Source organism: Bartonella sp. bp_1 (genome assembly GCF_055808085.1).
Map to the genome: position 1 here is coordinate 1,502,501 of NZ_CM147851.1, position 57,671 is coordinate 1,560,171.

53 protein-coding genes and 1 riboswitch (2 of these 54 running past the window's edge) are annotated in these 57,671 nt (G+C 47.0%); of the genes, 32 read left to right on the top strand and 21 right to left on the bottom strand.

The genetic code is table 11. The annotated features are described in order from the left end of the window. Positions 1-281 carry the start of a zinc ABC transporter substrate-binding protein gene (locus tag ACYZ97_RS07440; RefSeq protein WP_473300662.1) on the bottom strand. It extends 658 nt beyond the left edge of the window, so 281 of the gene's 939 nt are visible here — the first part of the coding sequence; its start codon is at positions 279-281; its stop codon lies beyond the left edge, outside the window. An 80-nt stretch (positions 282-361) separates the two neighbouring features. Between ACYZ97_RS07440 and ACYZ97_RS07445 the strand changes: the two genes are divergently transcribed. The 6 genes from ACYZ97_RS07445 (at position 362) to ACYZ97_RS07470 (ending at position 6,407) form a co-directional block, all read left to right on the top strand. Then, on the top strand, positions 362-1,159 hold the full coding sequence (locus ACYZ97_RS07445; RefSeq protein ID WP_473297836.1) for an ATP-binding cassette domain-containing protein: 798 nt from the start codon (positions 362-364) through the stop codon (positions 1,157-1,159). After that, complete coding sequence (locus tag ACYZ97_RS07450; protein WP_473297837.1) at positions 1,152-1,958, top strand: metal ABC transporter permease; 807 nt, start codon at positions 1,152-1,154, stop codon at positions 1,956-1,958. The genes ACYZ97_RS07445 and ACYZ97_RS07450 overlap by 8 nt, the downstream gene beginning before the upstream one ends. Then, positions 1,951-2,343 (top strand): Fur family transcriptional regulator, encoded by a 393-nt coding sequence (locus ACYZ97_RS07455; RefSeq protein ID WP_473297838.1) that lies wholly within the window; start codon positions 1,951-1,953, stop codon positions 2,341-2,343. The genes ACYZ97_RS07450 and ACYZ97_RS07455 overlap by 8 nt, the downstream gene beginning before the upstream one ends. Before the next feature lie 93 nt (positions 2,344-2,436). Continuing rightward, positions 2,437-3,558, top strand: a complete 1,122-nt coding sequence (locus tag ACYZ97_RS07460) for an HlyD family secretion protein (protein ID WP_473297840.1) — start codon at positions 2,437-2,439, stop codon at positions 3,556-3,558. Next, complete coding sequence (locus tag ACYZ97_RS07465; RefSeq protein WP_473297842.1) at positions 3,555-5,120, top strand: DHA2 family efflux MFS transporter permease subunit; 1,566 nt, start codon at positions 3,555-3,557, stop codon at positions 5,118-5,120. The genes ACYZ97_RS07460 and ACYZ97_RS07465 overlap by 4 nt, the downstream gene beginning before the upstream one ends. Positions 5,121-5,222: 102 nt before the next feature. Further along, the gene (locus tag ACYZ97_RS07470; protein ID WP_473297843.1) at positions 5,223-6,407 is read left to right on the top strand and encodes an iron-containing alcohol dehydrogenase family protein; all 1,185 of its coding nucleotides are present in this window, start codon (positions 5,223-5,225) and stop codon (positions 6,405-6,407) included. A 12-nt stretch (positions 6,408-6,419) separates the two neighbouring features. Here the strand turns inward: ACYZ97_RS07470 and ACYZ97_RS07475 are convergent, their stop codons facing one another. Both ACYZ97_RS07475 and ACYZ97_RS07480 read right to left on the bottom strand, forming a co-directional pair. Further along, complete coding sequence (locus ACYZ97_RS07475) at positions 6,420-7,001, bottom strand: GNAT family N-acetyltransferase (protein WP_473297844.1); 582 nt, start codon at positions 6,999-7,001, stop codon at positions 6,420-6,422. A gap of 63 nt (positions 7,002-7,064) precedes the next feature. Beyond that, on the bottom strand, positions 7,065-8,198 hold the full coding sequence (locus ACYZ97_RS07480) for a type III PLP-dependent enzyme (RefSeq protein ID WP_473297846.1): 1,134 nt from the start codon (positions 8,196-8,198) through the stop codon (positions 7,065-7,067). 610 nt (positions 8,199-8,808) lie between these two features. On the opposite strand from ACYZ97_RS07480, the gene ACYZ97_RS07485 reads away from it, so the two are divergent. Then, entirely contained in the window at positions 8,809-9,702 is an 894-nt protein-coding gene (locus tag ACYZ97_RS07485; protein WP_473297848.1) for a LysR family transcriptional regulator, read from the top strand. Between the two features lie 228 nt (positions 9,703-9,930). Here ACYZ97_RS07485 and trhO read toward each other — a convergent pair whose 3' ends face one another. Beyond that, on the bottom strand, positions 9,931-10,848 hold the full coding sequence (trhO, locus tag ACYZ97_RS07490; protein ID WP_473297849.1) for an oxygen-dependent tRNA uridine(34) hydroxylase TrhO: 918 nt from the start codon (positions 10,846-10,848) through the stop codon (positions 9,931-9,933). A gap of 131 nt (positions 10,849-10,979) precedes the next feature. Here trhO and ACYZ97_RS07495 point away from each other — a divergent pair, with 131 nt between their 5' ends. Further along, positions 10,980-11,618 (top strand): 2-dehydro-3-deoxy-phosphogluconate aldolase, encoded by a 639-nt coding sequence (locus ACYZ97_RS07495; RefSeq protein ID WP_473297851.1) that lies wholly within the window; start codon positions 10,980-10,982, stop codon positions 11,616-11,618. Between the two features lie 138 nt (positions 11,619-11,756). Here the strand turns inward: ACYZ97_RS07495 and ACYZ97_RS07500 are convergent, their stop codons facing one another. Continuing rightward, positions 11,757-12,584 (bottom strand): ferredoxin--NADP reductase, encoded by an 828-nt coding sequence (locus ACYZ97_RS07500; protein ID WP_473297852.1) that lies wholly within the window; start codon positions 12,582-12,584, stop codon positions 11,757-11,759. A 279-nt stretch (positions 12,585-12,863) separates the two neighbouring features. Between ACYZ97_RS07500 and ACYZ97_RS07505 the strand changes: the two genes are divergently transcribed. Genes ACYZ97_RS07505 through ACYZ97_RS07520 form a run of 4 tightly spaced genes read left to right on the top strand, consistent with a single transcriptional unit; the run spans position 12,864 to position 15,758 of the window. Then, positions 12,864-14,276 (top strand): phosphomannomutase, encoded by a 1,413-nt coding sequence (locus ACYZ97_RS07505; RefSeq protein ID WP_473297854.1) that lies wholly within the window; start codon positions 12,864-12,866, stop codon positions 14,274-14,276. 20 nt (positions 14,277-14,296) lie between these two features. Beyond that, positions 14,297-14,710, top strand: a complete 414-nt coding sequence (cueR, locus tag ACYZ97_RS07510) for a Cu(I)-responsive transcriptional regulator (RefSeq protein WP_473297855.1) — start codon at positions 14,297-14,299, stop codon at positions 14,708-14,710. A 23-nt stretch (positions 14,711-14,733) separates the two neighbouring features. Further along, a complete protein-coding gene (locus ACYZ97_RS07515; RefSeq protein ID WP_473297856.1) occupies positions 14,734-15,288 on the top strand; it encodes a cytochrome b in 555 nt (184 codons plus the stop codon). Continuing rightward, on the top strand, positions 15,285-15,758 hold the full coding sequence (locus ACYZ97_RS07520; RefSeq protein WP_473297858.1) for an AprI/Inh family metalloprotease inhibitor: 474 nt from the start codon (positions 15,285-15,287) through the stop codon (positions 15,756-15,758). The genes ACYZ97_RS07515 and ACYZ97_RS07520 overlap by 4 nt, the downstream gene beginning before the upstream one ends. A gap of 25 nt (positions 15,759-15,783) precedes the next feature. Here ACYZ97_RS07520 and gcvP read toward each other — a convergent pair whose 3' ends face one another. From gcvP to crcB, 4 genes are all read right to left on the bottom strand, one after another. Then, entirely contained in the window at positions 15,784-18,579 is a 2,796-nt protein-coding gene (gcvP, locus tag ACYZ97_RS07525) for an aminomethyl-transferring glycine dehydrogenase (protein WP_473297859.1), read from the bottom strand. 5 nt (positions 18,580-18,584) lie between these two features. Next, complete coding sequence (gene gcvH / locus ACYZ97_RS07530) at positions 18,585-18,953, bottom strand: glycine cleavage system protein GcvH (RefSeq protein WP_473297861.1); 369 nt, start codon at positions 18,951-18,953, stop codon at positions 18,585-18,587. Between the two features lie 5 nt (positions 18,954-18,958). Continuing rightward, a complete protein-coding gene (gcvT, locus tag ACYZ97_RS07535; RefSeq protein ID WP_473297863.1) occupies positions 18,959-20,065 on the bottom strand; it encodes a glycine cleavage system aminomethyltransferase GcvT in 1,107 nt (368 codons plus the stop codon). A 149-nt stretch (positions 20,066-20,214) separates the two neighbouring features. Then, a riboswitch (glycine riboswitch) is annotated at positions 20,215-20,304 on the bottom strand. 89 nt (positions 20,305-20,393) lie between these two features. Then, a complete protein-coding gene (gene crcB, locus ACYZ97_RS07540) occupies positions 20,394-20,819 on the bottom strand; it encodes a fluoride efflux transporter CrcB (protein WP_473297865.1) in 426 nt (141 codons plus the stop codon). An 87-nt stretch (positions 20,820-20,906) separates the two neighbouring features. Here crcB and ACYZ97_RS07545 point away from each other — a divergent pair, with 87 nt between their 5' ends. From ACYZ97_RS07545 to ACYZ97_RS07590, 10 genes are all read left to right on the top strand, one after another. Then, on the top strand, positions 20,907-21,413 hold the full coding sequence (locus tag ACYZ97_RS07545; protein ID WP_473297867.1) for a prolyl-tRNA synthetase associated domain-containing protein: 507 nt from the start codon (positions 20,907-20,909) through the stop codon (positions 21,411-21,413). 58 nt (positions 21,414-21,471) lie between these two features. Next, positions 21,472-22,416 carry a thioredoxin gene (gene trxA, locus ACYZ97_RS07550; RefSeq protein WP_473297868.1) on the top strand — a complete coding sequence of 315 codons (945 nt, stop codon included), beginning with the start codon at positions 21,472-21,474 and terminating at the stop codon, positions 22,414-22,416. Between the two features lie 78 nt (positions 22,417-22,494). Further along, a complete protein-coding gene (locus ACYZ97_RS07555) occupies positions 22,495-23,157 on the top strand; it encodes an LON peptidase substrate-binding domain-containing protein (RefSeq protein WP_473297869.1) in 663 nt (220 codons plus the stop codon). Positions 23,158-23,171: 14 nt separating this feature from the next. Further along, the gene (locus tag ACYZ97_RS07560) at positions 23,172-23,375 is read left to right on the top strand and encodes a Trm112 family protein (RefSeq protein ID WP_473297871.1); all 204 of its coding nucleotides are present in this window, start codon (positions 23,172-23,174) and stop codon (positions 23,373-23,375) included. Between the two features lie 67 nt (positions 23,376-23,442). Further along, positions 23,443-24,555, top strand: coding sequence for a 3-isopropylmalate dehydrogenase (gene leuB / locus ACYZ97_RS07565; RefSeq protein WP_473297873.1), 1,113 nt, complete (start codon positions 23,443-23,445; stop codon positions 24,553-24,555). A gap of 370 nt (positions 24,556-24,925) precedes the next feature. After that, entirely contained in the window at positions 24,926-25,951 is a 1,026-nt protein-coding gene (locus tag ACYZ97_RS07570; RefSeq protein WP_473297875.1) for an aspartate-semialdehyde dehydrogenase, read from the top strand. 378 nt (positions 25,952-26,329) lie between these two features. After that, on the top strand, positions 26,330-26,512 hold the full coding sequence (locus ACYZ97_RS07575) for a hypothetical protein (RefSeq protein ID WP_473297877.1): 183 nt from the start codon (positions 26,330-26,332) through the stop codon (positions 26,510-26,512). Between the two features lie 209 nt (positions 26,513-26,721). Next, on the top strand, positions 26,722-27,540 hold the full coding sequence (locus tag ACYZ97_RS07580; protein ID WP_473297879.1) for a MetQ/NlpA family ABC transporter substrate-binding protein: 819 nt from the start codon (positions 26,722-26,724) through the stop codon (positions 27,538-27,540). Positions 27,541-27,561: 21 nt separating this feature from the next. After that, the gene (locus tag ACYZ97_RS07585) at positions 27,562-28,572 is read left to right on the top strand and encodes a methionine ABC transporter ATP-binding protein (RefSeq protein WP_473300663.1); all 1,011 of its coding nucleotides are present in this window, start codon (positions 27,562-27,564) and stop codon (positions 28,570-28,572) included. A gap of 112 nt (positions 28,573-28,684) precedes the next feature. Next, complete coding sequence (locus tag ACYZ97_RS07590) at positions 28,685-29,290, top strand: methionine ABC transporter permease (RefSeq protein WP_473300664.1); 606 nt, start codon at positions 28,685-28,687, stop codon at positions 29,288-29,290. Between the two features lie 104 nt (positions 29,291-29,394). Here ACYZ97_RS07590 and ACYZ97_RS07595 read toward each other — a convergent pair whose 3' ends face one another. After that, positions 29,395-30,132: a tetratricopeptide repeat protein gene (locus tag ACYZ97_RS07595; RefSeq protein ID WP_473300665.1), complete on the bottom strand. Its 738-nt coding sequence runs from the start codon at positions 30,130-30,132 to the stop codon at positions 29,395-29,397. A 226-nt stretch (positions 30,133-30,358) separates the two neighbouring features. Further along, complete coding sequence (gene rpsU / locus ACYZ97_RS07600) at positions 30,359-30,574, bottom strand: 30S ribosomal protein S21 (RefSeq protein WP_473297881.1); 216 nt, start codon at positions 30,572-30,574, stop codon at positions 30,359-30,361. 215 nt (positions 30,575-30,789) lie between these two features. On the opposite strand from rpsU, the gene ACYZ97_RS07605 reads away from it, so the two are divergent. Together ACYZ97_RS07605 and ACYZ97_RS07610 are read left to right on the top strand one after the other, a co-directional pair. Next, positions 30,790-31,722, top strand: a complete 933-nt coding sequence (locus ACYZ97_RS07605) for a 2-hydroxyacid dehydrogenase (protein WP_473297883.1) — start codon at positions 30,790-30,792, stop codon at positions 31,720-31,722. A gap of 232 nt (positions 31,723-31,954) precedes the next feature. Continuing rightward, positions 31,955-38,431 (top strand): autotransporter outer membrane beta-barrel domain-containing protein, encoded by a 6,477-nt coding sequence (locus ACYZ97_RS07610; protein WP_473297885.1) that lies wholly within the window; start codon positions 31,955-31,957, stop codon positions 38,429-38,431. Positions 38,432-38,560: 129 nt separating this feature from the next. On the opposite strand, the gene ACYZ97_RS07615 is transcribed toward ACYZ97_RS07610, so the two are convergent. Next, the gene (locus ACYZ97_RS07615) at positions 38,561-39,034 is read right to left on the bottom strand and encodes a MaoC family dehydratase (RefSeq protein ID WP_473297886.1); all 474 of its coding nucleotides are present in this window, start codon (positions 39,032-39,034) and stop codon (positions 38,561-38,563) included. A gap of 170 nt (positions 39,035-39,204) precedes the next feature. On the opposite strand from ACYZ97_RS07615, the gene ACYZ97_RS07620 reads away from it, so the two are divergent. Then, positions 39,205-40,524 carry an NAD(P)H-dependent oxidoreductase gene (locus ACYZ97_RS07620; RefSeq protein WP_473297887.1) on the top strand — a complete coding sequence of 440 codons (1,320 nt, stop codon included), beginning with the start codon at positions 39,205-39,207 and terminating at the stop codon, positions 40,522-40,524. Here the strand turns inward: ACYZ97_RS07620 and ACYZ97_RS07625 are convergent. From ACYZ97_RS07625 to ACYZ97_RS07645, 5 genes are all read right to left on the bottom strand, one after another. Then, positions 40,512-41,732: an NnrS family protein gene (locus ACYZ97_RS07625; protein WP_473297888.1), complete on the bottom strand. Its 1,221-nt coding sequence runs from the start codon at positions 41,730-41,732 to the stop codon at positions 40,512-40,514. The two genes, ACYZ97_RS07620 and ACYZ97_RS07625, sit on opposite strands and share 13 nt — an antisense overlap. A 25-nt stretch (positions 41,733-41,757) precedes the next feature. Further along, positions 41,758-42,327, bottom strand: coding sequence for a hypothetical protein (locus ACYZ97_RS07630; protein ID WP_473297890.1), 570 nt, complete (start codon positions 42,325-42,327; stop codon positions 41,758-41,760). Between the two features lie 65 nt (positions 42,328-42,392). After that, a complete protein-coding gene (locus tag ACYZ97_RS07635; protein ID WP_473297891.1) occupies positions 42,393-43,793 on the bottom strand; it encodes an NAD(P)(+) transhydrogenase (Re/Si-specific) subunit beta in 1,401 nt (466 codons plus the stop codon). 11 nt (positions 43,794-43,804) lie between these two features. After that, positions 43,805-44,215, bottom strand: a complete 411-nt coding sequence (locus ACYZ97_RS07640; RefSeq protein ID WP_473297893.1) for an NAD(P) transhydrogenase subunit alpha part 2 — start codon at positions 44,213-44,215, stop codon at positions 43,805-43,807. After that, a complete protein-coding gene (locus tag ACYZ97_RS07645; RefSeq protein ID WP_473297895.1) occupies positions 44,215-45,498 on the bottom strand; it encodes a Re/Si-specific NAD(P)(+) transhydrogenase subunit alpha in 1,284 nt (427 codons plus the stop codon). Before ACYZ97_RS07645 ends, ACYZ97_RS07640 begins: the two co-directional genes overlap by 1 nt. 299 nt (positions 45,499-45,797) lie before the next feature. Here ACYZ97_RS07645 and ACYZ97_RS07650 point away from each other — a divergent pair, with 299 nt between their 5' ends. After that, positions 45,798-46,577, top strand: coding sequence for a gamma-glutamyl-gamma-aminobutyrate hydrolase family protein (locus tag ACYZ97_RS07650; protein WP_473297897.1), 780 nt, complete (start codon positions 45,798-45,800; stop codon positions 46,575-46,577). A 12-nt stretch (positions 46,578-46,589) separates the two neighbouring features. Here ACYZ97_RS07650 and ACYZ97_RS07655 read toward each other — a convergent pair whose 3' ends face one another. After that, entirely contained in the window at positions 46,590-47,609 is a 1,020-nt protein-coding gene (locus ACYZ97_RS07655) for a LacI family DNA-binding transcriptional regulator (protein WP_473297899.1), read from the bottom strand. Between the two features lie 173 nt (positions 47,610-47,782). On the opposite strand from ACYZ97_RS07655, the gene ACYZ97_RS07660 reads away from it, so the two are divergent. The 3 genes from ACYZ97_RS07660 to ACYZ97_RS07670 are packed head-to-tail and all read left to right on the top strand — an operon-like array spanning position 47,783 to position 50,713. After that, complete coding sequence (locus ACYZ97_RS07660) at positions 47,783-48,547, top strand: creatininase family protein (RefSeq protein ID WP_473297901.1); 765 nt, start codon at positions 47,783-47,785, stop codon at positions 48,545-48,547. A gap of 58 nt (positions 48,548-48,605) precedes the next feature. After that, complete coding sequence (locus ACYZ97_RS07665) at positions 48,606-49,727, top strand: CobW family GTP-binding protein (protein ID WP_473297903.1); 1,122 nt, start codon at positions 48,606-48,608, stop codon at positions 49,725-49,727. A 14-nt stretch (positions 49,728-49,741) separates the two neighbouring features. Continuing rightward, positions 49,742-50,713 (top strand): WD40 repeat domain-containing protein, encoded by a 972-nt coding sequence (locus ACYZ97_RS07670; protein ID WP_473297904.1) that lies wholly within the window; start codon positions 49,742-49,744, stop codon positions 50,711-50,713. Here the strand turns inward: ACYZ97_RS07670 and ACYZ97_RS07675 are convergent. Both ACYZ97_RS07675 and ACYZ97_RS07680 read right to left on the bottom strand, forming a co-directional pair. Continuing rightward, positions 50,703-51,119 carry a hypothetical protein gene (locus tag ACYZ97_RS07675; protein WP_473297906.1) on the bottom strand — a complete coding sequence of 139 codons (417 nt, stop codon included), beginning with the start codon at positions 51,117-51,119 and terminating at the stop codon, positions 50,703-50,705. The two genes, ACYZ97_RS07670 and ACYZ97_RS07675, sit on opposite strands and share 11 nt — an antisense overlap. 94 nt (positions 51,120-51,213) lie before the next feature. Then, positions 51,214-52,326 carry an alkene reductase gene (locus ACYZ97_RS07680; protein ID WP_473300666.1) on the bottom strand — a complete coding sequence of 371 codons (1,113 nt, stop codon included), beginning with the start codon at positions 52,324-52,326 and terminating at the stop codon, positions 51,214-51,216. A 154-nt stretch (positions 52,327-52,480) separates the two neighbouring features. On the opposite strand from ACYZ97_RS07680, the gene ACYZ97_RS07685 reads away from it, so the two are divergent. The 3 genes from ACYZ97_RS07685 to ACYZ97_RS07695 all read left to right on the top strand — a co-directional run bounded on the left by ACYZ97_RS07685 (position 52,481) and on the right by ACYZ97_RS07695 (position 57,546). Continuing rightward, complete coding sequence (locus tag ACYZ97_RS07685; RefSeq protein ID WP_473297907.1) at positions 52,481-54,769, top strand: Tex family protein; 2,289 nt, start codon at positions 52,481-52,483, stop codon at positions 54,767-54,769. Next, entirely contained in the window at positions 54,766-55,641 is an 876-nt protein-coding gene (locus ACYZ97_RS07690) for a DMT family transporter (RefSeq protein ID WP_473297908.1), read from the top strand. The genes ACYZ97_RS07685 and ACYZ97_RS07690 overlap by 4 nt, the downstream gene beginning before the upstream one ends. 234 nt (positions 55,642-55,875) lie before the next feature. Then, positions 55,876-57,546, top strand: coding sequence for a formate--tetrahydrofolate ligase (locus ACYZ97_RS07695; protein ID WP_473297910.1), 1,671 nt, complete (start codon positions 55,876-55,878; stop codon positions 57,544-57,546). Positions 57,547-57,596: 50 nt separating this feature from the next. Here ACYZ97_RS07695 and ACYZ97_RS07700 read toward each other — a convergent pair whose 3' ends face one another. Then, positions 57,597-57,671 carry the end of an efflux RND transporter permease subunit gene (locus ACYZ97_RS07700; protein WP_473297912.1) on the bottom strand. The gene runs 3,117 nt beyond the window's last position, so 75 of the gene's 3,192 nt are visible here — the last part of the coding sequence; its start codon lies off the right edge, out of view — the gene reads right to left on this strand; it ends in the stop codon at positions 57,597-57,599.

Below are 57,671 nucleotides of genomic sequence, written 5' to 3' on the forward strand. Positions count from 1 at the left end.
GGCTTTAATAGAAAGCGCTCCATATCGGGATGAGCAATGAAAATAATATCTGCCTTGGAGATAAGTTCGGCATCTGATGGCTTTAACGCATAACCATGTTCGGATCCGCCCCCCTTAACGATAAGCGATGGCGTTCCAAGCTTACCCATAACGGCACTTACCAGTGAATGAAGAGGCTTGATCGACACTGCAACACGGGGCACACCGCCCTCTTGTGCATGCGCAACACCGGTGAATAGAAAAATAAACAATGCAAACAAACAGGAAAAAATAAATTTAATCACAAAAAATCCAAACGTTACTTTATTACATTACATTTTTGATATAGACATGAACCAAAGTCAACGCAAGCATGAAAACAATGATGAAAAATAACAATGAGTGCCTTCTTGAAATGAAAAAGGCCGGAGTGAGGTACGATAACCGATGGTTGGTTCGTGATATTGATTTACAGCTCCACCGCCAGGAAATAGTCACGCTGATCGGCCCCAACGGCTCGGGAAAAACCACGACAGCTAAGATGGCTCTGAATATTATTTCGCCAAGCAAGGGCGAAATATATCGCAAGCCAAACGTAAAATTTGGCTACGTCCCACAAAAGTTATCAATTGACCGCTCCATGCCGCTCCAAGTCGAGAAGCTTATGCGACTAACCAATCGGCTTGACCAGAAAACATTGCAAAGCGCGCTCAACCGTGTTGGCATGTCCCGCTTCATTCATGCACAGGTGGCGGATCTTTCTGGCGGCGAATTGCAACGCGTACTACTGGCACGCGCTATCGCACGCCAGCCTGACATTCTTGTTCTGGATGAACCATTACAAGGTGTCGATTTTAATGGCGAAAGCGAACTCTACGCCCTGATTGGCGAGCTAAAAAACGAACTCAATTGCGCCATTTTGCTTATCTCGCATGATCTTCACATCGTCATGGCGGCTACAGACCGCGTTTTATGTCTTAACGGCCATATATGTTGTTCAGGCACCCCTGAAACCGTTATAGCCAGCGAGGCCTACGGCACTCTTATTGGCCAAAACAAAGCACCGCTGGCCGTCTATCAGCATCATCACGATCATAGCCACGGCCCTGACGGAAACTGCTCTGTCCCCCAGCATACAGAACATAAAAACATAGACCACCCGGGATCCCATCATGCTTGATGACTATTTTTTACGTGCCATCCTTGCAGGTCTTGGCATTGCACTCATGGCAGGGCCGCTCGGCTGCTTCATTGTATGGCAAAGACTAGCCTATTTTGGCGATACGCTTTCTCATTCTGCCTTGCTCGGCATCGCCTTTGCACTTTTGCTACAAAGTAATACCATGCTCGGTGTATTTATCATTGCCATTATAGTCGCCTTGGCACTTTTCTTTTTCCAACGGCGTGAAAATCTCGGCTCTGATTCTCTTCTTGGTATCTTGTCACATGGCACCTTGGCTCTCGGTCTCATCCTGATTGACCTCATGCCTTGGGTACGGGTCGATCTAATGGGCTATCTTTTTGGCGATATACTTGCAGTTTCCAAACAGGATCTTGCAATTGTCTGGGCAGGCGTAATGATTGTTATTTTATTAACAATCTTCTTATGGCGCCGACTTGTTGCCCTAACCGTCAATCGCGACCTCGCACAAGCAGAAAATATGCACCCTGATATAGCCCGCTTTGCCTTAATGATGATTTTAGCCATTATTATAGCTGTTGCAATGAACATTGTCGGGATTTTGCTCATCACCGCTATGCTGATTATACCTGCCGCAAGTGCAAGACGCTTCTCATCAAGCCCTGAACAAATGGTTCTCATTTCCGCCCTTCTAGGAATAATCGGCACCATGAGCGGACTTTTCGGCTCTGTACAATTTGATACACGTTCGGGCGCAAGCATCGTAACGGGATTATTCGTTGTATTTCTAATCACCCGTTTTATCCCTTTACTCAAGAAAGGCACAAAAAATGGCTAAGACCTTGACACGCAACCAGACACTGGTGCTGGAAACACTGGAAAAAGCCGAAGGCCCATTAAGCGCCTATGCCATCCTTGATCAATTACGCGACCAGGGGTTTCGGGCCCCTCTACAGGTTTATCGGGCACTTGAAAGTCTCATTGTATTAAAACGCATCCATCGTCTGGAAAGCATGAACGCCTTTATGTCATGCCGCCATCCCAGTGGTTGCGGCCATGGCATTGCAGCTTTTGCAATTTGCAACGATTGCGGCACTGTAGAAGAACTGGACGACCATAAACTGGCCCACGATCTTCAGCATCTTACAGCCGAAATCGGTTTTACAGCCAAGCATAGCACCATTGAAATTCGGGGAATCTGCCAACGATGCACAACAAAATAAATAAACTCAAATTGCATCACAATAGATGATCAGCTAGTTTCGCTTTTCCCTGAAGCCAATATTTTTATTCGTCCATTTGAAAGATAACGACATATGTCGGAAACGAACCAGCAAACAGCAACAGCAGAAACCCAAAATACGACTCCAGAAAAGCGTAAAAAAATATTCAAGGTTATCGGCCTGATCATGCTATTGGTGCTCATCTATTGCGGTTTTCGCTGGTTGACGGAATGGCGTTATCTCGTCACAACCGACGATGCCTATGTTCAAGGCGACATTGCAGCGATTGCCCCCAAAGTGAACGGTTATATTGAAGAAATACCGGTTAACGCCAATGACAGTGTCAAACAGGGCGATATCCTGTTCCGCCTTGATAATGGCGACTATCAAATTGCCCTTGATCAGGCAAAAGCCAAACTCGAGACGCAAAAACATACACTGGATCGCATACAGGCCCAAATTGAAGCGGCGCGAACAACACTAGATGAAGCACGGGCACAAAAGCAGGCAGTCCTTGCTATTATGACCAATGCCGAAATCACACTGGGACGTGCAAAAAAACTCAACCAGAACAGCTATGTTGCCAAATCGGAAGTCGACAATGCCCAATCAGCCTACGATCAGGCCATTGCCAATATGACACGTACCGATGCGCAGATTGCAGCCGCCGAAGCCAATATTTCTGTTCTCAAAGCCGAAATGAAAGAAAAAAACAGCGAAACCCGATCACTTGAACTGGCTCGAGACAAGGCCCAGCGTGATTTTGACTTTACCATCCTACGTGCTCCATTCGATGGCGTCATTGGTAATCTCTCTGCCAAAAAGGGAGATTTTGTCGTTAACGGGCAACGCCTTGCCGCCCTTGTTCCCATTCATACCCTTTATATTGATGCCAATTATAAAGAAACACAGCTTCCCTATATTTATGGTGGCGAAGTCGTGCGTATCTCTGTTGACGGTCTTGATAGCGATGAATTCGAAGGCAAAGTATTATCTTTATCACCTGCTTCCGGTGCTGTTTTCTCACTTTTACCGCCACAAAATGCCACCGGTAACTTCACCAAAATCGTCCAGCGTGTGCCTGTAAGGATTTCAATCCCCGAACACGTATTAGCAACCGGACGTATCCGCGCCGGTATGAGTGTCGTTGTCAGTATTGATACACGCACCAAACCCGATCATGCCTCTTCATTGGCAGAAGACAAGAACAAATGAGCGCCAGTGTCTCTTCAACCGACATTGACGAAAAAATCGATCCCCGTAGAGTTGTCGCTTTCATTGCCATGGTGTTCGGCATGTTCATGGCAATCCTCGACATCCAGATCGTTTCGGCTTCCCTCTCCGAAATCCAGGCCGGACTGGCCGCCAGTTCTGATGAAATTTCATGGGTACAGACGTCCTATCTGATTGCTGAAGTCATTATGATTCCACTTTCAGGCTTTCTTGGCCGCCTTATGTCGACACGCGTTCTTTTTACCATTTCGGCCACAGGCTTCACAGCGGCCAGCGTTTTATGTGCAACAGCATCATCCATAGAACAGATGATTATCTATCGTGCCATACAGGGCTTCATTGGCGGGGGGATGATTCCTAGTGTCTTTGCTGCCGCCTATACAATCTTCCCTGCCTCCAAGCGCCATATTGTCTCGCCCATTGTTGGCCTTGTCGCAACCCTTGCCCCGACAATAGGACCAACTGTCGGCGGCTATCTCAGCCATGCTTTTTCATGGCACTGGCTATTTCTTATCAACCTGCCTTTTGGCATTATTGTTGCCATCATGGCATGGCGGCTGATTGATTTTGACAAAGGAGACAAATCACTCATAGACAAATTCGACTGGTGGGGACTGATCGGCATGGCTGTTTTCCTTGGCTCACTCGAATATGTGCTTGAAGAAGGTCCGCGCAATGACTGGATGCAAGATGAACTTATCCGTAACTTCACCGTTGTCATGATCATCGCCGGAATCTTGTTTTTCTGGCGTGCTTTCACCGCTCATGAGCCGATTGTCGATCTTAAAGCTTTTGGCAATCTCAACTTTACCTTAGGCTCTATTTTTTCCTTTGTGATGGGAATCGGTCTTTATGGCCTAACCTATCTCTATCCCCTTTATCTCAGCCAAATCCGCGATTATGATGCCCTGATGATTGGTGAAACCATGTTTATATCTGGTCTTGCCATGTTTTTTTCAGCACCTCTTGCCGGCTATCTTTCAAAAAAAATGGATCCGCGCATCATGATGGCCATTGGTTTCTTTAGCTTTGGCTGGGGAACATGGCTTGTAACAGGACTCACCAGCGACTGGGATTTCTGGGAACTGTTCTGGCCGCAAATTCTGCGCGGCATTTCATTGATGCTGTGTATGGTGCCGATCAATGATATTGCGCTCGGCACATTACCGCCTGAACGATTGAAGAATGCCTCCGGCCTATATAATCTTACCCGCAACCTCGGTGGTGCCGTCGGGCTTGCTGTCATCAACACCATCGTCATGCGCCGTACCGATTTGCATTATGAACGGCTGGCTGAAAGTATCCAATGGGGTCGCCATGAGGCACTCAATATCTTATCGGGCTTGACCGCCAATCTTAATCTGCCTGGCATTAATGCGCAAAAAAGCGCATTACTACAACTCTATAATATTGTGCGTGAACAAGCGACTATTATGGCTTTTGCCGATGCTTTTTTTATTCTAACCTGCCTGTTCGCTACCCTTTTTGCTCTTGTCTGGCTTGTTAAAAAACCGGAAAACCATATGGGCAACAGCGGTCATTAAATATCAATATCATGACAATGGCATTTGCCTTCTTGATTTACGTTGAATAAAAAAACATGATCTTTATATACATGTCCTATTGATAATCTGAAATCGCTCATCATGACACGCCTTAACCTGCCTTTTGACCTAAATGCCGAATGGTCATTTCCAACCCACATCATTCTGGCTCAAAAACAAATCAAAAACTTGCCGTCATTCATGGCGCAACATAACCTGAATCTGCCGCTGATTATTACCGATACTCATCTGGCCCAAAGCGCAACGCTAAAGAAAATACTGAAACTTTTTGATAAGACCATAATCGGCTTCGGTATCTTCACCATCCATCCGCAGCAATATAACAAGGAAAGTCTGCCCGAAGCCATCAGACTATGGCGATCTGGCGGTTTTGACTCCATTATTGCCTTTGGCGGCGGCCGCGTCATGGACTATGCCAAACTTGTCAAACTTTTTGCACCGCGCGATAGCGATCTTGCCCATTTGACACCGCCTACAACCACGACGCCTTTGCCCTATCTCATCGCCATGCCAACACTTGCCGGCAGCGGCAACGAAACACGCCCTCATGCGATCATTCAAAATCGCTTTCCAATCAAAAGCGAAGTTATCTGTCATGAAGGTCTACTCCCGAACCTAATCCTTTATGATCCACTTTTACCCGCAACAGCCTCTCCTTCTGTCATAACAGGAGCCGCTATGCATGCTTTGACTATCGCCGTTGAGAGCTGGTGCACAGAAGCATTCAATCCTTTGGCCGATGCAAGCGCTCTCCATACAATAGATATCGTTTTCAAATATCTTGAAACCGCCTATCGTGAACCGGATAATATAAAAGCCCAATCGCTCTTGATGGGGACAACAGTTACAACCGGCATAGCAGCCCATAAAGGAACCGGCGGCGCCACAACCTTGGCCCATGCATTGCATGTACTATTCGGCATCCATTATGGCACGGCATGTGGTGTATTATTACCCTATGTTCTAGCCTATCACAGACCATCCATCGATAACCGCTTGAAAGAACTGGCTGACCGTCTCCATATCAAAGGTGGTGCAAACGGCATCATCAAAACCCTTCAGGATTTACGTCATAAGACGGCAATACCTTCAAAGCTCGGGGCACTCATCGCAGCCACAAAACTTAAAGGCAGAGATAAGGCCGCGATTGAAGCCATGAGTACAGAAGACATCACAACAAGTGATAACCCTCTACGCCTGACAAAGAAGGCTGCTACAGAAATCATCGATGCGGCCATGAACGGAAAAATGAAATATAATCGTTAAAGCCGGATATATTCAGGCGACATGACGGTGGGCAACAATATGGGATGCTGCTTTCACTCCGGTCGCTTTCAAAACTCCATGAGCTCCATCAAGATAATTCTCAAGCAGTTCCAATGCTTGGAACCGCTCAATTTCATAGGGTCCCGGCATAGCAAGATTTTGTGTCAAACCGGACGAAAAACCAAAACGTTTATAATAGGCAACATCACCTACCAGCAATATCGCACCATGACCATAAGAAGCTGCGCGCTGGATTGCGACCTCCATCAGTTTTGACCCGACGCCACGACCTTTCAATTCCGGCGATACAGCAAGCGGGCCAAGTAGCAAGGCATCTTTTTGTGTACCATCCTTACCAATAAATCCAACATGCCAAAGGCGTACCGTCGCCAAAAGATCGGCCTTTTCATCACGTACTACAAGCGCCAGCCCATTGGCCGGCACCCTGCCGCGGCGCAGCTTTTCTGATGATTTACGCTTGCGGCCTTTTCCCATAGCATGGTCCAGCAGCGCTTCACGCATCATAAAATCATGCGGCTGCTCATCATCAATCGTGAATTTTATAGCAATATTATCAATTGCATTCTCGAACATCTTTTCAACCTTTCCCATCTCCGGCCCTATAAGACCGAAGACTTGAGCCAACTTGTCTTCAACCTAGATCACGTAAGACCGCAGCGGTTCAAAACCATTAAACGCAACAGAGGCGTAGGTTGTGGTATAGGCACCCGTTCCAAGAATAAGCAGCTCGTCACCAACCGTCAGGGAAACAGGTAACGGATAAGGTGTCTTCTCATACATGACATCGGCAGAATCACAGGTCGGGCCAGCAAGTACACAAGGCGCAATTGCTTCACCATCATGTGGTGTCACGATCTGATAGCGGATAGCTTCATCCATGGTTTCAGCCAATCCATTAAATTTGCCAACATCAAGATAGACCCAACGGACATTATCATTATCGGCCTTTCGGGAAACCAGAACAACTTCAGTACGAATAACACCAGCATTGCCAACCATGCCACGACCGGGCTCGATAATGGTTTCCGGCAGACGATTACCGAAATGTTTGGAAAGTGCATCAAAAATAGCCATGCCATAAGCTTCTGCACTTGGCACATCTTTCAGATAACGGGTAGGAAAACCGCCACCCATATTGACCATTTTAAGTACAATGCCTTCCTTGGCAAGTGTCTGGAAAACAGACGATGCATCACCAAGAGCGCGATCCCATGCTGCCAGATTGGTCTGCTGTGAACCGACATGAAAAGAAACACCATAAGCTTTCAAGCCCAGCGAATGGGCATGCCGCAATACATCAACTGCCATGGCAGGCACACAACCGAACTTGCGTGATAATGGCCATTCAGCACCTTCACCATCGGTCAGAACGCGACAAAAAACACGTGCACCTGGTGCTGATCGAGCAATTTTTTCAGCTTCTTCAATGCAGTCGATCGCATAAAGATCAACGCCCAATTCATAGGCACGGGCAATATCACGCTCTTTTTTGATCGTATTGCCATAAGAAATACGGTCGGCTGTCGCACCGGCATCTAACGCCATTTCAATTTCTGCAACCGATGCAGTATCAAAAGATGACCCCATATCGGCAAGTAACCGCAGTACTTCCGGTGCCGGATTGGCTTTGACCGCATAAAAAATACGCGATTGAGGAAGAGCATGACGGAAATTGGTATAATTTTCACGAACCACATCCAGATCAAGCACCATGCAAGGGCCTTCAGGGCGACGGGTAGCCAGAAAATCAAGAATACGTTGCGTAGCCATATCAGTTCTCCTCGGAAATTTTCATTTCCGTATAACCGGCGATACAGGCATCAAGCCATATAATACGCCAAGGGACAAAGTGTATAGAACTGCTTTCCTGACCGATTATTGGAGGTATCGGACAAAATACACAGAACATACGGCGATGAAACAGCGCGTGTAACGCATTGTTCCGCTTTGTCTGCCTTTTTGATTGGATTTGGAGAACCGCATCCGCACTGGAAGGCAATGAGGTGTGCCTCTTCAGTAATCCCGACTGATGGAAGGTCGGAAGACACTAGAAAGGCCCGCACCGTCGTTGCTTCAAGATGTCCTCATTCTTGCGGTTGGCCGTAAAAATGACTGGAGCGGTTAAGTCCAGGTACCATACCGGTTATTCTCACCATTCGAGGACCGGCGGACACCCACAGGCACGTGCGACTTTGGGCAAAACGGGATATAGGCCCATTACAGGGTGATTTCAATATCTTTTTTCATTTTTCTACTTTTTCTTCTGGGTTTGCCAGTTTTTCCTTCAAAAAAGAGGCAAACCGACTTAATTATTAAAGCCTAAAGTGGACTTTTGATCAATTCCACATAAAACAATACCATAATCTAAGGGGGAAACATCATGGGAATGCTGACGCGCATGCGTGCGTTTATCGATGTCGTCGATGCAGAAGGCTTTTCGGCCGCCAGCCGTAAAACCTACCGTTCCAAGGCCCTATTGTCAAAACATGTACGTGAACTGGAAGATAATCTTGGTGTCTTGCTGCTCAACCGTACCACACGGCAATTATCCCTAACTGAAGCAGGACACGCCTACTATTTACGGGCAGTCGAATTGCTCAAGGAGTTCGATGATCTGCAGGATGCTATTTCCGAATCAAATACAAACATCCATGGGCGTATTAAAATCAGTACATCGCGTACCTTTGCCGATGCACCGATCGGACAATCATTGGTCGACTTCATGGTAGCAAACCCTGAAATTCATCTGGACATCCACCTTGATGACCGTTTTGTCGAAATGGTCGATGAAGGGTTTGATCTTGCCATTCGCATTACCCGTATGGATGATTCATCACTTATTGCCCGATGCCTGACTGCCATACCATCGGTTATTGTCGCCGCGCCTGAACTGATTGCCAAGGTCGGAAAACCTGAAAAGCCACAGGACCTACGCAATATGCCTTGTCTAATCGACCGCAACAACCGTAGTTTCAACAACTGGACCTTTATCAATGCCGAAGGGGCTATCTTTTCCATTCCCGTCAACGGCCCGTTAGAGGTTAACAGCCCAGTCATCACACGTCGGGCAGCCGTTGAAGGAATAGGCTTTGCCCGTATGCCACGTTTTGTGGCCGAGGAAGAAATACGTGCGGGCCGTCTCAAAACTGTACTGGATGATTATGCCATCAAGAATACAGGCATTTATGCAGTCTACCCCCATCGTCGCTATCTACCGGCCAAAGTAAGGCTGCTGATGGACTTTCTCGTCCAGTGGTTCAAGAACAACCGTTAAAAACTCAGCGATAATATGCGATAAAATCCATCAACGCCTTTTTCTGCCAGCCTTGCGCGTCAAAATTATCAGGTGCAAGCCATACTTCATAAGCCTGTTTTAATAATGGCAAGAAATATCGAGCATCTCCAGTCTGACATAACGACCATCAATATTTTTCAACGATGGTAACGCACAGCAGCATCAAGCATATCCGCCCTTAACCTGTTATATCAAAACCCTTGTTGTTTAATGACCAATATGTGGCGCTTGACCACGCTTCTTAGCAAGCTGGACTTGTAAATGACGGTCGCGAAAACGCTTGCGATCCTCTTCGCTACGTTCTGGGTAACAAGCCTCGCAAGAAACACCAGCTTCAAAATGCGGTTTCAACTTATCTTCCGGTGACAAGGGACGCCGACAGGCACGGCAAAGTTCAAGTCCGCCTTCTTTCAGGCCATGGCCGACCGATACACGCTCATCAAAAACAAAGCATTCACCCTTCCACAAGCTCTCTTCCTTCGGCATATCTTCCAAATATTTCAGAATGCCGCCTTTCAAGTGATAGACCTGATCATAACCAAGGCTGCGCACATAGGCCGTCGACTTTTCACAGCGGATACCACCGGTACAGAACATGGCAATCTTTTTCTTTTTGCGCAATTCGCTTTCATGATCCTTGATCCATTGCGGAAATTCACGAAAAGTCTTGATATCGGGATCAATAGCGCCCTCAAAGGTGCCGATCTGATATTCATAATCATTGCGCGTATCAATCAAGATTGTATCTTCGTCCTTGATCAGATCGTTCCATTCTGTTGGTGATACATAGGTACCAACCACTTCCAGCGGATCGACATCCTCAACCCCCATAGTCACGATCTCTTTCTTGAGACGTACTTTCATACGCAAAAAAGGCATTTCTGATGCCCATGAATATTTCAATTCAGGATTTTTCAACTCCGGTTGAGCTGTAATGAAAGCGACAAGCTTTTCAATCGCTTCCTTCGTGCCGGCAACCGTGCCGTTAATCCCCTCATGGGCCAAAAGCAATGTTCCCTTAATGCCATGACTTTTACATAATTCCCGCAAAGGCTGCTGCAATTCCTTGAACCGCGGCAAGCGGGCAAAACAATAAAGAGCGGCGACAGTATAAGTGTTTGACATTGTGGTATCCTTTTTATCTCAGGCTTTACTCTTCCCTGTCATTAAATTCAAGCCATTTGCATCAAGAACGCTTGGAGAAAAACGGCCTTTCGCCTATAAAGAAAGCTCAACTGAAAATGGAGACAAAAACAATGACACAAAAAATAGACAAGCTCCTGCCAATCATGCAGGGACAAAGTGTTATACCTGTTCTCCTGATAGACAAGGTTGAGGATGCAATACCGCTCGCCCGCGCACTGGCCAAAGGTGGATTAAAAGCTGTCGAAGTCACATTACGCACACCAGCCGCACTCGACTCTATTGCTGCCATCGCTGCAGAGGTACCAGAGGCCGTTGTCGGAGCGGGCACAGTCTTAAATGACGAGCATTATGAAGCCGCAGAAAATGCAGGTGCAAAATTTATCGTCAGTCCGGGACTGACCTATGAACTCATAGATGCAGCTGCGGCAAGCAAGATTCCTCTTCTTCCCGGTGCTATCACGCCAAGCGAGTTGATGGCAGCCAAGGAAGAGGGTTATGAACTACTGAAATTTTTTCCGGCAGAACAGGCTGGCGGAATCGGTTTTGTTAAAGCACTTGCCTCACCATTCAATGGCCTTAAATTCTGTCCCACCGGTGGTATATCACTGAAGAATGCTGCCGACTGGCTCAATCTTGACAATGTCCTTTGTGTCGGCGGTTCATGGGTTGCTCCCAAAGAACTTATCGCAGCCCAAGACTGGGATAGCATCACCAAACTTGCGGCAGAAGCTGCAGCATTGAAAAGATAAAGGCTATAGGCTTTATCTTTGATCTTTATGCAATGTGCCAATAGGGGAATAACGATCAGCATCAAATGCTTCACGGCAAACCAAGCCTATAGCTGTTGCAAGTGGCAACAATGCCCAAATCGATGATTTCAGCTCTATTTAATCAACAAAAGCGCGTTCGACGACATAGGTATTGGGCGCATTATTAGCGCCTTCTTCCAGCCCGAATTCTTCACACATGGCTGCGCAATCCTTGAGCATTGCCATAGAGCCGCAAATCATCACTCGGTCTTCATCCGCATTCAATTTCGGCAGGCCAGTATCGGCAAAGAATTTGCCGGAGCGCATGGCATCGGTAATTCTACCCATATGGGCGGACTCTTCCCGCGTTGTCATAGGATAGAATTTCAGCTGTGCGGCAAACTCGCCAATTAGCGGATCTTGTGTCAATTCATCCACCAACTCACGTGCATAATTGAGCTCTGCCACTTCACGAGTAGTCTGGATCAACACAACCTCTTCAAATTTTTCATATGTTTCAGGATCACGGATAAGACTGGCAAAAGGCGCAACACCCGTACCTGTTGATAGCAGATACAATCTTTTGCCGGGTGTCAGCGCATCCAACACCAATGTGCCTGTTGATTTCTTACGCATCAACACCGTGTCACCGGGTTGGATTTTTTGCAAATGCTCGGTCAATGGACCGCCCGGCACCTTGATAGAAAAGAACTCAAGCTCTTCATCCCAAAACGGACTGGCAATCGAATAGGCACGATAAACGGGCTTTTCAGCATTAGGCAAACCAATCATGACAAACTCGCCGGAACGGAAGCGGAAGCTTTCAGGACGGTTCATGCGGAATTTAAACAGACGATCGGTATAATGTTTGACACTATTAACCGTCAGGGCAAAAACATTATCGGGAATCGGAAAAGCCGATGCATCTGATACGGCTTCAGTGCTCTTTTGTGCTGTCGCGGTCATGATTACTTTCCCTTTTGCCATTCCATCATGAAACTTTTGACCATCATATAGAATGACTGGAACCATATGCCAACACCGCCTTTACGCCAGAATTGATAAGAATGGGAAAAACTTTCTCCAAAACTTCTATTTTATAAAAAATAGGCTTTGCCATCGTGCAATCTGCAAAGCTTTTTTATATTTCTGATATCAATAGCCCTTCCAATAAGATCCTGTTCAAAAGCCGTCTCCCTAAAGGTATTAAAAGCCGGGCTTGTAAAAACATGTCGACATGCATAAATGGCACAGATGAAAAGTGATCTTAAATTCGGAACCAGTGGTCTACGCGGCCTTGTAACTGACCTGAGCGATGTTGTCGTTCAGCGCTACAGCCGTGCTTTCATTCGCTATCTGGAAGCAAATAATAAAATAAAACCAGGCTCCTCTATAGCGGTCGGCTATGATTTGCGTGAAAGCAGTCCGCATATTGCCCACATCGTTTTGTCGGCCTGTCTGGATGCCGGTTATAAAAGCATCAATCTGGGCACCCTGCCCACACCGGCTCTGGCACTCTTTTCCCGCCGTCATAAAATACCAGCTATTATGGTGACGGGCAGTCATATTCCGGAAGACCGCAACGGGCTGAAATTCTATTCCAAAGACGGCGAAATCGACAAACAGGATGAAGCCGGCATTCTTAGCCATCTCGACCCGCAAAGCCGGATTGAACCAACGCGGCCATTGCCACCTGTTATCCTTTATAACGATTACCTCATGCGCTGTCTTGAGCTGTTGCCGATCAAAGCGCTCGCAGGTAAACGCATCGGGATTTACCAGCATTCTTCTGTAGCACGAGACTTAATGAAAACCATAATCACCACGATGGGCGCAGAGGCTTTTATACTGGCACCATCCGATCACTTCATTCCTGTCGACACCGAAGCCTTAAGTGATGAAGACCGCCATATCGCACAAGAAGGAATAAAAGTACACCAGCTTGATGGCATCATATCGACCGATGGCGATGGCGACCGCCCACTCCTTGCCGATGAAATGGGCCATTATTTTCATGGCGATCTGCTGGGTATATTCACAGCACAATATCTACGGGCCGACTGTGTAGTAACACCGGTCACATCCACTTCCATGGTCGAACAGCTTTTCGATAATGTCAAACGTTGTAGGGTCGGTTCTCCCTATGTCATTGAAGCCATGGCAGAGACACGACGCGAAGGTTTCAAACGCATTGTCGGTTTCGAGGCCAATGGTGGCGTATTGCTTGGCAATACGATTCGCCTCAATGGCAATAATATCAGTGCCTTGCCGACACGCGATGCTATGCTACCTATTCTGGCAACTCTGGGGCTGAGCCTCGCCAAACAAATGCCGCTCTCCGCACTACGCCAAACCCTGCCCCATCGTTTTAATGCCAGCGACCGGTTGCAAAATATCGATATGGAAAAGGCCGCCCATTTGCTTGAAAGCCTTAAGGACAAAGTGCAATGTGCCCGCTTTTTTGCACCACTCGGTTCTATCGCCACAACAGATACAATCGACGGTTTGCGGATCATTTTCGACAATCATGACATGATCCATTTTCGTCCATCTGGCAACGCACCCGAATTTCGTATCTATAGCGAAGCCGACAGCGATGCCCGTGCACAGGCATTACGCGAATGGGGATTGGAAACATTACAAAAACAGTTGGGCTGAAGAACAAGAGAGGATGAGCGATGAATATCGGAGAAGCCGCTAAAAAAACCGGTCTTTCAGCCAAAATGATCCGCCATTATGAAGATATCGGCCTGATTGCACCGCCTTTACGCAGCGAAGCCGGATACCGCGTCTACAGCGCCAATGATATTGAAACCATGCGCTTTATCCATCGCGCCCGCGAGCTGGGTTTTACCATAGAGGATATCCGGGTCTTGCTGGCCCTCTGGAAAGATCGCACACGCGCCTCGTCAGCCGTCAAAAAACTAGCGACAGACCACATTGCCATTTTGCAGGAAAAAATTACCTCTCTGCAAACCATGATTGCCACATTGCAACATCTAGCTGAACATTGTCATGGAGACGGTCGTCCTGACTGCCCGATCCTTGCCGATCTTGCAGGCGAGCCGATAAACTGTCATGAGTGTCACTGACAATAACCGTAAAAGGAAAAATCATGAGCATAATGGACACCCCCCAGCGCTTCGGCACAGTCAGCCGTATATTTCACTGGGCCATGGCTGGTCTGATGTTTATCCAGCTTTTCAGCGCCATTTTGCATTTCTTCTTCGACAAGGGCATGTGGTTGCGCGACTTTTTCTGGTCTATCCATTTTCCACTCGGCACAATCCTGTTTTTCCTTGTGCTGCTGCGGGGCATATGGGGAATTATCAATTTTGCCAAACGCCCGCCTTTAGGACTCCACTTTATGGGACTAGCCGCCCATCTTGGCCATTTGGCACTTTATCTGCTCATGATTTTCATTCCGTTGAGCGCCATATTGCGGGCTTATGGCTCGGGCAAAGGGTTTGCATTATTCGGCTTTCCACTTTTACCTGCAACCGGTATCAGGCACGATAATCTGATTGCCTTGGGCAGCGACTTCCATGGTGAACTGGGCTGGGTGTTATTGCTTCTGATTGTTGGACACATTTTTATGGTCTATGTCCACCGGCTGATTATGAAAGACGGCCTCGACAAGCGCATGTCGCGTGCAAGGTGTGTGAAATGAATAATCAGGACAGGGCGACGATGATTTGGGTGCAAACCATTCTAGTGGCAACATCTCTCTGTTTTATGCTCACAGCCTGTAAAGACGGGCGGACGATCTGCCCCATGCCGCTGACAGATCTGGAAAGCGAACGCTACTGGGTTGACGAACACCGTTGGTACTTGAATAATCCCTCAACATATAGCGGCGTGTGGACAACAACAATTGACGGGCGGCAATGTAACGTTAATCTGGCTATGGAAAACAGCGCCCCGCAATATCAACACTATAAATTCGAGGAGAGCACGATATGCCGGAACTGGAAAGAAACACCGGCCTATTGGGATCTGTCCCGTGGCACGATCGTCCTCTATGATAAAAACAATGATGAAATCGCCCGATTGAAAAAAGTAACAAATCAAAAATATACCGGCATCAGCCGCCAGGGGAAGAATATTGTTTTTGATCACCCGATTGACAGAGGAAAATAAAAACCGCCCGAAGGCGGTTTTTCAATCAGGCATAGTTTGAAAGCGGCGGACAGGAACAAATAAGGTTCCTGTCACCGGCAACATTGTCGATACGCGAAACCGGCGGCCAATATTTATCAGCCGGATCAGAATCGGGATTGGGGAATGCCGCAATCTGGCGGCTATAACTACGTGCCCAATTATCATCAATCGTATCAGCCAATGTATGCGGCGCATTACACAATGGATTATCATCCTTGGGCCAAACGCCCTCACCGACTTTCTTTGCCTCGCCAGCAATTGCCAAAAGAGCATCGCACAAACGGTCAACCTCGGCTTTCGGCTCGGACTCCGTCGGCTCGATCATCAATGTACCGGGCACTGGAAACGACATAGTCGGCGCATGAAATCCATAATCGATCAGACGCTTGGCAACATCATCAACCGTAATACCATACTGATCTTTCAGCACCCGTGTATCGACAATACACTCATGGGCGACGCGTCCTTTCTTGCCCTTATAAAGGATCGGATAAGCCGCGCTTAAACGCTGGGCAATATAATTGGCATTCAGAATAGCTGTCTCTGTTGCAGCTTTAAGACCGTCAGGCCCCATCATACGAATATACATCCATGTGATAACAAGGATAGATGCACTGCCATAAGGTGCACTCGAAACAGCATGGTCACTGTCAAAATCACCATGGCCCGGCAGGAATGCAACAAGATGGGGAGCAACACCGATCGGACCGACACCCGGTCCGCCGCCACCATGCGGAATAGCAAAGGTTTTATGCAAATTCATATGACAGACATCGGCACCGACATCGCTAGGACGCGCCAACGCCACCAAAGCATTCAGATTGGCACCGTCAAAATAGACCTGCCCGCCATTGTCATGGACAATCTTGCAAATATCCTTGATCGATTCTTCATAGACACCATGGGTTGAAGGATAGGTAATCATCAAAGCGGCAAGTTTCTCTTTATGCATTTCGGCTTTCGCCTTGAGATCATCCACATCCACATCACCGTCATCCAGACATTTGACGACAACCACTTCCATACCGGCCATATGGGCAGAGGCCGGATTAGTCCCGTGGGCGGAAGCCGGAATGAGACAGATATTACGATTATGATCACCGCGGCTTTCATGATAACGGCGAATAGCAATAAGACCTGCATATTCACCCTGTGCACCGGAATTGGGCTGGAAAGAGACCCCCTTGAAACCGGTTACTTCACACAGCCAGCTCTCAAGCTGGTCAATCATCCTGATATAGCCTTTTGTATCTGAAGCTGGCGCAAAAGGATGGATATTGGCAACCTTCGGCCAGCTTACTGGTATCATTTCGGCAGCCGCATTGAGTTTCATCGTGCAGGAACCCAATGGAATCATCGCCCGATCAAGCGCCAGATCCTTATCGGCAAGACGGCGTAAAAAACGCATCATATCGGTTTCCGAATGCACCGCATGGAAAAAAGGTTGTGTCAAAAAGCTATTGCCGCGCGCTTTGCCAAAGAGTGCACTTTCAGCCTTTTCAGCCAATTTGGCACCAAAGAGTGCCGCTAAAGCATGTGCATCCTCATCCGTTGACAACTCGTCAAAACAGACCCCGACATGATCAGCATCAACCAGATGCAACAAGCGGCCATCTGCATAGGCTTTTTGCACAATCGACTCAGCCCTGCCCGCAACTTTAACCGTAACACAATCAAAAAATGTATCACCGGCAAGTGTCAGACCGGCCGCTTTCAAACCAGTTGCAAAACGGCTTGCCAAATTGTGGACACGCTGAGCAATAGCCTGCAAACCTTGCGGCCCGTGCCAGATCGCATAGGCCGTCGCCATATTAGCAAGCAATGCCTGCGCCGTACAGATATTAGAAGTTGCCTTGTCACGACGGATATGCTGTTCGCGCGTTTGAAGTGCGAGACGGAAACCGACACGGCCTTTGGTATCAATTGACTGGCCGACAATACGGCCAGGGATAAGACGGGTCAACGCATCCGATACGGCCAGATAACCAGCATGTGGCCCACCAAAACCCATCGGCACACCATAACGCTGCATGGAACCGACAACAATATCGGCACCCCATTTGGCCGGAGCCTCCATAATTGTCAAAGCCAACGGATCAGCCACAACAATCACCAAAGCACCCTTAGCTTTGGCATCGGCAATAACATCGCCATAATCATGGAATACACCATCTGTATCCGGCCAAGGCAAAGCGATGGCTGCTGTGTTATTATCAATCTCGCCCTTGCTATCAATGTTGAACCCTTGTGTTTCGGCCCGTGTTTTGGCTACATCCAATGTCTGAGGATGCAGCTTGCCGACAACATGGATATGGATTCTCTTGTCACGGGCAAAACGCACTGCAATCGCATTAGCTTCGGCAAAAGCAGTCGCCTCATCAAGAAGAGAAGCGGCAGCAACCGGCAAACCTGAAAGTTCGGCAACCAAAGTCTGAAAGTTGAAAAGCATTTCCAGACGACCTTGGGAAATTTCTGCCTGATAGGGCGTGTAAGCCGTATACCAAGCAGGATTTTCAAACAGATTGCGCAAAATAACCGGTGGTGTAAATGTACCGTGATACCCTTGTCCGATAAAACTTTTATGGACAATATTCTCATCCATAATAGCACCAAGCTCTGCCAAGGCATCCTGCTCACTCGCTGCTGACGGTATATCCAGCAAACGATTGAGGCGGATAGATTCAGGCACAGCCTCTGAAATCAGTGTTTCAACAGAAGATGTCCCAAGAACATCAAGCATGGCTTTAACATCATCAGGCTTAGGCCCAATATGACGGGCGGAAAAGGGTAACTCACGCATTCAATCTATCCAATCAGTGCTTTATAACCGGCATCATCAAGAAGCTTGGACAACTGTCCTTCATCGGCAATTTTCATTTTCCACAACCAGCCGTCGCTTTCAGCCGCGCTATTGACCAAAGAAGGATCGCCGGCAAGCGCGTCATTCACTTCTGTCACCTCACCATCAATAGGTGCATAAACGTCAGAAGCAGCTTTGACCGATTCAACGACAGCCACCGCATCTCCCTGCGAGATTGTTTTGCCGATTTCCGGCACCTCGACAAAAACAAGATCACCCAGCTGTTCCTGTGCGTGATTGGTGACACCGACAGTCGCAATGCCGCCCTCGACACTCAGCCATTCGTGGTCTTCAGTAAAATAGAGTTTCGCCATCAGTCTTATCCTTTAAAATAACGTTGCGGAACAAAGGGAAGTGCATGCACAGTCATTTCAATCTGCTTGCCACGCACCTCGGTCAATAATTTCGTGCCGATTTCAGCATAGTCTTTCGTTACATAGCCCATGGCAACAGGACCATTAAAAGAGGGGCCGAAACCACCGGATGTCACAACACCGATTTTTTCGCCATTATTGTCAAACAATTCAGCACCGGCACGCACCGGTTGACGGCCCTCCGGCTTCAAACCGACACGTTTACGGGAAGTACCTTTTTCAATCGCAGCCAATAACGCATCGGCTCCGATAAAGGCTGCTTTTTCACGCACAGACTTTGTCACCGCCCATGTAATTGCCGCCTCAACAGGATTGATATCCTTGGTAATATCATTACCGTGCAGACAAAGTCCGGCTTCAAGGCGCAAACTGTCGCGAGCGGCCAGACCGATCCATTCCACCCGTTCATCGGAAAGTAGTTTTTGCGCAATAGCTTCGGCTTCATCGAGCGGTAAAGCAATCTCGAATCCATCTTCACCGGTATAACCCGAACGGGTCAGGAACCAACCCATTTCCGGTTCGCAACCATGCATAAATGTCAAGGCATTGCCGGGCAAGCCAAGGGCAACCATTACCTTGGCCGCTTCTGGTCCCTGTAAGGCCAGAAAAACACGATCCAGAGGCTCCAGCCTAACATCAAAACCATCGGCACGCTTATTCAATTCGGCAATATCCGCATCGGCATTGCCCGCATTGGCAACCACCATAAAACGACTTTCACCCAAACGGGTAACAATCAGATCATCCAATACACCGGCTTTATCATCAAGAAGATAATTATAACGCGACTGGCCTTCTTTCAACGCACCTGCATCCAACGGCAAGGCACGATTTAAAAAGTCAACAGCCTGCCGCCCCTCTACCAAGATCAGTTTCATATGCGAAATATCGAAAAGACCAGCATGGTCCCGCGTATGAAGATGCTCTTTCATAACCCCCAAAGGATAGGTCAAAGGCATATTCCAGCCGGCAAAACCGCCAAATTTCGCACCCGCTTTTTCATGCAATGCATGAAGCGGCAATTGTTTCAAACTTTCAGAATTATCGCCCATTTTGACTCCACAACTGTGCTCATGGCTGTATGATTACGCCATTTCACACCCCTCTGTCTTGAGCCTGAGAGACTTGCGGAACCGGACTGAGCCAACAACTCCACTTACACCTTCGGCGCGGAATTCCTCCCGACTTTCCAGAGCTGTCCATTCTTTTTACGGTTCATTTGCCTGAGAGATTACGGGCGTATTTTCCCCTTCGGCGACAGTTTGAAACTGTTCTCTCCCGCAAAAAGATAGGTTATCCAACGAGGATAACCTGAACATTCTTTTTTCTAACCGATGTTCAATAACAAGTCACCGATTATTTTGCCTTGATAACAATAATTCACTCTTCATCAACAAGCACTGTATGGTGTGATGCCTGCCCGTGATCATTCAATCTGTCTCCCCAATAATAACCGACTGCTGTAGCGGCAACGCAAAGCATTGCCGAAATGAAAACATTCAAGAAAGCACGCCCGATTGCACCCGTTTTTAGCAAGTCAAATGTCTGCAGACTGAATGAGGAAAAAGTTGTAAAGCCACCACACAAACCAACCATAACAAAAAGGCGGGTATTTTCTGAAACCGCGTATTTGGCTGACAAAAATGTCAATGCCAGAAAGAAACCGATAATAAAAGAACCTGCAATATTGATAATAATGGTGCCCCAAGGCAACACACGATTGGCAGACTCAAGCAAGATGCCAGCCCAGTAGCGTCCGACACTGCCAATCGCACCACCCAAAGCGACCCATAATGTTGCAATCATCCAAAACTCTCCTCAACAAGGGTCTGTTATTTTTAATAGAAATAGTCTTTTATCACAGTGAAAACAATTAAAGGAAGCGTGATTACCATGAAGGCGGGCCGTCCAGAACTTATGGATTTTCTTACCCAACTGGACATTAAAACAACAACGCACGAACATGAAGCTGTTTTCACCGTAGAAGAAAGCAGCCATATCAAGGACAATCTTGCAGGCGGACACACCAAAAATCTGTTTTTAAAAGACAAAAAAGGCCGCTATTTTTTAATAACCGTCGGTGCCTATGCCACGATTAATCTTAAGACACTACATACAAGAATCGGTGCATCAGGGCGCCTTTCTTTTGGCTCGGCAGAAAAGCTTGATGAATATCTCGGTCTTTATCCCGGTGCCGTCAGCGTTTTCGGCATGATAAACGATCACAATAAACAGGTCACCCTCATTCTGGATAAAACCTTGATGCAACATGACACTATCAACGCCCATCCAATGACCAATAAAGCCACAACAAACATCAAGCGCAGTGATCTTTTGAAATTTATCGAAGCAACCGGCCATAATGCAACAATCATTGCAATTACTGAAAAAGAGGCTTGAAATCGCCACTCTCCATTCCGATTATAAAACAAATCAAGCAATCATTCAGGACCAAAAGATGAGCGACAATCCTTTCAAAAGCCATGACAGCAATTACAATGTTAACTTGAGCACCGGCGCGGCAACACCGTCACAAGACCTTATCAAGGAAACTACCACTGCCGACTTTGCTCGCGATGTCATTGCTGAATCGAAGAAACAGCCGGTACTGGTCGACTTCTGGGCACCATGGTGCGGGCCGTGCAAGCAGCTGACCCCGATCATAGAAAAAGCCGTGAATGACGCCAAAGGCGCTGTCAAACTGGTTAAAATGAATATTGATGACCATCCATCCATTGCCGGACAGCTTGGCGTTCAATCCATTCCCGCTGTTTTCGCCTTTGTCGATGGTCGCCCGATCGATGGATTTATGGGGGCACAACCTGAAAGCGAGATCAAAAAGTTCATTGCCAAGATTACAGGCGGTGAAAAACAGGAAATGATTGAACAGGCCGTTACCATGGCCGATGGATTCGTCCAATCCGGCGATATTATACAGGCTATCAATATCTATTCGCAAATCTTGCAACAAGCACCCGATACAGTCGCGGCTATTGCCGGTCTTGCCAACTGCCTGCTCCAGTCAGGAGATAGCGAAAAAGCCAAGGCTATTCTGGCAACCACGCCCGAAAATAAAAAGGATGATCCGCTTATCCGCAGCGTTGAAACAACTATTGCATTAAACGAGCAAATTGCCCTTCTTGGCGATCCGGCTGAATTGGAAAAACGCCTTGACGCAAACCCCAAAGACCATCAGGCGCGGTTCGATTTGGCCTTGATCTATAATGCACAAGGTGAACGACAAAAAGCCGCCGACGCACTTTTTGCCATCATGAAAGCCGACCGTCTCTGGCATGACGATGGAGCACGCAAACAGCTATTGCAATTTTTCGAGGCATGGGGGCCCATGGATGCGGCAACCATTAACGCAAGACGCCAACTCTCTTCATTATTGTTTTCATAAAAACATATAATGACGCTTGGCAGTATGTCATTGGACACCATATAAGCGTTGTTACAAAAAACGCATCAAAGGACAACAATGAAAGCGGGAAATTTCAACTATATCAAAGCTTCCGATCTGCCTGAAACACTGGCTGTCTTTCCGCTTGAATCCGTCATGGTTCTGCCAGGTGGCTATCTGCCTCTGACGATCTTCGAACCACGTTATCTACAAATGGTCGAAGATGCCATGCGCACAAACCAGCTTATAGGGATTATCCAACCATTGCCCGAGCAGAACATCACCAAACCAGAACTATATAAGACAGGTTGTATGGCCCGTATTGTTAGCTTTACCGAAACCGGTGATGGGCGCCTTCTGATCTCACTGCAAGGTATATGCCGCTTTCACTGTGACAAAGAAATTGTCAACGATACGCCTTATCGGATTTTTGCCATTTCGCCCTTTCTCGACGACCTATCCGAAAAAGAAAATAGCAACATGATCGACCGAGAGGCATTGCTGAACGCTTTTGCCGACTACCTTGACGCCAATGATCTAGAAGCCGATTGGGAAAGCGTTATGCAGGCATCAAGCGAAACACTGGTCAATGCATTAGCCATTAGCGCACCTTTCGGCCCGGCTGAAAAACAGGCCCTGCTTGAATCACCCGATATCAATATACGTGCCGAAACATTGATTGCACTTGCCGAACGTTCATTGCTCACTCAAGACGGCATTGATAGCCGTGATCTTCAATAAAAGGATCATCAAGCATGAAATCACCAAAATCCGATCCTAAAATGCTCGAACTTTTAATCTGTCCTGTCAGCGGTGACACACTCACCTACAATCCGGACAAAGCCGAACTTGTCTCGATACGCGCCCGACTGGCCTATCCAATACGAGACGGCATTCCCATTATGATTGCTTCAGAAGCGCGCATCATCGATGAAAAAGAGATAAAATCCAAAAAATAACGTTATCAAGCTCTTTGCCTGATACCAAATCATGCTATAAACTCGCATAAACAAAGACGAGGATATTATGGCATCACGAAAACTTTTTTTGCTCCCCGGCGATGGCATCGGCGTCGAAGCAATGAACGAAGTGCGCAAAATCATCACCTATCTGAACAATGATCTCGGTCTCGATTTCGAATGCGAGGAAGGTCTCGTTGGCGGCGCTGCCATCGACGCACATGGCAAACCGATATCAGAAAACGACATGAAGCTGGCGCTTGAATCGGATGCTGTTCTTTTTGGTGCCGTCGGCGGTCCCAAATGGGATAATGTAGCCTATGATTTGCGTCCTGAAGCGGGCCTTTTGCGATTGCGCAAAGACCTTGAACTCTTTGCTAATTTGCGTCCAGCCATCTGCTATCCGGCATTAGCAAGCGCCTCATCGCTCAAGCCGGAACTCGTCGAAGGACTGGATATTCTGATCGTGCGAGAATTGACAGGCGGTGTTTATTTTGGCGAACCCAAAGAAATCATCGATCTTGGCAACGGCCAAAAACGTGCCATTGATACACAGATCTATAATACCTATGAAATCGAACGCATTGCCGCCGTTGCATTCGAACTGGCCCGCACACGACGCAATAAAGTTACCTCGATGGAAAAGCGTAACGTCATGAAGTCAGGCGTATTGTGGAACGAGGTTGTCAATGCCATACATAAAGCCCGTTACAGTGATGTAACGCTTGAGCACATGCTGGCTGACTCCGGTGGCATGCAGATTGTTCGCGCGCCCAAACAGTTTGATGTCATCGTCACCGACAATCTTTTTGGGGATCTTCTATCCGATATTGCCGCCATGCTTACAGGCTCGCTCGGCATGCTGCCTTCGGCCTCTTTGGGTGCCGAAGACCCGAAAACGGGTACCCGCAAGGCCATGTATGAACCCGTTCACGGTTCTGCACCCGATATTGCCGGCAAAGGTGTTGCCAATCCGATCGCCATGATTGCGTCATTGGCCATGTGTCTGCGTTACTCTTTCTTGATGAGTGCCGAAGCCGACCGTCTTGAAAAAGCAATTTCTATGGTGCTGGAAGAAGGTATCCGCACACCGGATATTTATGCAGACGGCCTGAAAAAAGTTTCAACAAGTGAAATGGGCGATGCGATTCTAGCTAAGTTCAGAACTATTGCGGTTTGACCGTCTGTTGGATCAATATCTTAAAAGGCCTCTATATGAGGCCTTTTTAGTTTTCTATATCCTCAAGGCAACAACACGATATTTTCTTACGGATAGATTGACTTTAATATAAAAAACGCTAAAAGTTTTTCTCCTTACGAAGGAGAGAATAATGCGTCATCTTTGCTCATTGCAGCAATATCGATTGTCCGCTACAGGCGGCAATGTTGACGCATGCTTCATCACAACAAAAACTGGCCTCATAAAACAGATTATTAAAACAATCTGACGTCCCTAGGCCTTCTCGCCCTCTCCCGGGTTTGGCCCGGGGAAAAAGCCCGTCATGGCCGCCGGGTTTCCAATATGAAGGAGAGGGACAGGAGAAAGACAAATGGGTTTTAAGGTTGCAGTCGCCGGCGCTACCGGCAATGTCGGGCGCGAAATGCTTAATATTTTGGAAGAACGCGGTTTTCCCGCTGATACGGTCGTGCCACTCGCATCACGCCGCTCACAAGGCACGGAAGTATCCTATGGCGACAAGACCTTAAAGGTCAAAGCGCTTGATACCTATGATTTTTCAGATACCGATATCTGCCTGATGTCGGCAGGCGGCAATGTTTCCAAGGAATGGTCTCCCAAGATCGGCGCCCAGGGCTGTGTTGTCATCGACAATTCTTCTGCTTGGCGTTATGATGCTGATGTGCCATTGATCATACCGGAAGTAAATCCAGATGCCATCGAAGGCTTCAAAAAGCGCAATATTATCGCCAATCCCAATTGTTCAACTGCGCAATTGCTGGTGGCTTTGAAGCCTTTGCATGATGCTGCCACGATCAAGCGCATTGTTGTTTCAACCTACCAGTCGGTATCGGGTGCAGGTAAGGAAGGTATGGATGAGCTTTTTGAACAGTCACGCGCTGTTTTTGTGGCAGATCCGATCTCGACCAAAAAGTTCACCAAACGCATTGCCTTTAATGTCATTCCGCATATTGATGTCTTCATGGAAGATGGTTATACCAAGGAAGAATGGAAGATGGTGGCCGAAACCAAGAAGATGCTTGATCCCAAAATCAAGCTGACGGCAACAGCTGTCCGCGTACCGGTCTTTATCGGCCATGGTGAAGCGGTCAATCTCGAATTTGACAAGCCAATTACAGCAGGCCAGGCCCGTGAAATCCTGCGTAATGCTCCAGGTTGTCAGGTCATCGACAAGTGTGAGGACGGCGGCTATATTACACCTTACGAAGCGGCAGGCGAAGATGCCACCTATATCAGCCGTATCCGTGAAGACATTACAGTCGAAAACGGTCTGGCCATGTGGATTGTATCCGACAATTTACGCAAAGGCGCTGCTCTTAATACGGTACAGATTGCCGAACTTTTGGTTTCCCGCGGGCTGATCAGCCCACGCAACTAACAAACAAAAAGGCCTTCTTTATGAAGGCCTTTTCTCTGACGGCCCTTCAAGAAATGGCCATAGTGATAATCTGATAGCATTGAACAACCTCATCATAATCGCATTTCTGTCTCTGGCTTAAGTAGATTATAGGCACCATGATTGACAGTAATGAGGTCATCTATACGTCCCTCTACACCTGTAAGCCGGTATTATAATAATCCTCATCGGCAAATGGTTTCCACCAACCAGTCAAGATAAATTCAGCCAAGAGGACAAAACGGTTACAAGAATTGGAATCATTCAAAAAAAGTGTTATAATGAAACATCTTTAGGAAGATATTCAGTTAGCTCTAGCATAAAGAAAAGACTTATGAAAATCAAAGAGGAGAACACGACATGTTACGCGCCGTAGCTCAACTCATTCTTTCTGGTGCTGGCCTTATTGCCGGGCTGTTCATTTCACCCAACTCCGCTAATTTCGATTTCATCCAGATGGGTGTCGCCCTGTTAATGATTATTATCGTTGCACTAGCAATCTGGTATTTGCCCCAAATTTTTAATCGTGATCATCATCGCTGATATCTATAGGATCATAACTAACGTCAAAGCAAAACTGCCAATATCGATTGAAGAGGCATAGTGTTTCACCATAACACTATTTAAAGGTCTGTTTTCGCGATTTTATAACTATTTAGCGATTTTTTTTACTTGGCTTCCGCATCTGATCGTTTAAAACTCCTCCCATGAACAACAAAAATAGTCATTTCATTCCGTTTAAGGATAGCTCCATGTTTCTTGACAAATTCAAAAGACGCACAGCACTTGGCCTGATTGCCGCCTTCGCTGCATTTTCTTTTTCCTCACCTTTGGCCTTTGCCGAAGACAAAACAAAAATCAAGCTTGGTGTGATGGATGGTGAAGAAGGTGATGTATGGAAAGTTGCCGTTAAAGAAGCCAAAAAACAAGGTCTTGATATCGAACTTGTCTATTTTTCCGATTACGCAATTCCCAATGAAGCTGTTAGCGCTGGCGAACTTGATGCCAATGCGTTCCAACATAAACCCTACCTTGATGCCCAGATCGAGCAACGTGGTTTTAAATTATCGATTGCCGGTTATACAGCCCTCTTCCCAGTGGGTGTCTATTCCCATAAAATCAAAAGCCTCGACGAACTCCCCGAAGGCGCAGAAGTTGGCATTCCCAATGATCCATCCAATGAAGGACGCGCACTTTTGGCCCTTCAAGGACTTGGGATTATTAAACTAAAAGATGTAAACAACATCATGGCTACACCGCTTGATATTGCTGAAAACCCCAAAAAACTTAAATTCAGAGAGCTTGATGCCAGCCTTGTCGGTGGTGCTATTGATGATTTGACAATCAGTGTCATCAACACCAATTTCGCTCTTCAAAGCGGGCTCAACCCTGAAAAAGATGTTATTGCATGGGAAAAGGCCGAAGGTAACCCATATAACAATATCATTGTTGTCCGCACCGAAGATCTGGATAAACCCTGGGTTAAAAAACTGGTTGCATCATATAATAACGAAACTGTACGCGCCGAACTCAAACGCATATTCGGCTCGACCTACGCCACTTCATGGTAAGACGTGAATAATCCTAAAACCATTTTCAAACTTGATAATATCCGTCGCAGTTTTTCTGGAACTGCGGCGGTCAATAATATTTCTTGCACAATCCATGAAGGTGAAATTGTCGGCATTATCGGCCGCAGCGGAGCAGGTAAATCAACCTTGATGCGATGCCTGAATGGACTTGAAAAAATTGATAGCGGTCGAATCGTTTTTGATGGACAAGATGTAACCCATCTAAGCGAGAATGAATGGATGCCAGTACGCCGACGCATTGGCATGATCTTCCAACATTTTAATCTGCTTTCGGCGCAACGCATTATCGACAATATTGCCCTGCCACTAAAAATTGCCGGAATCTCCAGAAAAGAACGCCATAGCCGCGCCATGGAATTGTTGGATTTGGTCGGTATGCATGACAAGGCCAATGCCTACCCCTCAGAACTGTCCGGCGGTCAGAAACAACGCGTCGGCATTGCCCGCGCTCTTGCTGCGAAACCTGATCTTCTTTTGTCGGATGAAGCCACATCAGCTCTTGATCCTGAAACCACACAATCCATTCTGGAACTATTGCGTGACATCAATAAAAAGTTCAATCTCACTGTTGTTCTCATCACCCATGAAATGGAAGTCATTCGCTCCATTGCTGACCGCGTCATGGTCCTTGATAATGGACAAATTATTGAAGAAGGGCTCGTTAAGGATGTCTTTGCTTCGCCGCAACAGGACACAACAATTGCCCTATTGCGACTGGTAACCCCGCAACTACCGGCTGAATATGCTCGCAAGCTGGCAAAACAAGGGGATGAAGCCGTCATTGAACTCAACATTTCAGGTGACATTGCCCGCCAGCCATTTCTCGCCATGATCGAGGATGAAACAGGGTTGCGTCCACGTATTCTGCATGGCGGCATGGATACGGTACAAGGCGAAACAATTGGCCGTTTTTTTCTGGCAATTCCCGCCCGTGATTCACAAAAGCTGGAAAAAGCCGTTGCCTGGCTTCACCAGCATGGCCGTTATTGCGAGGTACTTGGCTATGTCTAATCTCATTGCAGCTCTTCCAAAATTGCCGGACCTACAAACACTCATTACGGCTTTCCCGAAACTGCCCGATCTACCACAATTGCTTCCTGAGGCTTTATATAACACTGTCATCATGACCGTTTCGACATCGCTAATCGCTTTGCTCATTGGCTTACCGTTGGGACTCATTTTGGTGCTAACAGCCAAAGATGGCCTGATGGAAGACAAGCTCATCAACAAAACGCTTGGCTTTATTGTCGATACCTTTCGTGCAGTCCCCTTTATTGTACTGGCTGCATCACTTGGACCTGTTACATCTTTTGTCATTGGTCGACGCTACGGTGTCGAGGCCGCCATCTTTATTCTATGTATTTCAGCCACACCGCTTTATGCCCGTATGGCCGAAATGTCATTTCGCGCTGTCGATAAGGGGCTGATTGAAGCCGTACGCGCCATGGGTGCTAAAAAAAGCACTATCATCCGTGAAGTATTGATTCCTGAATCTTTACCAAGCCTTGTCACTGGCTTTACAGTTACCATTATCACCATTATCGCCTTTACGGCCATTGCCGGTTATATGGGTGGTGGCGGCCTCGGTGATGTTGCCTATCGTTATGGAGCACAGCGCTATTATATTGAGATCATGATACCGACTGTTATCCTGCTGATCGCACTGAATATGCTCATCCAATATTATGGTGACAAACTGGCACGTAAGCTGGACAAGACCAACCGATAAATAAAAGCCTCCCATTTAGGGGAGCAGAGCTAAATCTTATCCAGTTTTTCGGCTTATCCAGAAACAGATATCCACTTTGAGATATCAAAAGACATCCGGTTATATTAACCGCCGCGGGTGCGGCTCATACCATCACGTGCGCCCTTGAAACCAGGATCAAGAGACGCCGCTTTGGAATAAGACGCAAAAGCCCGTTTCTTATCGCCACGATGCTCATAAACAAGAGCCTGATTGGCCCAGCTTTCTGCATTATTACCATCCAGACGAATGGCCGCATTAAAATCATCAAAAGCATTATCCCAATCATTCAACGCCACATAGGATAAACCTCGTCCGTTATAAGGCGCTGGCTGATTGGGCTGACGCGACATGGCAGCACCAAAGTCGGCAATTGCTTGCGTATGCTGCCCGCGGGCCTGCATAATAAGACCGCGATTATACCATGCACGGCCATTTGTCGTTCCTGCCGAAATCGCTGCATTATAATCATTATAGGCCTGATCGAGCTGGCCCGCCTGTCGATAGACATTGCCACGCCCGATCAACGCGACATCATAATCCGGTTTTATCTGCAAGGCGCGATTATAATCAGCAATAGCCAAAGCGTTATTCCCCATATAGCGGTAAATCAAAGCGCGATTGGCATAGGCACTGTAAAATTGCGGATTAAGCTGGATCGCAACATTAAAATCATTGATCGCATCCTTATAAGCACCTGCACGACCATAGGCTGAACCGCGTACGTTATAGCCTGCCGGATCACGAGGATTATTCTTGATCACCGAAGTCAAAGACGCAATGTTCTCTCTAGACCCCTGCGCACGATCTTCTGGCGCAACCATAACATTGGTTGTCGTACAGGCCCCCAACAACAACGTTGCAATCAGGGTAAAAGAAGCTGTTTTATTCATTTTGAATATTCCAATATCGCGTTACTCGCCAAGTCTTCCACTTTGCCCTTACCAGGCCATAATCCAAAAAAACAAAAGCGGAAGCGCATAGCACTCCCGCTTTATATCATAAAAGTTATTAAAAAACTTTCAGCTTTTGCCATGCGGCAAGGCTTTATCAGCGACCGCTGACCATACCTTCACGCTGTGCGCGCTTACGAGCAAGCTTACGGGCGCGGCGGATAGCCTCGGCCTTTTCACGAGCACGTTTGACAGAAGGCTTTTCATAATGACCACGCATCTTCATTTCACGGAAGATGCCTTCACGCTGCATTTTCTTCTTCAGCGCACGGAGCGCCTGATCAACATTATTATCGCGAACGAGTACTTGCACGTTTAATCCTGCTTTGCTTAGATCCATAAATGAAATAACCATCCCGCTTTATGAACGGAATGAAATTCGTTGCGGGCCAATACCACGGAATAATCACACTTGTCCATAAGGAATTCATGAAAAATTTGGGTTTTTCATGATTAAAGGCTGTTATTTCCCCATCAAGCTGTGTTTATATCAGTGGATACAATCATATTGTCGTTAAGGACGAACCCATGCCAAAGCCCTATTGCCTACTTTTACACAAGACATTTCCACAAAAGAACCTTGATGACCTGAGCGAAATTGTCACGCTCGTCTCCGCAGAAGAGCCTATATCCGATGATATACTTAAAAAGATTACCTACGTTGCCGCCTCACCTATGATTGGTATGCCATCAATATGGTTTGAAAAATTACCTAATCTCAAATTGATTAGTGTTTTCGGTGTCGGCACCGACAAGATAGATATAAAAGAAGCGCGCCGCCGAGGTATTGATGTCACCACAACACTAAATGTATTAACCGAAGACGTCACAGATATGGCCTTTGCATTGCTTTTAAGCCTGACTCGAATGCTAGTCTCTGGTGATCGCTTTATCCGTGATGGCCGATGGACGAGGCGCGAAGCTTTTCCGCTTGCCACCAGCATTCGCGGCAAACGTCTTGGTGTAGTCGGCATGGGCGCTATCGGTCATGATATTGCCCGTCGCGGCGAAGCCTTCGGGATGAAACCCACCTATTTCAATCGCTCACCCAAAGCGGATGCACCATGGAAACGCTACGAAAGCATTACTGCACTAGCTGCTGAATGCGATGTTCTTATTGCCGCCATTTCCGCAACACCTGAAACGACAGGCATTATCAATCGTAATGTTTTGGAAGCATTAGGGCCGCAAGGTTACTTCATCAATATTGCCCGCGGTGCGGTTGTCAACGAAGATGACCTTATTGATGCTCTACGCAATAAAAAAATAGCTGGCGCCGGACTGGATGTCTTCTTGAACGAACCGGATATCGATAAACGATTTTTTGGTATCGATAACGTGTTATTAGCCCCACATATCGCCAGCGCCACGATTGAAACCAGAATTGCCATGGGACAGAATGTCATCGATAATATCAATGCATCAATTCGCGGAGCCCCCCTATTAACACTGATAAACTAATATGAATAACGAAAGAGTAACCATTTTTACTTTATTACGCAATTTTTATGCTTTTTTACTGTGTAAAAAGGTAAAAAAAGACATTTTTAAAACCACCCCAATTGCATTAGCCTGCCCCAGACAATAAAATAGAACCCATGTATTGAGTCTGTCTTATCCAATACTTTAGCGGGGCATTCATTAAATATCTGTCGTTTGAAAATTATTTAAAGTGCGACAGGTAACGGGGTTAATGATGAAAAATCATAGGCATTTTCTTTCGTCGGCAAGTTATACAACATTAAAAGTTGCCGCTATGGCAACGTTGCCTTTGATTGCAGGACTGGTAATATTATCAAGTACAACACTTCATGCAGATGCCGCTTCAACATGCGGTTCCTCTGGTGGGTGGGCGATTAATGGTACAGCCCCTAGCAGCGGAGAATGTAAACTAGGAAATTTTGACCCCGCACTCAACGATGGCAAAATGAACAATGTCGGTTCTATTGTCATTAATAACGAAGAAGTAACAGTTAAGGGTAATTTCAACTCCGTCACAGCAGGAACCAAAGTTGAAAAAGAACCAAGTAAAGGCTGGAATAGCCTGAATGATAATGACTTCCTTCAGCCAGACGGAACTGAAGGTGGTACCAAAATTGAAGGATCAGGCAAAAGTGCAAGCGACATCCATAACGACTTCAATGATTGGCGTGATCAGATAAAAAACGGGCCTGCAGTTGGGAGTGTCAGAGTTGGCGGCCGCGAAAAAATAACGGCAAAAGACCAAATCAGCGGTTCAAACATTGTTGTTAATGTTTATAAGACCGATGCATTTAAAAGTGGTGTCACAGGTGGTGGACAAGTACCCGATGGCTCTTTACCAAGCGGTTGGAAAATATCCGCTGGCGATGGTTATTATGCACCCGACTATAGTATCCAAAAAAACAGCAGCGGAAAAGATGAAATGACAGCCAATGTCAACAGCATTGGCCTCAACCTTGGCAAGGTTGAAAATGGCGGAACGATGAATATCAACATCGATGGCGACCTTGATGCCCGTGTCAAACAGGGCAAAATTTTCATGGCTGACGGTAAAGATACAAAATTAAACTGGAACCACGAAGGTACAACCACGATTGATTTATCAGCTGAAGAATACACAAATCCTAGCAAAGATTATATTATTCTCGCCGTCACGGAACCAACAAGTGATCCTAAATCTTATCCCTTAAAGATTACATTGCCAGACGGAAGCGTGCATACTATTCGCGTTACCAAACCAGACGGGACCTTGGATGCCACAGCAACAGCCGCCAATATTGAAGCCTACAACCAATATCTTGTTAGCGTTGTTCGTACAGGTAGCCAAGGCTGGCTGCTCAACCAAACCCAATACGATACACTCGTCAACAAAGCCTTGACCTACGATCCGTCAGATCCTCCAAGTATTATTCCTGAAACAAAATATTATAAAGTCAAAGATAAAAGCTATCTCAACGTACCTGATGAACTTTTGTTAAAAAATGGCTCCCAATGGAATGACGTTGCGACTAATGTCCTGATGTCTGGCACCAATGGTGCTGTTATAACCATGAATGCCAACCAGTCCAAAATAAATCTCACAGGCGGCATAGGAATTATATCCAAAGGAGCGGGTGGCGGCTATAAAATCAATGAAAACAATGCCCTTTCTGTTGCGGGTCAAGATGCGACAGTTCTTGTGCAAGGCGCTACAGGCCTTAATAATGGCGATATTTTATCAGGACAAACAGCTGTACGCATAATTAATGGCGGCGGTAAAAATGCTGATGGAAATACAGGCGTCAATATCAATGGTGAGATTTATGTCAACAATGGCAAGCTTACAGGTTCCACCGGCATGTATGTTGACGGCGGACGCACCGATGGACAAGAGGGCGTCATCCTCAACAATGGCATCATTACAGGCAGTTCCACTGGTGTCGTACTAACAAATGACAACAGCTATAATGTTGGTAATGACAAAACGACAATTGAAACAATCTCCACTAATAACAACGCCATCCATTTTACCAATGAAGATCAAGCCATTATCAATGGCGGTTATACGGGTATTTCTATTACTGATCATGCAAAACGCGATGTCGATAATAAAGGTACAATTAATACACAATATGGAGACGGTATTTTCATAAATAATGAAAATGCCAGTTTTGAGAATATGGATGGGGCAACTATCTATATAGGACGCGAGGCACAAAATGCGCCTGGACAAACGACCAATGATACATCCGTCGATAATGGAGCTGGCATAGCTTCTTATGAAGGCAACGCCTATAATCGTGCAGGCGCAAAAATCATTCTGGGTTCACTGACATCTGGATCCGTGGGTATGCAGCAGGGACGCGGAAAATATGATTCCGAAGTCATTAATAGCGGCATTATCGATATGAAAGAAGGTTGGGATTCGAACGCTCTCAACACATTGCGTAATACAAACTTCGGTATGAAAGCAATCGGCAATGGGCTTGAAACACCATCGGGCAGCGATCCAATACGTATTTTACGCAATGAAGGCACCATAAATGTTAATGGCATCAATACGATCGGTCTTGGGGTATTTGACGTTGCTATAAACTCTACTGGTGGTTATGATAACCTAGGCGGTGCTTTTGCTGAAGTAACCAAAGACGGCATTATCAATGTTGGTGAAAGCTTTAAGGGCAAAGTAACCATTGACGGTCGTACACAAGACGTGTTTTTCCGTAATTATGGCATCTATAGCGATGGCGACAAGGCATCTGTCAAAATGGCAGGCACGATCAATATGACCGGCTATGGTGTCGTCGGTGTCCATGCACGAATGGGATCAAATATCCACATTGAAGACACTGGAAAAATAGAAGCCACAATGGATGATGGTATTCAGTATGAAATTAACGGTTATAATGAATATGGCCGTCCAATCTATAAGCTGGATAGCAACGGTAACCGTATTCCTGTTTTGGACGAAAATGGCAATACAATTACAGCTCCTACCGATGCAAACCAAGTCGGGTTTTATATATATGGGCGCAGCAGCGATTCTAAACAAAGTTCAACTGTTACCAATCTTGCCCATGATCTAAAAATTAACACACAATCTTCAACATTATTTCTCATTGAAGCGGGTGCCGAATTCATTGGACAGGGTCTGTCATTAACAACAACAGAAAATGCTAAATACTCGACACTTATTGTTGGTATGGGGCCTAATCGTGGGCGTGACGGCCAATTTATTACGGATAAAATCGATCCGGCAACAGGCCAAGTTTACGTTACAAAAGTAATAACAAAAGATGCTAAATTGTCCTTGAACGCTGAAGGGTCCATGGGAATTTTTATTGGTGGCGGCGCTCAGGGACAAATCTCAGAAGATGGCAGTACGACCCCAACCCAAATCCTGCTCAATGCAAAAAACTCTGTTGGCGGTGCTGTTGACGGACGTTATCAGCTCATCGATGGCAGCTATCTGACATCAGGTGGAAAATATGTCGAATGGGATGGTTCTGATCCAACCAACCGACCCGCGACAGTTTTGACCAATTATGCCGATGTTCGCACTGGATCAACCAATATGGGAAGCGGTGAAGATGTAACCGGTTTCATTAGCCGATATGGTGGATTGCTTGTCAATAAAGGCAATATAGAGTTGATGCTCGGCGATCATAATACTGGTGTCCACGTGCTTGAGCACGGTAGATTGGAAAATTACAAGGATATCAAAATCGGTAGCGGAATCGGCATTCATGTCGAAGGTGAAAGTGGTCAGGTCAAAGCAGCATCCGTTACCAATCAGGCCAATATCTATGTTGATAATGGGCGCGCCGGTGTTCTATTGGATAACAACGCTTATCTCTACTGGAATGGTATCGGTGACACGGTCACCACCAATGGTACAGCCAACGGCTTTGAACTTGCCGCGGCCTATACCGATGAGCTTGGACGCGATCATACTGCCGCCGTTGGTGTTTCTATCGGGGTTAACAAGATCGAAGTCAAAGGAAGTGGTAACGGTGTCGAAAATGGTGCTGAAACACAATATATTTCCTTTGATGGCACCGAAATTGATGTCAGCGGAAAAAGTTCAGGTATCCGTACAGCCACTAATATTGATGAATATGTACGCGATAAAGAAGGTAAAGCAACCTCAACCCAATCGATTGCCATAATCAATGCTAGTGCTGACGCCATTGGTTATGATTTTGCCAATGCGAAAGATAAAGGCGGTGCCGATACCTTGCTTACCAATGATGCCAAGATTAATTCCGGTATCACGATCAATGGTTCTGACAATGTTATCGGCATCAGAACAGCAACGACAGGTACCGCAATCAATTACGGCACAGTCAATATGCTGTCCAATGCCAACAATATCGGTTGGCAAACTGGTTATGCTAACATTGTTGTCAACAGAGGTACATTAACATCGCAAAGTACTGCGTTGAAAACCGTTGTTGATCTTAGCAACCGTGACAATATCAAGTCGGCTATTGCTAATCAGTCACAAGGCGTAGAATTTTATAATGAAACAATTATCCACGCTGTAGATGATACGCACATGGCAGTTCGTGGTTCGGCATATAACGACAAATTCTATTTCACAACCTCAAGCAGCGATACGCGTGGTCTTCTTGATGCAGGCGATGGTTCGGATTATTTGCTTTGGAATGGCGGGGTCTGGGCTGGTGGCTTCAATATGGGGGCCGGACAAGACAATAAAGCCATTATTGATGGCAGTAATGGCTCCGGCGGAATCAATGGCGTTGATATGTCACAATTCAATCATGCCCAGGGTTCGAGCGGCAGTGGTGACATACTAACCTTTATCAGCATGGGAAGCAGACTGAATAATCCTAATGATACAACCAGCCACCCCATCCAGATCGGCAGCTTCAATCAGGATAATATTGCCAACGGTACGAATGTCGGCTTCCAATGGGAGCAGATGGAGTTCAAAAATACTAATGCAGCAATATCGGGCACGATCAAGCTAGACGGTAAAAGCGAGTTCTCTGTTGATGGCAGTAGTACAATCTACGCCGGACGGGGGCGCAAAAGTACGGTCGAAGGCGGTGAATCGCTTAAATTTGATCTTTCAGGCACCATCGACATGACCGATGCCTCGACAACTGACTATAGCCGCACCAGTGCTAATTTTAAGGATACCTTCACCATTAAAGGTGACCTGATCGGCACCCATGGCAAAGTAATGATGGACACTTGGCTTGGAACAGATCGTAACTGGCAAAATATCGCACCATCTGACCAACTTATTATTGATGGTGGCCATGTCTCAGGGACAACCTCACTGGTTATCAATGGCTATGGAGAACGTGGCCCGGGTGCCTTAACGTGGTATGATGGCATCAAGGTCGTCGATGCTAAAAATGGCGCGACAACAACCAATGATGCCTTTGTCATTGACCCGAATTCAAAATTATATTGCGGTGTATCGGGTGAATTATGCGGCCATGGACAAGCAACGCCAGATGGAAAAGGGGCCATCATGGTGCAGGGATCTGCCTTTGTCTATCGTTTGGAAAAAGGCAGCCCCGGCACAAGCTGGCCCGGTGTTGTTACCGATGTCTATCGTGATGGTTACTGGTCAAATGACTGGTACCTTCGTTCAGGTGCCTATCATCCCTTCTATAAGAGTACTATTCCGCTCTATGAAGCCTATGCAGGCGTGATCAACCAGATAAACCGATTGCCAACCTTGCAACAGCGTGTTGGCAATCGTAAGTGGATTACTGCAGATAATCTGGCACTGACATCTCTTGCTGCAAAAGTCGGCCGCGGCAGCGAACCCGGACAGACAGATCTTTCTATTGTCGATCCGGCAACATTATCAGACCAGATAGAAGGCTTCTGGGTTCGCTGGCAAGGTGATCACTCGCATACGGATTTGCGTCGGACCTTCTCGGGAGCCGATCATGACCTCAACTATATGACATTCCAGATGGGTGCAGACTTCCGCATCAATAAAGAAACGGCAGATGACATCTGGATTGCCGGTGTCGGCATGCATTATAAAACCGGTAAATCCAAGGTTAAAGGCTCGATCTACGGATCAGGTGAATTGAAACCGGACGGCTTCGGTGTGGATGCAACATTGACATGGTATGGTAAGCACGGTGCCTATATGGATCTACAAGCGGCCATTACCGCTTATCAGACCGACATTGAAAGCTATATGACCAAGCTTGACGGCATCGATAATGCCAAAGCAACGGGTTATGCCCTGTCTGCAGAAGTGGGGCAAAAATTTGCTCTGACCAATGACTGGGCGATGACACCGCAAATACAATTGCAATGGCTGAAAACCGACTATGATTCATTTGAAGACAAGATGAAAGCCGAGATATCGATTGAGGATGGCGGCGAAAGCCTCATTACACGCCTTGGTCTTGCAACAAGCAAGGATAAAGAGTGGAAGAGCGACAAGGGAGACCAGCGCCGTCTCTTCGGCTATGGCATTGCCAATGTCTATTATGATCCGTTGGGTGGCGATGCACGTACCCGTATTGCCGAGCTTGATGTCCATTATGGTGAAGAGCCATGGCAAGCAGGTCTTGGTATCGGCGGTACTTATAACTGGGCTGATGATAAATATTCACTCTATGGCGAATTGGAAGTACGTTCAGGGCTTACCAGTTTTGGTGATAATTATGGCTATGGCGGCACCTTTGGCTTCCGCCGCTCCTTCTAATCAAAAAAGGCCGGTTCAACCGGCCTTTTATATACGATTCATAGTCTTGAAATAAGATATAGGTCCAGCAAACACCAAAGGCGAAGACGCTACATATTTTCAGCTTAGGTTGAAAATATATGGGAGAAACTAAGCGTCTTTTGGAGGGACCATGGAAATAATAATCCAATCAGCTTCAAGAGCAGGCTTTTTAATATTTTCAACTTCCAGCGTTACCGCATAATGGAAAACAATCCGCCCCGATGGTCGGATTTCAGCATCCGACAATATAAACCGTGCGCGCACTCTGGCACCGCTTTTTACCGGGCTCATCAAGCGGACTTTATCAAAACCATAATTGATACCCATTGTCGCGCCTTCAAGTTCAGGCAGCGCCTCATAAGCCAATGTTGAAAGAATAGAAAGCGTTAGAAATCCATGGGCAATTGTTCCGCCAAACGGTGTTTCTTTGGCCCTTTCTTCATCCACATGAATCCATTGATGATCATCCGTTGCATCAGCAAACTGGTTGATCATTTCCTGCGTTATAATACGCCATTCTGAAACACCCACTTCCTTACCAACGGATGCCGGAATATCTTCAACGCGAACGGTACGGGCCATATTATTCTCCATTTTTCTTCTTGATACGCTCTTAACCCGTCCAAGATCAAGTGGCATAACAGGATTTAGGCCTATGCTCTCTAAAAGCTGATGAAACAGGGCTTGACCTCGTCAACCAGCTTCAATAGGCCATAAGAACAAGAAATACATAAAGCGATTGAGAGTTGTCCATGACAAGCAATGTCCAATTGACGGGACTGGCCCGCGACCTAAAACAACATGCCGATAAAGGCAAACCTATCCGGATCGGCCTTGTCGGATGCGGCGAAATGGGCACTGATTTTCTTTCCGGTGTCGCACATATGGATGGATTGGAAGTCGCTGTCGTTTCAACCCGCACCCCGTCCCGTGTTTTTGATGCTGCAAAAATTGCCTATGGAGAAGAAGGCCATGCCATAGAGGCGACCACAGCAAGTAGCATGAATGCGGCAATCGAGGCGAGGAAAATTGCTGCCACCGATGATCTTGACCTGATGCTTCAAAACGAACAGATTGATGTTGTGGTCGATGCTACCGGCTATCCCGAAGCCGGCGCCGAAATTGGCTATAAGACGCTGCAAAACAACAAACATCTGATAATGATGAATGTAGAGGCTGACGTCACCATCGGCCCCTATCTGAAAGCTGAAGCCGACAAGAAAGGCCTTATATATACGCTAGGTGCGGGTGATGAACCCTCTTCCTGTATGGAACTCATCGAATTTGTCTCAAGTCTTGGCCACAAAATTGTCTCGGCCGGAAAAGGCAAGAATAATCCACTCGTCTTTGATGCTATCCCAGATGACTACGAGGCAGAGGCAAAACAGCGCGACATGAATGTACGCATGCTGGTTGAATTTATTGATGGCTCTAAAACGATGGTCGAAATGACCGCCATTGCCAATGCCACAGGCCTTGTCCCCGACTGCCCCGGCATGCATGGGCCCAAGGCAGATATTGGAGATTTGAACAAGGTACTGATCCCGCAATCCGATGGCGGCGTACTAACAAAAAGCGGTGTGGTTGATTATTCCATCGGCAAGGGTGTTTCACCGGGCGTTTTTGTCGTTGCCGAAATGCGCCATCCACGGGTGTGGGAACGAATGGAAGATCTAAAGATCGGCAAAGGACCCTATTTTACATTCCATCGCCCCTATCATCTCACAGCCATGGAAGTACCGCTGACCTGCGCACGCGTCATGCTTTATGGCAAACCCGATATGGTGCCGCTGGCGCGTCCGGTTGCAGAAGTCTGTGCGGTTGCCAAAAAAGATTTGAAGACCGGCGAAAAGTTGGACTTCATCGGTCTTTATACCTATCGCGCTTGGGCGATGACGGTTGAGGATGCACAGGCTAACCAAGCCATTCCATGCGGATTATTGGAAGGTGCGACCATCACCGCCCCCATCAAAAAGGGTGAATTGATTACCGCAAAAAATGTTTCCATCAATCAGGATCAATGGATTGCCAAACTGCGTGCAAAGCAGGATAAACTTATCTATGGGGCTTGAGGCGGCACTTTAGGAACACGTGGTTTGGTCAAGATGTTCCAATAAAGCACGACAAAACCCAAAAAAGCCAATGTCCAGCAAGTGCCGGAAAAGTGCAGAAGCGGTATTGAATTATATAAAACGCCACTGACAAAACGACAAACGACGGCAAGCAATAGCAACAAATATAGGCTGGTAACGCCCCAGCCGATCTTTAAAGGACGTCCGGCATGGCCAAGTGAGGCACGGGTCATCACCGCCATAGTCATCATGCCGATACCGCCCGCCATCCAGACATGTTGGGCATAGGAACGTCCACCTTCAAGAATATTGAAATCGGCAAGTGCAATGACAATAAAACCGAGTGGAATGAACAGATAACCAAGATGCAAAACCCAAACAAGCGAGTCGCGTAAAATATGCCAGAACTTCCAGCGTACAAGACGCATCAGGTGGAGTACACCGACTATAAGCGCTATCAAACCAGTTATAAAAATATCGGGAAAGAGAACAAATGAAATCAGTGAAACAGCACTTGCCGCCATCACAATCTGATCAAACCGATTATGCGGTACCGGCATATCGCTGCCATTATGTCTAGCGATCCAATTACGGGTAAAACTTGGAATAATCCGCCCGCCAATAACACAGATCAGCATAATCGCAACGCCAAGTGCCAGACGCGCACCATAGCTATCAGCACCGGCCATACCGTTCAACGCCTCATAATCAAAATGTGCATTGGCTAAAATCAAAAGGCCGATCAGAATAAGGACTTTAAGATTGCGTGTATTTTTTCCCTTGATAATCTCGCGTGCGATCGCGGCAAAAAAAACAAACGGAAAAGCAAGATCAAGAATGAAAATCAATGGCACCGGCAAAAAGGACGAAAGCGCGAAAGCAAACCAGCTTATCAGCCACAAGCAGAAAAAACCAAATAACGACCAGCCGACAATTGGAAAACGCCCTGTCCAGTTTGGCACAGCGGTCATTAGAAAACCGGCAACCACCGCCCATAAATAACTAAATAACATGCTATGAACATGCCAATCCATGGGAGCAACTTTATCGGTCAAGGGCAAGAATACATCCGACCCCATATAAAGCATAATCCAGACTGGCACAGAAAGGGCAGCACATAGAGCACCACCAAGAAAAAACGGGCGATAACCATAGCTTAAAATTGCCGGCCCCTGCCACGTTCTGATCTGCTCTGCCGATGTCGCCATTTCAATCGTCCTTTTCAAAGGCAAATTATACAAAACCCAAATATTGACGAATTTGCGCGGCTTGTGGGTGGTTGTCAATAATATGCCCAGGCAATGTGAATACCGAGTAACTCTCGAAACCAAGACAATAGGCGCCCGATTTCGATCGTCTGCGCATGATAATCGCATCGATGTGGACCATATTGGCAAAGCCATCACGCTCGACAATATACCCCTTTTTACCTAGCCTGATCTTGGCTGGCTTTAATATGGTTGTATTTTGCAACACGATACGATTGCGCCGCTGCATTTGGTAAAAATTAACAAAAACAAAAAGAATAAAATAGATAAGCATGGCCATCAAACCCATTGCATAACCATCTTTTTGACCAGATGCCAGACTGGAAAAAAACAACGGATAAAACCATAGCAAAGCCATCAATGCGCCCATAGATATCCCCAAGGCCAGACGAAGTCTCATATGCTTTGATTTCTTAAAATAAAGTACATTCTGTAAAAGAACTGACGCCTGCATATGATCCTTTAAGTCAAAAGCCGGTACATCAATAACAATAGGATAATCTTTTTCAAGACAAGTTGTATCAAGCAGATGCATCGTTCATTCCCTATGAAAAAAGGCGCTGTTTTCAGCGCCTTTTTATAGTCTCTTCGGCTATCAGGCTAGTCAAGCGATTTAACAATATTCTCTACCATCTTCTTGGCATCGCCAAAAAGCATCATTGTATTATCACGGAAGAACAACTCATTTTCGACACCGGCATAACCTGAGCCCATACCGCGTTTGAGGAACAGAACCGTACCAGCCTTATCGACTTCAAGAATCGGCATACCAAAAATCGGTGAAGCCGGATCACTTTTCGCTGCCGGATTGGTAACATCATTGGCACCAATCACAAAGGCAACATCAGCAGTCGCAAATTCCGAATTGATATCTTCAAGCTCGAACACCTCGTCATAAGGAACGTTGGCTTCAGCCAACAGCACATTCATATGACCCGGCATACGACCAGCTACCGGATGGATCGCATATTTGATTTCAACGCCTTCGGCCTTCAACTTGTCAGCCATTTCACGTAGCGCATGCTGCGCTTGAGCGACAGCCATGCCATAACCCGGCACGATGATCACCTTTTGTGCATTTTTCATGATAAAAGCTGCATCATCTGCTGAACCCTGCTTGACCGGACGCTGTTCAACTTCGCCAGCACTACCGGCTGCTGCGATTTCACCACCAAAGCCACCGAGGATGACTGAAATAAACGAACGGTTCATACCCTTACACATAATGTAGGAAAGAATAGCTCCGGATGAGCCGACCAACGCCCCCGTAATGATCAGAGCCATATTGCCAAGCGTAAAACCGATACCGGCTGCTGCCCACCCCGAATAGGAATTAAGCATGGAAACAACGACCGGCATATCTGCGCCACCAATCGGAATGATCAGCGTCACACCGATGATGAGTGACAGAAGAACAATCAGCCAAAAAACAAAATGGCTTTCACTTGCTACCAGAATGGCAATCAGAATAATGATTGCCGCCCCAAGACCGACATTGATAAAATGGCGCGAAGGCAACATAATCGGCTTACCCGACATACGGCCATCCAATTTCAAAAAGGCAATGATCGAACCGGTAAAAGTTACGGCGCCAATGGCCACACCAATCGCCATTTCAACCAGTGCACGACCATGGATCGAACCGACTTCGCCAATACCGAAACTATGCGGCGAATAAAGCGCGCTGGCAGCTACCATCACAGCAGCCAGACCGACAAGCGAATGGAAAAACGCGACAAGCTGCGGCATGGCTGTCATCGCAATACGGCGTGCCACAACAGCACCGATACCACCACCGATCACAAGACCGGCAATAATCAGCACTAGCCCTCCAAAAGACGGCTTAGCCAAAAGCAGGGTTGTAATGATGGCAATCGCCATGCCGATCATACCATAGGCATTACCCTGACGACTAGTTGTCGGGTGTGACAGACCACGCAAAGCAAGAATGAAAAGAATACCTGAAATCAGATAGAGAAAGGCTGCAAAATTAATACTCATATTCTAACGCCTCACTTCTCTTTTTTCTTATACATGGCAAGCATGCGTTGGGTAACAAGGAAACCGCCAAAAATATTAACGCTGGCCAGCACAAGGGCAATAAATCCGAAAATGCCGGCAGCGCCCGAAGCTGCCAATCCGACAGCCAGAAGAGCACCGACCACAATAACCGATGAAATGGCATTGGTCACCGCCATCAGCGGCGTATGCAATGCGGGTGTCACCGCCCAGACAACATAATAACCGACAAAAATCGATAGAACGAAAATAGCAAGCTGAAAAACAAATGGGTCAATCGCACCACCTGATGCCGCATGGGCCATCTGTGCGACACTCTCGGTCAACTGGCCACCGGCTTCACGTACCGAAATAATTGCCTGATCAAGATTTTCCAGCGCTTTATCTAATGCTTCATTAGCCATTATGCGCTTCCTTTCTTTGCTGTGGTCTTGGTGACCGGCTTCTTGGCAGCCGTCTTTTTAGGTGCTGCTTTTTTCACGGTTTTGGGTTTATCAACCGTCTTTGCTGCTGCCTTTACTGTCGACTTACGCGTTGCTTTTTCAGTCTTTTGAGGTGCTGCAGCAAAAGCGGGATGAACTTGTTTCCCATCCTTGGTCAATAAGGTAGCCTTGACCAGCTCATCATCAAAATTGATTGCCAGCTTTTTCTTTTCCTTATCCGTCAATATATCAAGGAAAGCAAAAAGATTGCGGGCATAAAGTTGCGATGCCGTTGCGGCAATCCGTCCGGCAACATTGGTAAAACCTACAACTTTAACACCTTCAACCTCGACAACCTGATCTGCCACAGAACCTTCGACATTGCCGCCGCGCTCAACCGCCAAATCGACAATAACCGATCCCGGACGCATAGATTTAAGCATATCCTTTGTTACCAGACGCGGTGCCGGACGCCCCGGAATGAGCGCTGTCGTAATAACGATATCCTGTTTGGATATATGGTCCGCTGTCAAAGCAGCTTGTTTGGCCTGATAAGCCTTGGACATTTCCTTGGCATAACCGCCACCGGTTTCCGCAGCCTTGAATTCTTCATCTTCAACCGCAATGAATTTGGCCCCCAACGACGCCACCTGTTCCTTAGCTGCGGGACGCACATCACTAGCCGAAACAGCAGCCCCCAAACGGCGTGCCGTCGCAATAGCCTGAAGACCGGCAACGCCGGCACCCATAACAAAAACCTTGGCAGCGGGCACAGTACCAGCAGCTGTCATCATCATTGGCAAAGCACGGTCATAAACATTTGCTGCATCAATCACCGCCTGATAACCGGCAAGATTGGCCTGTGAAGAAAGCACATCCATTACCTGTGCGCGCGTAATACGTGGCATAAACTCCATGGTAAACGCAGTCAGATTGGCTTTAGCAATGGCATCAATTTCATTTTCATGACCATAAGGGTCAAGCATCGCAATCAACACCGCTCCTTTTTTATAAAGGCCTATCTCGGTTCCTGAAGGACGACGCACTTTCAAGATAATATCGGCTTTTTTGGCATCAGCTGTTGTTACCAGCTTGGCTCCCGCTTGCGTATATTCATCATCATTGATACGTGACAACAAACCGGCACCGCGTTCGACAAGCACATCATAGCCGAGTGCAATCAACTTCTTGACTGTTTCTGGTGACGCGGCAACACGCGTTTCACCTTTCCCCATTTCTTTCCCAACATAGATGATCTCACCCAATTGGTCTCTCCTTTACAATTACACACAAAAATAGCGATACAAATCTTTCATACATGCCAACCAGACATCATCACCAAATGCCCAAGCCGATATCCACCTGACTCACGTGCAAAAATAGCAATAACTATTAAAGCACAAGTCCCCTTTTCCTTTTCCCTCTCCTTGAGATAATATTTTCATAGAAAATGCAACTCTTTCCTAACAATTGACGCCAAAAAAGCCTTTCACGCCAATTGTTTTTTGTAATCTTCATGCTAAAAATCGATCCTCCATCCAGCAATGGATGCAAAAGCTTTTTGATGGAAAAGAAAATGACTTCAGCGATCCAGCCTCTTGTCGCCCTGCCCGCCGATATGGTCTATGACGGTGGTTATGACTGGCATGCAGCCGCCCAACAATATCTTGTCGCCGCAACCGATGTTGCCAAGGTCACACCGATTATTATTCCCTCATTGCATGGCCGCATTGCACTTGATGCTATTCTTGAACATATTGATGGCGTCATCATTACCGGTGCCAAATCCAATGTTCATCCGTCACATTACGGTATGGATGAAAATGAAGATGCAGCTCCTTTTGATCACGCACGTGATGCTTCCTCATTAGCGTTGATCATAGCCGCTATCGAACGTGGTATTCCGCTCATCGCTATTTGCCGTGGTTTTCAGGAACTGAATGTTGCACTGGGGGGTACTCTTGTCCACGGTCTACAGAACATTCCCGGTCGCAATGATCATCGTGCACCGCAAGGCCTGACAATGCCGGAACGTTACACCATCCGCCAACGGGTCGACGTTGCGGCCAATGGCTGCCTTGCTGCCATTGTTGGCTCTGGTGAGCTAATGGTCAATACTGTCCATGAACAGGGCATCGATAAACTTGCACCACGATTAGTCGTTGAAGCCAAAGCTCCTGATGGCACAATCGAATCGGTCAGCGTCAAAAATGCCCCAAGTTTTGCCATGGGCTTCCAGTGGCATCCGGAATATTGGGCCCAAACCGATACGCCGTCACGCCAGATTTTTGAAGCCTTCGGCAAAGCGGTTTATGAACATCAAAACAAACGCCACAAACGCTAAAAAAAAGATATATCAACGTTCTTTGGGCTTACCGGTGGATTGGCGGATATGGAGCTCCGGCTTGATCAGCTCATGCCCATATTCCACTTCCACACCATTAAGAAGATCAAGCAATGCACGTGCGGCGCGCTTCCCCACTTCACGTTGACCGTTCCATACAGTCGTCAGGGCCGGCGTCGCAATAGCCGCCTCTTCCAGATCATCATAACCGGTCACCGATATATCCTCACCCGGCACGAGACCGGCTCGAGCAATACCGTTCATCAGACCGATCGCACAAAGATCGTTGAAACAAACCACTGCGGTTGGCTTATCCTTAAGCGCCAGAAATTGTGGCGCAACTTCAAAGCCGGTCTGTTTTGTTCGCGGCCCCTCAATGCGCCATTCCGTTTTGACTTCCAAACCTGCGCGTTCCATAGCATCACGATAACCTTGATAGCGATCACGCCCCGTCGATGTATAATTGGTGCCGCCAACCATGGCGATACGCTTATGCCCCAAAGATATCAGATGGTTCGTTGCCAACGAGATACCATAAGCATCATCGCCTCTAAACACCGGCGCATCAACACCTTCCACATGGCGCGCAACAAAAACAACAGGTAATCCGTTTTCCTTGGCAAGCTCGATATCACGTTGCGGCGTACCGATCGCTGGGGACATAATCACACCATCAGCCCCAAGCTGGATCAGCGTTTCAAGAAAATTCCGCTGTTTATCGACCTGATCATAATGGTTGGACAAAATAAAGGTTTGACGGGAACGGTCGAGCTCGCTCTCAATAGCACGCAAGATTTCAGCAAAAAACGGGTTCATAATATCATGAACAACAACACCGACAATACCCGAACGCGATGTACGCAGACTAGCCGCACGACGGTTATAGATATAGCCGATCTCACGGGCATAGGTCTTGATCTTGTCACGCGTATCATCTGCCACCAGCGAACTATCCCGCAAGGCCAATGACACAGTCGCGGTTGATACATTCAATGCATCCGCAATGGTAGAAAGTTTAATCTTCTGTGCCACGCTTTTCTCTCGCTCTCGAGCGCCTGCGAGAAACAGAATCCCGCATCATCAAATTCTTTATGGCCAAGCTATGGACGTAGGTCAATATCGGCATTTCAAGATTCTTTTGCCAGATACTTGCCATTCTCGCCTACCCTGTTACACAATAACAACCGTCTTATTGAAGCAGAGCCATGAAATTTGAACCAAAAAAAATTGCCATTCAGCCCCTAGGTGCCCATGAACAGCATGGGCCGCACTTACCCTTTGAAACCGATTCCATTATTGCATCAGGCATAATTGACACTTTTAAAAACAAGATCAGCCCGCATCTGGACATTACATTTTTACCTACCGAAACCATCGGATATTCACCGGAACATTTGTGGAAAAAGGGTTCTAAATCGCTCACCTACCATGAAGCGATTGAACGCTGGATTGATATAGGCCGGCAGTGCCAGGATAATGGCATTGGTAAAATCCTGTTTCTGAATGCCCATGGTGGCAATTCACCATTGCTGACGATTGTAATAACCGAATTACGCATACGCTTTTCGATGCTCGCAGTTGCAACCCACTGGGGACGGTTCGGTCTGCCGGAAGGTCTCATCTCCGAAACAGAAAAAGCCCTTGATATCCATGCAGGTTTTATCGAAACATCCCTCATGCTGGCGCTGGCACCCGAGCATGTCCAGATGGCACAAGCAGAAAACTTTTATAATCAACAAGCCGATTTTATCGAGAAATTCCAGTATCTGCGAGCCTATGGCCCCCATGCATTCGGCTGGCAAATGAATGATCTGAATAATGACGGGGCCGTTGGTAAAGCCGCACAAGCCAATGCACAGGCCGGAAAAGCGATCTTGGCCCATACCAGTGATGGCATTATCGGCCTGCTTGATGATATGGCCGCATTTGACCAAACGATATTCAATCACAAAAATGAAGGTGGCAATTGAAAAACCGATCACCTATATGCCAGACAGTAAATGAAACAGTTTGTTGAAAGGTCATGCCATGAGCGAGACAACTGAAACCGCCATAAAAAAAATTCCCGTCACCGTTCTGACCGGATATCTGGGCGCTGGAAAAACAACCTTGCTCAACCGTATTTTGAGCGAAAACCATGGCAAGCGCTATGCGGTCATTGTCAATGAATTCGGCGAAATCGGCATTGATAATGATCTGATTGTTGAATCGGATGAAGAAATCTATGAAATGAATAATGGCTGCATCTGTTGCACCGTACGCGGTGATCTCATCCGCGTGGTCGAAGGCTTGATGCGCCGCCCGGGCCGGTTTGATGCCATCATTGTCGAAACAACCGGCCTTGCTGATCCTGTGCCGGTTGCCCAGACCTTTTTTATGGATGATGATGTACGCGCCAAAACCCAACTTGATGCCGTCATTGCACTGGTAGATGCCAAACACTTGCCGCTGCGTCTAAAAGACAGCCGCGAAGCAGAAGATCAGATTGCTTTTGCCGATGTTGTGCTACTCAACAAAACCGATCTGGTTAATGCACAAGAACTTGCCAATATCGAAGCAACCATCCGCGCTATCAATCCCAGTGCCGTTATTTACCGCACACAGCGGGCCGAGATCGATCTTAGCAAAATACTCGACCGTGGCGCTTTTGATCTCAGCCGTGCTCTGGAAAACGATCCGCATTTTCTTGATGATGCCCATCACGATGATCACCATCATGATGAAGGCCATGTTTGTGGCCCTGACTGTAATCACGAACATCATAACCATGAACATGATCACCACCATCACGGTGAAGACCATGTATGCGGTCCCGACTGTGACCATCACCACCATGAACATGGCGCAGCAATCCATGATATTACGGTTACATCGGTTTCATTACGCACCGGCGAAGTCAAACCGGAAAAATTCTTTCCTTGGCTACAGAACATCACCCAGACCCAAGGCCCCAATATTCTACGCCTCAAAGGCATTATCGCCTTCAAGGATGATAATGACCGCTATGTTGTACAGGGCGTTCATATGATCATAGAAGGCGATCATCAACGACCATGGAAAGAGGACGAGAAACGCGAAAGCCGACTTGTCTTTATCGGCCGAGAGCTGGATGCGGAGGCCTTGCGCAAAGGCTTCGAGAACTGTGCCTGAGACAAGAGGAAAATATGCCAACCATTGCCCCCTATGCACTTGAGAACCATTGCCTGTTTGCCGGCTTTATAGACAATGAACCGGCTTTTGCTACTGCCGATGGATATGTGCATATTTTTGGTAGCAAACCGCAAAAGATAGAAGTTCATGAAGGGCTCGCATCCTGTACCTTATCACATGACAAACGCTTTTTTTTGACAGGGGGTGAAGACGGCAGGATCTGTCGTATTGGTGCAGACGGAACAAACGAACACCTGTTTGAAAAAAACGGCAAATGGATGACAGCCATTGCGGCCGGCCCGCATAATGCCTATGCTTTCGGCTCATCCCGCACGGCATGGGCCGATAGTGGCGACGGAATAAAAGAATTCTCCCATGAGCGCAGCGTTGAAGGGCTAGCCTTTGCCCCGAAAGGACTGCGTCTTGCCGTAGCGCGCTATAATGGAGTTACGTTGCATTGGCTCAATAGCGATGCCAAGCCCACTGAGCTGGAATGGAAAGGAGCCCATCACATGGTGACATTTTCACCTGATGGGCGCTATGTCATTTCCAGCATGCAGGAAAATGCCCTGCATGGCTGGCGAATTGCAGATAACCAGCATTTGCGCATGAGCGGCTATCCAGTGAAGGTCAAAAGCTGGTCATGGTCGCCAAAAGGTAAATGGTTGGCCACATCAGGCGCTATGGCTGCCATTGTATGGCCTTTCCAGTCCAAGGATGGCCCCATGGGCAAGGCACCGCTGGAACTGGGGACACGTGCAAATAACCTTGTTACATGTGTCGCCTGCCATCCAGAAGAAGATATGGTCGCGGCCGGTTTTGATGACGGCATGATCTTGTTTATCCGCTTTGGTGATGCCAAAGAAGTCCTACTGCGCCGTCCCGGCAAAGGAGCCATTACCAGCATGAACTGGGATACATCTGGTCACCGGCTGGCTTTCGGCTCAACGGAAGGCGATGCCGGTTTGATCGATATTACAGCGTAATAGAAATATCCGCAGCCTTACGATTGCCGTGAATATAGATCATGCCAAGCAAGGCAGCTGCCGAAAATAATGTCGGTGTATAATGCGACGCAAGATGGAAATGGATAAACGGTTGCACCAAGAACAATATCCATGTCAGGGCAGAAACTGCAATTGCATAAATCCCAAGACCGATATTCATGATCTTAACCGACCGTATAGATGATCTGATAAAACAGGCAACCATCATCATAGTAGGAACAAGCCCTACCAGAAATATACCGGGGCGATGGATGATAAAACGCCCAACCAGATTATCGCCTCTCAAAAACAGATAGAATTCATAAAAAGGCAATACTGTCATGAGCAAAAAAATCATGAAAGTGAAGTAGATGTGCCCCTTATCATTTCGTTTATAACGCATCATGCCTACTCCATTGACTATCTATGGCATAAGCATAACAATAAAATGAACGCTGTTCAACATAAACATGAACAACATTCACCCTTCTTGTTGTCGGTTACAAAAACGAATAGTCCGTATAACCCTTTTCACCACCGCCATAGAAAGTCGATGGATCACCCTCGTTCAATGCCGCATTTTCTTTAATCCGACGAACGAGGTCGGGATTGGCAATAAAAGGACGGCCGAAAGAAACAAGATCGGCGTAGCCCGATTGCACTGCATCTTCAGCCATCGCACGATCATAACCATTATTAACCATCCATGCAGCCTTGCCACCAGCATCAAGATAGACCTGTTTAAAGCGCTTATAATCAAAGGAATAAGAAACCTCCTGATAAGAGCGATCCCCACCCGTTGCACCTTCAATAACGTGGATAAAGGCAAGATCATAAGCAGCCAAAGCATCAACTACATAATCAAAAAGCGGTTGAGGATCATGATCATGCGCATCATTGGATGGTGTCACAGGCGACAGGCGGATGGCCGTATGCTCTGCACCGATCTCGGCAATCACGGCTTCTACTACTTCAAACAGAAAACGAGCTCGATTTTCAATAGAGCCCCCATAATCATCATCACGCTGATTGGAATCTGAGCGTAAAAACTGGTCAATGAGGTAGCCATTAGCTGCATGAATTTCGACACCATCAAAACCGGCCTCTTTAACAGCACGTCTGGCAGCCTTGGCAAAGTCGTCAACAATTTTTGGCAATTCGGATTTTTCCAATGCACGCGGCATAGATGTTTCAACAAAGCTACCGTGACCATTCTCGTCATAAATATAGATTTTTGTTTTGGCCTGAATAGCTGAAGGGGCGACAGGAGCAGCACCGTCCGGCTGCAGACTGGTATGTGATACACGCCCGACATGCCATATCTGGGCATATATCTTTCCACCTTTTTGATGCACTTCATCCGTAACTTTACGCCATCCCTTGATCTGCTCGTCACTATAAAGACCGGGAACATCGGCATAACCTTGTGCCTGATGGCTAATAGCAACAGCCTCGGTTATGATAAGACCTGCCGTCGCACGTTGTCCGTAATAGGTTGCTGTTATCGGTTGTGGCACCGCTTTGGGTGAGCGGTTTCTAGTCATCGGTGCCATAGCGATACGGTTTGAAACTTCAATTGCACCGACTTTCAGTTTATCAAACAAACAGGACATCATTTCCTCTTTCATCATTTCTCATATGAATACACATAGGAAGCAGACGGCACTTTAATAAGAGCAGATTTTTAAATTCTGTGTGAAATCTGCATTTTTGTTGCTTCAAGCTGCCGAACAGCTAAATTCCGCCTAACTGGTAAAGGGTATCGGAATGACAAAAACAATAGCAGAGCTTATCGCTGGCGACATCAATGCCAAACCGGCACAAGTATTGGCAACCATTACTTTAATTGATGAAGGGGCAACTATTCCTTTTATCGCCCGCTACCGCAAAGAAGTAACGGGCGGACTTGACGATACCCAACTGCGCTTGCTTGATGAACGTCTGGCCTATCTGCGTGAACTCGAGGCCCGGCGAAAAACCATTCTTGATTCGATCCGCGAACAGGGAAAACTAACCGCAGAGCTGGAAAGCGCTATTGGCCGTGTAACAACCAAGGCTGAACTAGAAGATATCTACCTGCCCTATAAACCCAAACGTCGGACAAAAGCACAGATTGCACGGGAAAACGGCCTCCAGCCTTTGGCTGATGCCATCATGGAAAACCGCAGTCTTGATCCTGAAAAAGAAGCCCTGAATTATCTTAATGAACAGATTGTCGACACCAAAAGCGCGCTGAGCGGCGTGCGGGATATCATTGCAGAACAAATGAGTGAAAATGCCGAGCTGATCGGCCGTTTGCGTGATCATATGCATGCTCATGCCTTCATTCATGCCAAGGTGATTGATGGAAAAGAACAAGAGGGTGCCAAATTTTCCGATTATTTCGATCACCGCGAGAAATGGTCGAGCGTCCCCAGCCATCGTGCCTTGGCTATGCTACGCGGACGTAACGAGAATATTCTCAGCCTTGATATTGAAGTTGATGAAGCAGAAACAGCTTTTGAAAAGCCCGTTTTTCATCTTATTGTCAATTACTATGCCATCGGCAAGACCTTACCCGGCGACCTTTATTTGCGTGATGTTGCACTATGGGCATGGCGAGTCAAACTATCACTCCATCTAAGCCTTGATCTGATGCGCGATATGCGTGAACGTGCCGATGAGGAGGCTATACGTGTTTTCCAACGCAATCTCAAAGACCTGCTTCTGGCCGCACCGGCCGGTTATAAAACAACAATAGGGCTTGATCCGGGTATCCGCACAGGCGTCAAGGTTGCGGTTATCGACCAAACCGGCCGCTTGCTGGACACATCAACAATCTATCCTTTCCAGCCTCGAAACGATATTGCCGGATCGCTGGCCACTCTGGCCAATCTGATTACACGTCATCAGGTACAGCTGATTGCTATCGGCAACGGGACGGCAAGCCGAGAGACAGAACGCCTTGTGGCCGAGCTGCTTGAAAAATTGCCCTCCCCCAAACCGGTCAAGGTTATTGTATCCGAAGCCGGTGCATCGGTCTATTCGGCTTCATCGCTAGCTGCAGCCGAATTTCCCGATCTGGATGTTTCATTGCGCGGTGCTGTCTCTATTGCACGGCGTCTACAGGATCCATTGGCCGAACTGGTCAAAATCGAGCCTAAATCCATCGGTGTCGGGCAATATCAGCACGATGTCGACCAATTCCAACTTGCACGCGCACTCGATGGCGTTGTCGAAGATGCCGTCAATGCTGTCGGCGTTGATCTCAATACCGCATCGGCTGCTCTTCTAGCGCATATATCAGGCCTCAGTCAAACATTGGCTGAAGCCATTGTCAGCCATCGCAACGAAAACGGTCCGTTTAAAAACCGCCAACAACTGAAAAAGGTTACACGGCTTGGCGAGAAAACCTTTGAACAGGCTGCCGGGTTTTTACGTATCCGTGATGGTGATGAACCGCTAGATGCCTCCTCGGTCCATCCTGAAGCCTATGGTGTTGCAAAAGAAATCATCAAAGCCTGCGGACGTGATTTACGTGATTTGATGGGGGACAGTGCCAAACTCAAAACGATTGATCCACGCCAATTTATCAATGACGACTTTGGTCTGCCGACGATCAAGGATATTCTAGCCGAATTGGAAAAACCCGGTCGCGACCCACGTCCCGAATTCAAAACCGCCACTTTTGCCGATGGTATTGATGACATCAAGGACTTGAAACCCGGCATGAAACTGGAAGGAACAGTAACCAATGTTGCCGCCTTCGGCGCCTTTGTCGATATCGGTGTCCATCAGGATGGCCTGGTCCATATATCCCAACTTGCCGACCGCTATGTTTCTGATCCCCATGATATCGTCAAAGCAGGTATGATTGTCAGTGTGACGGTGATGGAAGTCGATGTTGCCCGCAAGCGCATTTCACTTTCCATGAAAAAAGACCCGTCAAAAGCGGATCCTATATCCAAAGAACATCATACTGGCACAAATCGACATATCCCAGCGAAAACAGCTCCCAAAGCCGCCGCGACTCATAATCCATTCGCCGAAGCTTTTGCCCGTAAGAGTCGACAATGACCAATTCATCGCGCTGGCTTGATTATCTTAAATTACATTTTGCCATCTTTATGTGGGGTGCGGCAGGTGTCAGTTCCAAATTGATGAGCCTATCGGCAGCAGCCATTGTATTCTATCGTTCACTAATTGCCGCTCTGATACTGATTTTAATTACCACCCTGTTTTATCAAAAAGACAAGGTAAACTGGCGTGAACGCATCCACATTATGGCAAGCGGCGCTTTACTCGGACTGGCATGGTTCTGCTTCTTCCAGTCCATTCTCCTTTCCACCGTATCCATCGGTGTTGTCTCGCTGGCCATAGCCCCTATTTTTATCGTATTCATAGAACCTTTCATCCAGAAAAGCCGGTTTCAGCCAACCCAATTCATGCTCAGTTTTATTTCGCTTATCGGCGTCCTTATCATGTTCGGCTTTGAAACCCGCTATATGACAGGATTACTGGTCGGCCTACTCGCCGCCTTTCTCGATGCCTGCTACACCATCGCCACAGCACGTCTTGGTTCGAACCTTAAAATTATCCATGTCTCCCGCGACCAGATGATCGGAGCCGCCCTTGTTATCGCGTTGATTTTTATATTACGTGAAGGCAATGTTGGCTGGTTGGCCATGCATGGCCTAAATGATATTCTTGGCGTGCTATTCTTGGGTATTTTATGTTCGGCACTTGCCATGAGCCTTTATGTCGAAGCCATCAAGAATTTAAGTGGTTTTACAGCGGCTCTCTCGCTTAATCTTGAAGCCCTCTATGGCATTATGCTGGCCTTGATACTGTTTGGGCAAAAGGAAGTATTATCACCCGGTTTCTATATCGGCGCGGTCCTCTTGCTTTGCGGTGTCGTTATGGATGGCTGGCTTAAAAGTAGAAAATAGAAAGAAAACAGCAGCCAATTCTGCTGATTGCAATATATCAGACGGGCAAACACAAGCATCATATCATCATTCAATCGCACCATAATGTATCAATTCACCCATAAGCTACAGACCCTGAATATTTGTATCCCCACTGTAACAATAGACAACCGGAATTCGAATAGCCGTCTTGAACATGCCTGCAATTGGCTTATGATCAAACAATAAGCACGCACCATTCATCAAGGGGAAACCATGCTTACCGATATCGAAATTGCTCGTAATGCCAACAAAAAGCCTATCCGCGACATTGGAGACAAGCTTGGTATCCATTATGACGATCTTATTCCCTATGGCCACGACAAGGCTAAGATCAATCGCCACTTCATCGAAAAAATAGCCACCAACAAAAATGGCCATCTTGTGCTGGTTACCGCTATCAATCCGACACCGGCAGGAGAAGGCAAAACCACAATGACAATCGGCCTGCATGATGCATTATGCCGGATTGGAAAAAACTCTCTTGCCGCCATTCGTGAAGCATCTTTAGGACCATGCTTCGGCTCCAAAGGTGGCGCGGCCGGTGGCGGCTATGCCCAAGTCATTCCTATGGACGACATGAACCTGCATTTTACCGGTGACTTCCATGCCATTACCAGCGCACATAATCTGCTGGCGGCCATGATCGACAACCATATCTATTGGGGCAATAAACTGGATATAGACACGCGGCGGATAAGCTGGCGGCGTGTCCTTGATATGAATGATCGGGCACTGCGTGACATTGTCTTGTCGCTAGGTGGTGTCACCAACGGTTTTCCACGTCAGGGTGGTTTTGATATAACTGTTGCTTCCGAAGTTATGGCTATTTTATGCCTTGCCGAAAATCTTGACGACCTTACACAACGTTTAAGCCGTATCATTATTGGTTACACACGGGATAAAAAACCGGTCACCGCAGGTGATCTCAAAGCCGAAGGCGCTATGAGCGCATTGCTGAAAGATGCAATTCTACCCAATCTTGTCCAGACATTGGAAAATAATCCTGTCATTGTTCATGGTGGTCCTTTTGCCAATATTGCCCATGGCTGCAATTCGGTAATTGCCACCAAAACAGCATTGAAACTCGCGGACTACGTCATAACAGAAGCGGGTTTCGGGGCCGACCTTGGTGCCGAAAAGTTCTACGACATCAAATGCCGAAAGGCGGGTTTGACCCCATCGGCCTGCGTTATTGTTGCAACAATCCGCGCCCTGAAAATGAATGGCGGGATCAAACGTGAAAACCTTGACCATGAAAATATCGACGCCTTGCGACAAGGTGCAGCCAATTTATTACGCCATATCGACAATATGAAACAATATGGCGTGCCGGTTATTGTCGGCGTCAATCAATTTGCCAGCGACACGAAAGCCGAAATCGAAGTCCTGCAACAGATTGTAGCCCGAACAGGCCATGAAGCCGTTCTATGCCGCCACTTCAATGAAGGTTCAAAAGGAACGGAAGAACTGGCTAAAAAACTTGTAACCATGATCGATCAGAAACCATCACGGTTTACCCCCCTTTATCCGGATAAAATGTCACTGGCCGACAAGATCAATACGGTAGTTCAAAAAGTCTATCATGGCCGTGAAGCCATTATTGATCCCCATATTGCCACTCAACTTCATGACTGGGAAGAATCCGGCTATGGAGAGCTACCTATCTGTATGGCCAAAACACAATATTCGTTTTCAACCAATCCGGATCTGCTGGGCGCACCGGAAAATTTCGACGTACCGGTACGCGAAGTCCGCCTTTCAGCCGGTGCAGGCTTTATCGTTGTCATATGCGGCCAGATCATGACCATGCCGGGACTGCCAAGCCAGCCCAATGCACAAAAAATCCATCTCGATGCAAAGGGCAATATTGAAGGCCTATCATAAATAAAGTTCAATCATACAAAAAAGCCCCGCTTAAGCAGGGCTTTTTATATTTAAGCATGTTTCACGGTCTTGCCTTTTACAGGAGAAGATTGATGCGGCGGTTCAGGATCAGTCCCGCCACCATC

Excerpts from the sequence above, each read along its gene's own strand:
- ACYZ97_RS07445 (WP_473297836.1), top strand. The coding sequence starts at position 362 with ATGATGAAAAATAACAATGAGTGCCTTCTTGAAATGAAAAAGGCCGGA.
- ACYZ97_RS07450 (WP_473297837.1), top strand. The coding sequence starts at position 1,152 with ATGCTTGATGACTATTTTTTACGTGCCATCCTTGCAGGTCTTGGCATT.
- ACYZ97_RS07455 (WP_473297838.1), top strand. The coding sequence starts at position 1,951 with ATGGCTAAGACCTTGACACGCAACCAGACACTGGTGCTGGAAACACTG.
- ACYZ97_RS07460 (WP_473297840.1), top strand. The coding sequence starts at position 2,437 with ATGTCGGAAACGAACCAGCAAACAGCAACAGCAGAAACCCAAAATACG.
- ACYZ97_RS07465 (WP_473297842.1), top strand. The coding sequence starts at position 3,555 with ATGAGCGCCAGTGTCTCTTCAACCGACATTGACGAAAAAATCGATCCC.
- ACYZ97_RS07470 (WP_473297843.1), top strand. The coding sequence starts at position 5,223 with ATGACACGCCTTAACCTGCCTTTTGACCTAAATGCCGAATGGTCATTT.
- ACYZ97_RS07475 (WP_473297844.1), bottom strand. The coding sequence starts at position 7,001 with ATGTTCGAGAATGCAATTGATAATATTGCTATAAAATTCACGATTGAT.
- ACYZ97_RS07480 (WP_473297846.1), bottom strand. The coding sequence starts at position 8,198 with ATGGCTACGCAACGTATTCTTGATTTTCTGGCTACCCGTCGCCCTGAA.
- ACYZ97_RS07485 (WP_473297848.1), top strand. The coding sequence starts at position 8,809 with ATGGGAATGCTGACGCGCATGCGTGCGTTTATCGATGTCGTCGATGCA.
- trhO (WP_473297849.1), bottom strand. The coding sequence starts at position 10,848 with ATGTCAAACACTTATACTGTCGCCGCTCTTTATTGTTTTGCCCGCTTG.
- ACYZ97_RS07495 (WP_473297851.1), top strand. The coding sequence starts at position 10,980 with ATGACACAAAAAATAGACAAGCTCCTGCCAATCATGCAGGGACAAAGT.
- ACYZ97_RS07500 (WP_473297852.1), bottom strand. The coding sequence starts at position 12,584 with ATGACCGCGACAGCACAAAAGAGCACTGAAGCCGTATCAGATGCATCG.
- ACYZ97_RS07505 (WP_473297854.1), top strand. The coding sequence starts at position 12,864 with ATGGCACAGATGAAAAGTGATCTTAAATTCGGAACCAGTGGTCTACGC.
- cueR (WP_473297855.1), top strand. The coding sequence starts at position 14,297 with ATGAATATCGGAGAAGCCGCTAAAAAAACCGGTCTTTCAGCCAAAATG.
- ACYZ97_RS07515 (WP_473297856.1), top strand. The coding sequence starts at position 14,734 with ATGAGCATAATGGACACCCCCCAGCGCTTCGGCACAGTCAGCCGTATA.
- ACYZ97_RS07520 (WP_473297858.1), top strand. The coding sequence starts at position 15,285 with ATGAATAATCAGGACAGGGCGACGATGATTTGGGTGCAAACCATTCTA.
- gcvP (WP_473297859.1), bottom strand. The coding sequence starts at position 18,579 with ATGCGTGAGTTACCCTTTTCCGCCCGTCATATTGGGCCTAAGCCTGAT.
- gcvH (WP_473297861.1), bottom strand. The coding sequence starts at position 18,953 with ATGGCGAAACTCTATTTTACTGAAGACCACGAATGGCTGAGTGTCGAG.
- gcvT (WP_473297863.1), bottom strand. The coding sequence starts at position 20,065 with ATGGGCGATAATTCTGAAAGTTTGAAACAATTGCCGCTTCATGCATTG.
- crcB (WP_473297865.1), bottom strand. The coding sequence starts at position 20,819 with ATGATTGCAACATTATGGGTCGCTTTGGGTGGTGCGATTGGCAGTGTC.
- ACYZ97_RS07545 (WP_473297867.1), top strand. The coding sequence starts at position 20,907 with ATGAAGGCGGGCCGTCCAGAACTTATGGATTTTCTTACCCAACTGGAC.
- trxA (WP_473297868.1), top strand. The coding sequence starts at position 21,472 with ATGAGCGACAATCCTTTCAAAAGCCATGACAGCAATTACAATGTTAAC.
- ACYZ97_RS07555 (WP_473297869.1), top strand. The coding sequence starts at position 22,495 with ATGAAAGCGGGAAATTTCAACTATATCAAAGCTTCCGATCTGCCTGAA.
- ACYZ97_RS07560 (WP_473297871.1), top strand. The coding sequence starts at position 23,172 with ATGAAATCACCAAAATCCGATCCTAAAATGCTCGAACTTTTAATCTGT.
- leuB (WP_473297873.1), top strand. The coding sequence starts at position 23,443 with ATGGCATCACGAAAACTTTTTTTGCTCCCCGGCGATGGCATCGGCGTC.
- ACYZ97_RS07570 (WP_473297875.1), top strand. The coding sequence starts at position 24,926 with ATGGGTTTTAAGGTTGCAGTCGCCGGCGCTACCGGCAATGTCGGGCGC.
- ACYZ97_RS07575 (WP_473297877.1), top strand. The coding sequence starts at position 26,330 with ATGTTACGCGCCGTAGCTCAACTCATTCTTTCTGGTGCTGGCCTTATT.
- ACYZ97_RS07580 (WP_473297879.1), top strand. The coding sequence starts at position 26,722 with ATGTTTCTTGACAAATTCAAAAGACGCACAGCACTTGGCCTGATTGCC.
- ACYZ97_RS07590 (WP_473300664.1), top strand. The coding sequence starts at position 28,685 with ATGACCGTTTCGACATCGCTAATCGCTTTGCTCATTGGCTTACCGTTG.
- ACYZ97_RS07595 (WP_473300665.1), bottom strand. The coding sequence starts at position 30,132 with ATGGTTGCGCCAGAAGATCGTGCGCAGGGGTCTAGAGAGAACATTGCG.
- ACYZ97_RS07605 (WP_473297883.1), top strand. The coding sequence starts at position 30,790 with ATGCCAAAGCCCTATTGCCTACTTTTACACAAGACATTTCCACAAAAG.
- ACYZ97_RS07610 (WP_473297885.1), top strand. The coding sequence starts at position 31,955 with ATGATGAAAAATCATAGGCATTTTCTTTCGTCGGCAAGTTATACAACA.
- ACYZ97_RS07615 (WP_473297886.1), bottom strand. The coding sequence starts at position 39,034 with ATGGCCCGTACCGTTCGCGTTGAAGATATTCCGGCATCCGTTGGTAAG.
- ACYZ97_RS07620 (WP_473297887.1), top strand. The coding sequence starts at position 39,205 with ATGACAAGCAATGTCCAATTGACGGGACTGGCCCGCGACCTAAAACAA.
- ACYZ97_RS07625 (WP_473297888.1), bottom strand. The coding sequence starts at position 41,732 with ATGGCGACATCGGCAGAGCAGATCAGAACGTGGCAGGGGCCGGCAATT.
- ACYZ97_RS07630 (WP_473297890.1), bottom strand. The coding sequence starts at position 42,327 with ATGCATCTGCTTGATACAACTTGTCTTGAAAAAGATTATCCTATTGTT.
- ACYZ97_RS07635 (WP_473297891.1), bottom strand. The coding sequence starts at position 43,793 with ATGAGTATTAATTTTGCAGCCTTTCTCTATCTGATTTCAGGTATTCTT.
- ACYZ97_RS07640 (WP_473297893.1), bottom strand. The coding sequence starts at position 44,215 with ATGGCTAATGAAGCATTAGATAAAGCGCTGGAAAATCTTGATCAGGCA.
- ACYZ97_RS07650 (WP_473297897.1), top strand. The coding sequence starts at position 45,798 with ATGGAAAAGAAAATGACTTCAGCGATCCAGCCTCTTGTCGCCCTGCCC.
- ACYZ97_RS07660 (WP_473297901.1), top strand. The coding sequence starts at position 47,783 with ATGAAATTTGAACCAAAAAAAATTGCCATTCAGCCCCTAGGTGCCCAT.
- ACYZ97_RS07665 (WP_473297903.1), top strand. The coding sequence starts at position 48,606 with ATGAGCGAGACAACTGAAACCGCCATAAAAAAAATTCCCGTCACCGTT.
- ACYZ97_RS07670 (WP_473297904.1), top strand. The coding sequence starts at position 49,742 with ATGCCAACCATTGCCCCCTATGCACTTGAGAACCATTGCCTGTTTGCC.
- ACYZ97_RS07675 (WP_473297906.1), bottom strand. The coding sequence starts at position 51,119 with ATGATGCGTTATAAACGAAATGATAAGGGGCACATCTACTTCACTTTC.
- ACYZ97_RS07680 (WP_473300666.1), bottom strand. The coding sequence starts at position 52,326 with ATGTCCTGTTTGTTTGATAAACTGAAAGTCGGTGCAATTGAAGTTTCA.
- ACYZ97_RS07685 (WP_473297907.1), top strand. The coding sequence starts at position 52,481 with ATGACAAAAACAATAGCAGAGCTTATCGCTGGCGACATCAATGCCAAA.
- ACYZ97_RS07690 (WP_473297908.1), top strand. The coding sequence starts at position 54,766 with ATGACCAATTCATCGCGCTGGCTTGATTATCTTAAATTACATTTTGCC.
- ACYZ97_RS07695 (WP_473297910.1), top strand. The coding sequence starts at position 55,876 with ATGCTTACCGATATCGAAATTGCTCGTAATGCCAACAAAAAGCCTATC.